At 44.9% G+C, this 41,249-nt stretch carries 35 protein-coding genes and 1 pseudogene; 18 read left to right on the top strand and 18 right to left on the bottom strand.

All coding sequences use genetic code 11. The annotated features are described in order from the left end of the window. On the top strand, positions 1–374 hold a 374-nt coding region (locus ACQY6Q_RS03010), incomplete at its 5' end, for a Dyp-type peroxidase (protein WP_427977704.1). Here ACQY6Q_RS03010 and ACQY6Q_RS03005 read toward each other — a convergent pair. After that, positions 371–859, bottom strand: a complete 489-nt coding sequence (locus ACQY6Q_RS03005; protein ID WP_427977702.1) for a GNAT family N-acetyltransferase — start codon at positions 857–859, stop codon at positions 371–373. The two genes, ACQY6Q_RS03010 and ACQY6Q_RS03005, sit on opposite strands and share 4 nt — an antisense overlap. Before the next feature lie 277 nt (positions 860–1,136). Here ACQY6Q_RS03005 and ACQY6Q_RS03000 point away from each other — a divergent pair, with 277 nt between their 5' ends. After that, complete coding sequence (locus ACQY6Q_RS03000; protein WP_427977699.1) at positions 1,137–2,054, top strand: hypothetical protein; 918 nt, start codon at positions 1,137–1,139, stop codon at positions 2,052–2,054. A gap of 78 nt (positions 2,055–2,132) precedes the next feature. On the opposite strand, the gene ACQY6Q_RS02995 is transcribed toward ACQY6Q_RS03000, so the two are convergent. Genes ACQY6Q_RS02995 through ACQY6Q_RS02985 form a run of 3 tightly spaced genes read right to left on the bottom strand, consistent with a single transcriptional unit; the run spans position 2,133 to position 3,583 of the window. Beyond that, positions 2,133–2,633 carry a hypothetical protein gene (locus ACQY6Q_RS02995; protein WP_427977696.1) on the bottom strand — a complete coding sequence of 167 codons (501 nt, stop codon included), beginning with the start codon at positions 2,631–2,633 and terminating at the stop codon, positions 2,133–2,135. Between the two features lie 52 nt (positions 2,634–2,685). Next, positions 2,686–2,904, bottom strand: coding sequence for a helix-turn-helix domain-containing protein (locus ACQY6Q_RS02990; protein ID WP_427977693.1), 219 nt, complete (start codon positions 2,902–2,904; stop codon positions 2,686–2,688). Positions 2,905–2,914: 10 nt separating this feature from the next. Then, positions 2,915–3,583, bottom strand: a complete 669-nt coding sequence (locus ACQY6Q_RS02985) for a DUF2975 domain-containing protein (RefSeq protein ID WP_427977691.1) — start codon at positions 3,581–3,583, stop codon at positions 2,915–2,917. Between the two features lie 188 nt (positions 3,584–3,771). On the opposite strand from ACQY6Q_RS02985, the gene ACQY6Q_RS02980 reads away from it, so the two are divergent. Then, positions 3,772–4,410 (top strand): HD domain-containing protein, encoded by a 639-nt coding sequence (locus ACQY6Q_RS02980; protein ID WP_427977689.1) that lies wholly within the window; start codon positions 3,772–3,774, stop codon positions 4,408–4,410. A gap of 24 nt (positions 4,411–4,434) precedes the next feature. On the opposite strand, the gene ppk1 is transcribed toward ACQY6Q_RS02980, so the two are convergent. After that, positions 4,435–6,519, bottom strand: coding sequence for a polyphosphate kinase 1 (gene ppk1, locus ACQY6Q_RS02975; protein ID WP_427977687.1), 2,085 nt, complete (start codon positions 6,517–6,519; stop codon positions 4,435–4,437). Between the two features lie 26 nt (positions 6,520–6,545). Beyond that, positions 6,546–7,049, bottom strand: coding sequence for a glycine cleavage system protein R (locus ACQY6Q_RS02970; protein WP_427977685.1), 504 nt, complete (start codon positions 7,047–7,049; stop codon positions 6,546–6,548). A gap of 317 nt (positions 7,050–7,366) precedes the next feature. Between ACQY6Q_RS02970 and ACQY6Q_RS02965 the strand changes: the two genes are divergently transcribed. The 5 genes from ACQY6Q_RS02965 to aceA all read left to right on the top strand — a co-directional run bounded on the left by ACQY6Q_RS02965 (position 7,367) and on the right by aceA (position 15,046). Next, positions 7,367–9,577, top strand: coding sequence for an ABC transporter permease subunit (locus ACQY6Q_RS02965; protein ID WP_427977682.1), 2,211 nt, complete (start codon positions 7,367–7,369; stop codon positions 9,575–9,577). Positions 9,578–9,598: 21 nt separating this feature from the next. Beyond that, the gene (gene pstA / locus ACQY6Q_RS02960; protein WP_427977680.1) at positions 9,599–11,254 is read left to right on the top strand and encodes a phosphate ABC transporter permease PstA; all 1,656 of its coding nucleotides are present in this window, start codon (positions 9,599–9,601) and stop codon (positions 11,252–11,254) included. A 27-nt stretch (positions 11,255–11,281) separates the two neighbouring features. Then, on the top strand, positions 11,282–12,100 hold the full coding sequence (gene pstB, locus ACQY6Q_RS02955) for a phosphate ABC transporter ATP-binding protein PstB (protein ID WP_055732231.1): 819 nt from the start codon (positions 11,282–11,284) through the stop codon (positions 12,098–12,100). 24 nt (positions 12,101–12,124) lie between these two features. Next, positions 12,125–12,829 (top strand): phosphate signaling complex protein PhoU, encoded by a 705-nt coding sequence (gene phoU / locus ACQY6Q_RS02950; RefSeq protein WP_427977676.1) that lies wholly within the window; start codon positions 12,125–12,127, stop codon positions 12,827–12,829. Positions 12,830–13,735: 906 nt separating this feature from the next. Continuing rightward, positions 13,736–15,046: an isocitrate lyase gene (aceA, locus tag ACQY6Q_RS02945; RefSeq protein WP_427977674.1), complete on the top strand. Its 1,311-nt coding sequence runs from the start codon at positions 13,736–13,738 to the stop codon at positions 15,044–15,046. Between the two features lie 83 nt (positions 15,047–15,129). On the opposite strand, the gene ACQY6Q_RS02940 is transcribed toward aceA, so the two are convergent. From ACQY6Q_RS02940 to ACQY6Q_RS02920, 5 genes are all read right to left on the bottom strand, one after another. Then, complete coding sequence (locus ACQY6Q_RS02940; RefSeq protein WP_427977672.1) at positions 15,130–15,717, bottom strand: ACP phosphodiesterase; 588 nt, start codon at positions 15,715–15,717, stop codon at positions 15,130–15,132. Positions 15,718–15,754: 37 nt separating this feature from the next. Continuing rightward, positions 15,755–16,594, bottom strand: a complete 840-nt coding sequence (locus ACQY6Q_RS02935; protein WP_427977669.1) for a dienelactone hydrolase family protein — start codon at positions 16,592–16,594, stop codon at positions 15,755–15,757. A gap of 536 nt (positions 16,595–17,130) precedes the next feature. Then, positions 17,131–17,580 (bottom strand): CBS domain-containing protein, encoded by a 450-nt coding sequence (locus ACQY6Q_RS02930; RefSeq protein ID WP_427977666.1) that lies wholly within the window; start codon positions 17,578–17,580, stop codon positions 17,131–17,133. A gap of 217 nt (positions 17,581–17,797) precedes the next feature. After that, positions 17,798–19,090, bottom strand: a complete 1,293-nt coding sequence (locus ACQY6Q_RS02925; RefSeq protein ID WP_427977709.1) for an anti-phage deoxyguanosine triphosphatase — start codon at positions 19,088–19,090, stop codon at positions 17,798–17,800. Positions 19,091–19,242: 152 nt separating this feature from the next. Next, positions 19,243–20,463, bottom strand: coding sequence for a pyridoxal phosphate-dependent aminotransferase (locus ACQY6Q_RS02920; RefSeq protein WP_427977664.1), 1,221 nt, complete (start codon positions 20,461–20,463; stop codon positions 19,243–19,245). 167 nt (positions 20,464–20,630) lie between these two features. On the opposite strand from ACQY6Q_RS02920, the gene ACQY6Q_RS02915 reads away from it, so the two are divergent. Beyond that, positions 20,631–21,551 (top strand): LysR substrate-binding domain-containing protein, encoded by a 921-nt coding sequence (locus ACQY6Q_RS02915; protein WP_427977661.1) that lies wholly within the window; start codon positions 20,631–20,633, stop codon positions 21,549–21,551. Between the two features lie 5 nt (positions 21,552–21,556). Here the strand turns inward: ACQY6Q_RS02915 and ACQY6Q_RS02910 are convergent, their stop codons facing one another. The 7 genes from ACQY6Q_RS02910 to ubiG all read right to left on the bottom strand — a co-directional run bounded on the left by ACQY6Q_RS02910 (position 21,557) and on the right by ubiG (position 28,441). Beyond that, a complete protein-coding gene (locus ACQY6Q_RS02910) occupies positions 21,557–21,907 on the bottom strand; it encodes a DUF3802 family protein (RefSeq protein ID WP_055732223.1) in 351 nt (116 codons plus the stop codon). Between the two features lie 89 nt (positions 21,908–21,996). Beyond that, on the bottom strand, positions 21,997–22,869 hold the full coding sequence (locus tag ACQY6Q_RS02905) for a hypothetical protein (RefSeq protein ID WP_427977659.1): 873 nt from the start codon (positions 22,867–22,869) through the stop codon (positions 21,997–21,999). Positions 22,870–22,996: 127 nt separating this feature from the next. Continuing rightward, on the bottom strand, positions 22,997–23,284 hold the full coding sequence (yfaE, locus tag ACQY6Q_RS02900) for a class I ribonucleotide reductase maintenance protein YfaE (RefSeq protein WP_427977657.1): 288 nt from the start codon (positions 23,282–23,284) through the stop codon (positions 22,997–22,999). After that, entirely contained in the window at positions 23,284–24,414 is a 1,131-nt protein-coding gene (gene nrdB / locus ACQY6Q_RS02895; protein ID WP_055732220.1) for a class Ia ribonucleoside-diphosphate reductase subunit beta, read from the bottom strand. Before nrdB ends, yfaE begins: the two co-directional genes overlap by 1 nt. Positions 24,415–24,463: 49 nt before the next feature. After that, complete coding sequence (gene nrdA / locus ACQY6Q_RS02890) at positions 24,464–26,755, bottom strand: class 1a ribonucleoside-diphosphate reductase subunit alpha (RefSeq protein ID WP_427977655.1); 2,292 nt, start codon at positions 26,753–26,755, stop codon at positions 24,464–24,466. Positions 26,756–27,044: 289 nt separating this feature from the next. Next, positions 27,045–27,719: a phosphoglycolate phosphatase gene (gene gph, locus ACQY6Q_RS02885; protein ID WP_427977653.1), complete on the bottom strand. Its 675-nt coding sequence runs from the start codon at positions 27,717–27,719 to the stop codon at positions 27,045–27,047. Continuing rightward, the gene (ubiG, locus tag ACQY6Q_RS02880; RefSeq protein ID WP_427977650.1) at positions 27,719–28,441 is read right to left on the bottom strand and encodes a bifunctional 2-polyprenyl-6-hydroxyphenol methylase/3-demethylubiquinol 3-O-methyltransferase UbiG; all 723 of its coding nucleotides are present in this window, start codon (positions 28,439–28,441) and stop codon (positions 27,719–27,721) included. Before ubiG ends, gph begins: the two co-directional genes overlap by 1 nt. A 205-nt stretch (positions 28,442–28,646) precedes the next feature. On the opposite strand from ubiG, the gene gyrA reads away from it, so the two are divergent. The 9 genes and pseudogenes from gyrA to ACQY6Q_RS02835 form a co-directional block, all read left to right on the top strand. Next, positions 28,647–31,337, top strand: coding sequence for a DNA topoisomerase (ATP-hydrolyzing) subunit A (gyrA, locus tag ACQY6Q_RS02875; RefSeq protein ID WP_427977648.1), 2,691 nt, complete (start codon positions 28,647–28,649; stop codon positions 31,335–31,337). A 108-nt stretch (positions 31,338–31,445) separates the two neighbouring features. Further along, complete coding sequence (gene serC / locus ACQY6Q_RS02870) at positions 31,446–32,534, top strand: 3-phosphoserine/phosphohydroxythreonine transaminase (RefSeq protein ID WP_427977706.1); 1,089 nt, start codon at positions 31,446–31,448, stop codon at positions 32,532–32,534. Between the two features lie 118 nt (positions 32,535–32,652). After that, positions 32,653–33,933, top strand: coding sequence for a 3-phosphoshikimate 1-carboxyvinyltransferase (gene aroA, locus ACQY6Q_RS02865; protein ID WP_427977646.1), 1,281 nt, complete (start codon positions 32,653–32,655; stop codon positions 33,931–33,933). 152 nt (positions 33,934–34,085) lie between these two features. After that, positions 34,086–35,306, top strand: a complete 1,221-nt coding sequence (locus tag ACQY6Q_RS02860) for an EAL and HDOD domain-containing protein (RefSeq protein ID WP_427977643.1) — start codon at positions 34,086–34,088, stop codon at positions 35,304–35,306. Between the two features lie 187 nt (positions 35,307–35,493). Next, positions 35,494–37,767 (top strand): putative bifunctional diguanylate cyclase/phosphodiesterase, encoded by a 2,274-nt coding sequence (locus ACQY6Q_RS02855; protein ID WP_427977641.1) that lies wholly within the window; start codon positions 35,494–35,496, stop codon positions 37,765–37,767. Between the two features lie 72 nt (positions 37,768–37,839). Further along, positions 37,840–38,184, top strand: coding sequence for a flagellar hook-basal body complex protein FliE (fliE, locus tag ACQY6Q_RS02850; protein ID WP_427977637.1), 345 nt, complete (start codon positions 37,840–37,842; stop codon positions 38,182–38,184). A gap of 42 nt (positions 38,185–38,226) precedes the next feature. Then, positions 38,227–39,921, top strand: a pseudogene (gene fliF, locus ACQY6Q_RS02845) (flagellar basal-body MS-ring/collar protein FliF). Then, on the top strand, positions 39,911–40,945 hold the full coding sequence (fliG, locus tag ACQY6Q_RS02840; RefSeq protein ID WP_427977634.1) for a flagellar motor switch protein FliG: 1,035 nt from the start codon (positions 39,911–39,913) through the stop codon (positions 40,943–40,945). The pseudogene fliF and the gene fliG overlap by 11 nt, the downstream one beginning before the upstream one ends. Positions 40,946–40,947: 2 nt before the next feature. Further along, positions 40,948–41,249, top strand: a 302-nt coding sequence (locus tag ACQY6Q_RS02835) for a hypothetical protein (protein ID WP_427977631.1), incomplete at its 3' end; no start/stop codon positions are given.

Genomic DNA, 41,249 nt, shown 5'->3' with positions numbered 1-41,249 from the left:
ATCAGCTGGATCACTTCAACAGTCTCTCTAACCAGCAGCAAGATGATATTATTGGCCGCAGAAAAAGCGATAACGTCGAATTTCCAGAGTCTCCGGCATTTGCCCACGTGCGTCGAACCGCTCAAGAAAGCTTTAGCCCCGAAGCCTTTATGCTACGCCGAAGCCTTCCTTGGATTAAAGGTCAGGACTGTGGGCTTAATTTCGTGTGTTTTGCCAGCAGTTTATACCCTTTTGAGATACAGCTAAAACGGATGCTGGGCCTTGAAGACGGTATTGAAGATGGCTTATTCCAGTTTAGCCGCCCTCTCACTACTGGCTATTACTGGTGCCCACCGATAGACGGCGAGCAACTTGATCTATCACGTTTGAGTTAACTGTCACATTCGGTTTTGTACAGTTTCATCCCACGCGCTTGGTAGTTAGCCAAGGCGCTGGGGTGGTCTAAATCACAAGTGTGTACCCAGACGCGACTAGCTTGCCACTGCCAGGCACTATGTAAACAGCGGCTAAGTAATCCTCCACCAATTCCTTGGCCTAGAAAGTGTTTAGCTAAGCCAAAGTAAGCTATCTCCACACTCTCATCAGAGTGTTTTTCTAGTTCAAAATAACCCACAAATTGCTCGTTTTGATAGGCGGAAAAGGTTCTTAACGTAGCGGCTTGAGTATAGTTGTTCCAATCTTGTTCAGACCACTCACGTTTATCATTCCACTGCCAGTGTTGACCAACTTCTAAATAGAATTCTCTACTTGCCGTAGCCTGCCTTTGCTTAACTTCTTTTATGATAATAGTGCTTGCTAGGGGTTTGGCTTGCAGTTGCTTGATGTGGAGTTGTTGTAAATAGTAGGTATTGTTAGGCATGTGGCTTACTGGTTGCAGTTATTTCCCCCAGTGTAACAATTGATGGCTAGCCGCTCTATACTTAGATATGTTGGCCATAGGCCTGAATAGCTTAATGTTTAACTGACTATAATTGTCGAAAATCTTTACACTAGGCCGCTAAATATATTTGATTTAATAGTTAATTTATTGAAGTACAAACATAAAAATAGTGTGGCATAATTTATGCTGGGTCACTTACATAATACAAATCAGTAATTGCTTTTTAATAGCCATGCTCATAACTAAGAAGGTTGTTATGTTTTCTAAACTTATTCGCATTATATCGGCAGTGTTTGCCATTGGTATATTTGGTCAAGTTTGGGCGGCACCAATTACACACTATGTGGGTACCAGCTGTAATCTTGGTAATGCCCAGTTAACGTCAATTAAAGAGGTAAGTGCTGCTGCTAACCCTGCAGACGGTGTCGTGTTATCGGATGAACTGCTGGTGAATGGCCCCTATGATGCGACCGGTTGTTTGGTGTTTGATGGTAATGATGACCCTAGCGATCCAGTTATTAATATTGGTCAAAACGGCGATGGCTTTTTGAATACCACCTACGGTCCCGATGATAGTCTATTTTTCATTGAGCCTGATGAGTTGCAAAACCTAGATGACATCCCTTTCGAAGTAGCTGATGACCCTGGCTGGATTCAATTGGCTGATGTCGATCAAAATTTGAACGTAACTTATGACCAATCTGGTCCTGTGACACCCGGTGGGTTATTCCTAGATATTGATGCCCTATTAGACATGTCATTTACTTGTGTCGGTGGCGATGTGGGGGAATGTACAGCAGTAGAGTGGGTAATTCAAACTGACCCTTATATTATCGAACAGGTGCAACAGTTATTAGGTGAAGCCACCTTTGACCACTTGGCTTTCTCTGTTAAAGTGGCTGGAAGCTTCATTATCTATGATTTTGATTTTGTAGATATTTTTGAAACTGAACCCGGCTTGAACTTTTTAACACCGTATCAGTTATCAGGTACCTTAAATACAGGCGATTTTCTAAATCGACAAGGCAATCCACAAGCTATTTCTCATATGAGTGTTTGGGCGCGTGACCCCGCTGATTCTAGCGTTGTTGTTAGTGAACCTAGTAGTATAGGGATCCTAATTTTAGCTTTGATGGGGACACTGATGTCTCGCTTGGCTCGCCGTAAACAGTAGCTTTAGGCTTTACAGATTAAATAAAAGCAAAAAATGGCCATTACTTTGGCCGTTTTTTGTTTCTAAATAGTTATGTGTTTAGTCTATTGACGCGAGAATGGCATCGAGTTTTGCGTATTTTTCGTCAATGGCTTTCTCGGCAGTGGCATCATATTGTTGACTTAATAGGTCAATTTCACTTCGTTGAATGTCTTTCCATAAGGTTAATGCTTTTAAGCGTTGTTCGTTACTTAAGCTTTCTAACACGTTAACTTTGACAGGTTCTATTTGGGCTTGAGCAAATAATTGGTCAAGTTGCTGGTATAAGGAACTAAAGCTGACTTCCGTTTTTAAACTAGTGTTTTTCGAATCAAGTGCAAACTTATCTTCTAACTGTTTCATATATGCTCGCCATTCTCGAGCTTGAGCTTGTAACTCTATTGGAAGCAGTGCAATGGATGCATCGTAATCGACCATCATAAATGGGTCTTTTAATGCGTTTAGTTCTGCTAAGTCTTCTGCTTGAGGGCCAGCCATATACACAGCAAAGGCTAGCACTGGAGCAAATAGGCGCAGATTTTGTTTAAGTCGTTTATTCATGCTAAATTCCTGTTTGACTTAGTATCTCATGCTGATGTCAAAACCAACTGGTTCAGGGGGCATCCTGATCCGGTTGGTACTCCAACAAATCACCAGGTTGACATTCTAATACCTGACAAATTGCGTTTAGGGTTGAAAAGCGTACGGCTTTGGCTCGTCCTGTTTTCAATATCGATAAGTTTTGAATGGATATGCCAACGGATTCAGACAAGTCGTTCAAACGCATTTTTCGCTTTGCTAACATAACATCCAAATTAATGATTATCGCCATCGCTCCCTCCTTAGATAGTGGCATCTACGTCTGCTTGAATTTGCACACCGAGTTGCATGACGTAAGCAACCATTACCATAAATAGACCTGCGAGTAGCAGAGGGAAGTCGACCGATATCAGCTCCATGCTCATCCATTGGTGCATTGGAGGAAAAGGGGGGAAGATGTCTATCGGAGGGGGAGGGAAGAATAGGCCTTCGCCCATTGGCGGCGGAGGGGGCATTATATAAGGGAGTATGACGTTTTCTATAAAGTAGTTAGCAATAGTGTTAATTACAAAAAGAGTGAGTAAGCTACAGCCAATTTTTCTAAAATAATTGCTGGCCTGGGTGGTAAAGACTTTGCCTTGACTATAGGACTTAAACAGGCGGTCAATTTGCCATACCAGCGATGCCATAATGAAGCTGGTGGCAATAAAAATGCCCCAAATAATGAGCCGTATAGCTATCGGCGCTTGCGGAGCTTGGAAGTCAGTGATTGATTGTTCATTAGATAATGTGATTAGCATGTTTGATACTGCGTGCAAGCTAAAAGCCCAAGGACCTTTGTTTATAGGGTCTATATCTAGGCCCAGCTCACTGGGAAAGCCAATTAAACATATTAGAGTCAAGCCTACCAAGCCCCAAAGAGCCAAACGCATTTGTTTGCCAACTTTGCTAATCGCTTCAATCGACTGCATGTTATTCATCCCTTTATAATCGCGAATAATAATAATTATTTAATGTTTATCATTAAATAATGAATGAATAAATAGGTGTTGTAAAGATAAAACTTGCCGAGTGGGAAGCATGAAATGGTGCGTTAAAATTAGAATAAGTACTTTAGGCACTTATTAAACGGCTATGAGCCCTAACAAGAGGAAATCAAATGAATATGTCATTAGCTTTGGCCTGTCGCAATCTACTGCTGGAAAGCTTCGCAGATACGGCTCATCAGTTAGACCATGTAGAGCGAGTGGTTAAATGGGCCATTTGTTTAGCCAAGCAAGAGCAGGCGAATATGGCGGTGGTCGAGCCTGCTGCGTGGCTGCACGATTGTGTGAGTTTGGATAAAAGCCACCCGCAAAGGCATTTGGCAGCGCAGTGGGCCGCAGATAAAGCGCTTGAATTGTTAAGTGGCTTTGGTTATGACTCACAATATTTTGCGGCGATTCACCATGCGATTGCGGCACACAGTTATAGCGGCAATGTTGCCGCGAATACACTTGAAGCTAAAATTGTACAGGATGCTGACCGCCTTGATGCCTTGGGGGCTATTGGTATTACACGCTGTATTCAAGTGGGGAATCGGCTCGGTAGGCCATTTTATAATAGCCAAGATCCGTTTTGTCAGCATCGCTCTGCAGATGACCAAAGTTTCTCACTCGATCACTTCTACACTAAGCTGTTATTGATAGGCGATAGCTTACATACCGACGGAGCGAAACGCGAAGCCAAACGGCGCACTGATTTTATGCAAAGTTATTTGGCTCAGTTAGCCACAGAATTTGAGCCCATAAACGAATAAGGCCGCAGAGTTGCGACCTTATTATTATTTATCCTCTTCCACCACTTTGCGGCGTGGTTTGGATTCTATGGCTTTTAAGTAGTCATGAGTCCAAATTTGTGAGCGGATCTTACGGCGGTTACCGCGGCTCACGTAAAGGTTTTGTTGCTTAGCATCGATGATGCGGGCTTTGGTGGTATCGGCAAATTGTAATTCGAGCAAGTCTATCACCCGCTGTTTTAGTTCTTGGTCATAAATAGGTACGCCAACTTCAACTCGCTCTTCTATGTTGCGAGTCATCCAATCGAAAGACGCGATATACACTTGTTCTTCACCGCCATGATGGAAGTGAAACACCCGTGGATGTTCGAGGAAGCGATCCACAATACTGATGATTTTTATATTGTCGCTAACTCCCTCTAAGCCTGGGACTAGTGAACACATGCCGCGAATAATCATGCGTATTTTCACCCCAGCTTTACTGGCGGCGTAAAGCCGAGTAATGACGCCTTTGTCTACCAAATTATTAACTTTAATCGTGATGGCACCGGGATTACCCGCATTGGCCTGATTAATTTCATAATCGATTAAGCTAAACAAACGGCGGCGAGTATCGTTGGGCGATACGATGAGGTGTTGGAATTTAAAGCGTCGATACGGCTGTTGAATAAAACGAAAGACGTTTTCTATTTCCTGACCAATTTCCTGATTCTTAGTGAATAGGGCGAAGTCGGTGTAGATTTTGGCGGTTTTTTCGTGGAAGTTGCCAGTACCAATGTGGCTATAGGTAACGCGCTGCTCATCTTCTCTACGGGTAATGAGTAGCAACTTAGAATGCACTTTTAACGAGGGCACACCAAACACGACTTTTACGCCCGCGTCGGTGAGCAATTGCGCCCAGCCAATATTGGCGCCTTCGTCGAAGCGGGCGCGCAGTTCAATCACCACCGTGACTCGCTTACCATTGTTTGCCGCGTCGATCAGCGAGTTCATCAAGTGTGACTTTTTCGCTACTCGATAAATGTTAATTTTAATGCTAATTACTTTAGGGTCGAAGGAGGCTTGACGAACAAACTCCGAGATATACCTAAATTTGTGATAAGGATAGTAGAGCAAGATATCGCGGGCTGTAATGGCGTCAAAAATAGTGTCGTAGTTGTCAAAGTCACGGCAATTTAACGCGGATATTTTGGGGTTTTCTAAGTACTTTCGACCAACGTTGGGGAAGTCGATAAAATCTTTGAAATTGTGGTAGCGACTACCACTTATGCTGTGATCTAGTTTGGAAATATGCAGCATTTTACTGAGCCGTTTAACCATACTTAGTGGCATTTCTCTGTCATAAACAAAACGCACTGGTTCGGCGGTGAGTCGCTGTTTAATGCCTTCAGACATTTTTTCTAGAAGGCTTTGGTCCACTTCGTCGGTGAGGTCGTATTCGGCATCCCGAGTCATTTTAATTGAGTAGGCCGCAACCGAGTCATATTCATAGAAACCTCGGAGTAAATCATCTAGACAAAAGCGAATGATATTGTCCAAGATGATCATGGTTTTACGCGCTTTAGAACCGTCGGGGGGCAATACCACAAAGCGCGGCAGGCTGTCTGTGGGGATCTCAATTAATAAGTGGTCTTCTTTGCTACCCTTTAACACTTCTACCGCAAGATAGGTGTATTCATCTTTCAAGAATTTAACTAGGTCGGTACGCTTGGTTAGTACGATGGGGGTAATGTGGCGCAATACCTTATCTTTAAAGAATTTTCTTACCCATATTTGGTGGTTATCGCTGAGTTGGTCCTCATTAATCAGGAAAATATTGCGGCGGGCAAGGGTGAGAATAATATCGCGATAAGTTGCGTCAAAATCATCCTGTAACTCGGCGAGTTTGGCCTGAACATCATTTAGCAGTTTTATCGAGCCGTCATCTTTATTCTTAACCTCGTTAAGAATTACGCGTCGTTTTAAGGCGGCAACTCGAACCTTATAAAATTCATCTTGGTTGTTGGAGAAAATGCCTAAAAATCGGACTCTTTCGATAATGGGAACCGAGGTATCTTGGGCTTCTTGCAGAACTCGTTGATTAAACGAAAGCCAACTTAACTCTTTTTCTATATACAGACTGTCGCTCATTGTTCACCTGTAACTACTAAAATTAACTAATCTTGTTCGATGTCGACCATTAGATCATCGGCTAAAGATTCTAAGGTTTCCTGAATGGTGTTGAGTTGCTGTTCACTGTCGCAGGGAACCAGCAAGTTAGCACTAAAAATAAGCCCACCCCAGTTGGGGGCGCTAGCTACGTGAGTTTGAATTTTACTTAGACTGACGCCTAACTTACTCAAGGCTTGGGTCACTTCTTGCACAATACCGTTTCTGTCGTTGGCCGTGACTGTTATGGCTACTTGTTTACACTGTTGCGCAGCTGCGTCTTCGCCTTCGGCAATATTCACTAATAGCCCAGGTTGATGAAGTAGCTCATGACTGAGCGCTGCCATGTGTTCTGGTGGGACTTCAATGTGCAGAATACCAGCAAATTGGCCCGCTAATTCAGTAAGGCTACTCGCTAACCAGTTGCCATGATGTTGCAGGATAATAGCGGATAGTTGGTCAACGATGCCGGAGCGATCTTTACCAATAACACTAATGACAAGTTGTTTCATTTTGTTACTCCTTAACTGACATCATAGCGAGCGAATTTGCTTGTTAAAGGCTTAAGCTAAGACTTTAAAGTATGCATAGCTTTAACCAAATAAGGAAGCGCTTTAAGGTTACTTTAGACGTTCTTGAAATGCCCAGATACAATATAATTTTAATGTAATATTAGATACATAAAAATGTTATGCGACTTTGTTAATGATAGACGAAACCCGTTTCTAGTCCCTTATTAGGTGACATTTTTTTAGTATTTCACTCTGTAACAATACTGTCATAAAACTGCCATATACTTGCGCCATACCTATTAAATTGTGAGGGATATATGACGCAGTCAGTGTCATTTAATAGTAGTGCTCGACGACTTATTAAGGACCGGTTAACCCGTTATGGCGTAAGCGCCGGTGGGATCGTGGTTCTTTTGGCGTTGATCTTAATCTTCTTCTATTTATTGTATGTAGTTGCACCGATTTTCTATGGCGCAACTTTAGACAAAACTAAGCTAATTCCACTTCACGACAGTAGCGCCACGGTGGCTATTGGTGTTGAGGAACAAAACGAAATTGCCTATCGCTTTAATGCCGATGGGCGGTTACGTTTTTTTAGCCTAACCAACGAAAATCGTAGTTTTGAAGAATATCAGCTTGACGCCGATATTACTGCGTTTGACCGCACAGTGCCTAACCGCGCTTCAGTGATTTATGGCACCAGTGAAGGTACAGCCTATGTGATTGCGCCTAAATTTAGTGTTAGTTACCCCAATGACCAACGCTTAATTACTCCTGGTGTGAAGTTTCCTATGGGGGAGCAAGCACTTGAGATTGACTCGCAAGGGCAAGCTATTCGTCAAATGGCTTTTGAGCGTCAAGATGACGCAGCCGTTGTGGCGGCGATTACCGAAGATGGTCGCGGTTTATTGGTCCGTTATGATGCTGAAGAAGATATGTTTAGTGAGTCTTTAGAATGGCTGCCTGAGACGGCTGATATTCCAAGTTTACCTAAGCGTATCGACCAAATATTAGTGACGCCTGATTTACGCCGTTTATATATTCGTAATGGTAACCAACTGGCCAACTACGATATCTCTGATATTGAGGACATTCAGTTGAGCTCGGTTGACTTTGTAAATAGCAAAGGCGCGAATGTCACTGATTTGGCCCTGCTGACCGGCGCGAGTTCGTTAATTGTGGCAAACGACAATGGCAAGATAAGCCAATGGTTTGATGTGGCAAAAGACGGCGTGCGTAAGCTGACTCAGATCCGCGAATTTGACGCTGGTGCTAAGGTGAATGAAATTGCCGTTGAGTACTATCGTAAAGGGTTTGCGGTTAGTGCTCAGGATGGCTCTATTTCGTTATTTCATACCACCGGTGGTGACCATTTGGTGCGTCAAGCTACCGATGGATTAAGCAGCACTTTGGCCTTTTCTCCTCGCGCCAGTGGTTTGTTAACCCAAACCGATAAGGGTCTTGAGTTCTTTCATGTAGAGAACGAGCACCCTGAAGTGACTTGGAGCGCCTTGTGGCACAAGGTATGGTACGAAGGTTACCCAGAGCCGCAATTCGTTTGGCAGTCCACCTCAGCTAGTGATGACTTCGAACCAAAACTAAGCTTGGTTCCGATCTCTTTCGGTACAATTAAGGCGGCTTTTTACGCAATGTTATTTGCGGCGCCTATTGCCCTAGCTGGGGCTATCTATACCGCTTACTTTATGTCTGCACCATTGCGTAAAGTGGTGAAGCCAACCGTAGAAATCATGGAAGCGCTGCCTACCGTGATTCTAGGTTTTCTTGCTGGTTTATGGTTAGCGCCATTGATCGAGGACAACCTACCCGGCGTGATTGCCATTATGTTGCTATTGCCTGTGGGCTTTTTGCTAAGTGCTTATTGCTGGTCGAAAATGCCTAAAGCCTTACGTCAATGGGTGCCTGAAGGTTGGGATGCCATCGTACTTATTCCGGTGGTCTTAGTTATCGCGTGGGGCTGTATTGAAATGAGTCCTTTATTAGAGTTGTGGCTGTTTGATGGCGATGCGCGTTTATTCCTAACCAATGAGATGGGCATTAACTTCGACCAACGTAACTCAATGGTGGTGGGTTTAGCGATGGGCTTTGCGGTTATTCCCACCATTTTCTCTATTGCAGAAGATGCGATTTTCTCGGTGCCTAAGCATTTGAGTAATGGTTCATTAGCCTTGGGTGCAACGCCATGGCAAACCTTGACCAAAGTGGTAATTCTTACCGCTAGCCCCGGTATTTTCTCGGCGGTAATGATGGGATTAGGGCGCGCTGTAGGCGAAACGATGATCGTACTAATGGCTACCGGTAATACCCCTGTAATGGATTGGAGTATTTTCCAAGGAATGCGGACCTTATCGGCCAATATCGCGGTTGAAATGCCCGAATCAGAAGTGGGAAGCTCACACTACCGAGTGCTGTTCTTGGCAGCTTTTGTATTGTTTGTGTTTACCTTTGCATTTAACACGATTGCTGAATTTGTGCGCCAACGTCTGCGCGATAAATACAGCTCGCTATAAAAGGGATATAGGAATTAAGCGATGAAAAAGTGGTTTAAATCAGGTAACCCGTGGATATGGATGACCGCTGGTGCAGTGAGCATCAGTTTGGTGGCTGTTGTTGGCTTGTTACTATTAATAGCGGCACGTGGTCTCGTATACTTCTGGCCTAGTCCAGTATTAGAAATGGAAGTGAATCAGTTTGGCGAGCAGCAAACCGTTATTGGTGAGTTGTATGAAACCGAGTTGGTGCCTATCGAGCGCTTAAAAGCCTCTGGCGCCAATCTTGAAGGTCTAAATGATGATTTTGTTGAGCGCTTCTTAATTAAAACCGGGAACCGTGAATACGTAAGTTTGGACTTTCGTTGGTTGACCGAAAATGAAATTTTATCGAAGCAACAACCCAAGGGCGTCGCGGTAGTAGAGCGTCGTACTAATGGTAATTTTTATGGGTATGTTGAAGGTATTGTGAGAGATGGTGAAACCATCGACGCCTCACAAGACGCTGAGCATGAATTGTTGTTTGAGTTGTTAGAGCGTTCTAACGACATCATCGACGAGGCTGATTCATTGCAGCGTCATGATATTGGTGGGATTAACTACAGTATCGAGCGGCTACGTTTAAAACAGCGTAAGTATGAGCTCAATAACGAATTAACTGAACAACGCTTGGCCGAAATCGAAGCCGAAACAGAGCAATTGCATCAGCAATATTTGGTATTAGAGAAGCAATTGTTTGGCTATCGAGATGAAGCGCGTCGTGATCAACTGATCATTCGTGATATGCGTGGCGAGTTGGTAACTATCCCCATGGATAACGTGTTGGATGTGTTTTTTCCCAACGACATGAACGTATTACAAAAGTTTAGTCATTGGTTGCATCAAGCCAGTAAATTTGTAATTTCAGAGCCGCGTGAAGCCAATACCGAGGGTGGGGTATTCCCAGCTATTTTCGGTACCGTGTTCATGGTGATGCTGATGGCTGTGATCGTCACTCCTCTAGGTGTGGTGGCGGCTATTTATCTGCATGAGTATGCAGGAAACAATAGCTTTACCCGTTTAATTCGTATTGCGGTAATTAACTTGGCCGGAGTTCCGTCGATTGTTTATGGGGTATTTGGTTTAGGCTTCTTCGTCTATATGCTGGGTGGCAGCATTGACTCCCTGTTCTATCAAGAGTCTTTGCCAACACCCACCTTTGGTTCTCCAGGGGTGATTTGGGCGGCTTTAACCTTGGCGATATTAACTCTGCCTGTGGTGATTGTTTCTACTGAAGAAGGCTTATCTCGGATCCCTAGCGCGGTGCGCCAAGGTTCATTAGCCCTAGGCGCTACCAAGGCAGAAACCTTATGGCGTATCGTTATTCCTATGGCCAGCCCAGCGATTATGACGGGTTTGATTTTAGCCGTTGCTCGCGCCGCCGGGGAAGTAGCTCCGTTGATGTTAGTAGGGGTAGTAAAATTGGCGCCTACCTTGCCTTTAGATGGAAACTTTCCTTTCGTTCACTTAGAACGTAAGTTTATGCACTTGGGTTTCCATATTTATGATGTTGGCTTTCAAAGCCCTAACGTAGAGGCGGCACGACCTTTGGTTTACGCCACGGCATTTTTATTGGTAACGGTAATTATTGGCTTGAACTTAGCGGCCATTCAAATCCGTAACCGTTTACGTGAAAAGTTTAAAACGTTAGACCAATAAGCTAACGGCAAATTTGTAGGAAAAAACATGATTTCTTTGAATACTGAAATGAGTCGCGATACGAAATTGGATTTGGCGAACTTAAGTGCAGAGCAAACCGCATTAGAAGTAAAAAACTTAGACCTTTATTATGGCAGCAAACAAGCTTTGTTTGATGTTTCAATGAAGATCCCTAAAGGCCAAGTGACCGCATTTATTGGCCCGTCGGGCTGTGGTAAGTCGACTTTGTTGCGTTGTATCAACCGCATGAATGATTTAGTTGATATTTGTAAAATTAGCGGCGAAATTTTGCTGCATGGGCAGAATATTTACGACAAGAGTGTGGATGTTGCCGCCTTGCGTCGTAACGTAGGTATGGTATTTCAACGGCCTAACCCCTTCCCAAAGTCGATCTATGAAAACGTAGTTTATGGCTTGCGTTTACAGGGGGTTAAAGACCGCCGTGTATTGGATGAGGCGGTAGAGCGTTCTTTACGCGGTGCGGCCTTGTGGGATGAAGTAAAAGACCGTTTGCAAGAAAATGCCTTTGGCTTATCTGGTGGTCAGCAGCAACGTTTGGTGATTGCTCGCGCGATTGCGATTGAGCCTGAAGTGCTATTATTAGATGAACCCACATCGGCACTTGACCCGATTTCCACGCTTACTATTGAAGAGCTAATTAACGACTTGAAGAGCCGTTATACCGTGGTTATCGTCACGCATAATATGCAACAGGCTGCGCGTGTGTCAGACCAAACGGCCTTTATGTACATGGGGGACATGGTGGAATATGCTGATACCAATACGCTGTTCACCACTCCAGCGAAAAAACAAACAGAAGATTACATTACTGGTCGCTACGGTTAATAAGTGCGTAGCTGAGGAAAAGATATGGATAATTTAAATGTAAATAAGCACATATCTGGTCAGTTTAACGCTGAACTAGATCATGTTCGTAACCAAATTATGGCAATGGGTGGCTTGGTTGAGCAACAGCTTGTCGATGCTTTAAGCCTATTGAACCGGCCCGATGCAGAGCTGGTTAACAAAGTGATTAAAACCGATAGTAAAGTCAATTCTTTCGAAGTTGATATCGACGAAGAGTGTACTCGTATTATTGCTAAGCGCCAGCCTGCAGCTAGTGACTTACGCATTGTGATGGCGGTGATTAAAACCATTGCTGACCTAGAGCGAATTGGTGACGCCGCCGAGAGCATCGCACGTATGGTTGAGCGCAACATGGACAAGCCGATTAAGGCTTCCTTAGTGAGTCTTGAACACCTTGGTAGACATACGGCAAAGATGTTACATGATGTATTAGATGCTTTTGCGCGTATGGACGTAGATATTGCTTGGAAAGTGCATCAGGAAGACCGTAAAGTTGATAAGGAATACGAACGTTTAATTCGTGAATTAATGACTTATATGATGGAAGATCCTCGTTCTATTCCACAGGTTTTAGACGCTTTAAACGCTGCTCGGGCAATTGAACGTGTCGGCGACCGTTGCCAGAATATTGCCGAATACATCATTTATTTTGTAAGAGGTAAAGATATCCGTCATTTGGCGGGTGATGAAGTAGAAAAGTTGCTGTAGTGAGTTAATCACACACTGTTACAAAGGCTGGCTCTGCGTCAGCCTTTTTATTTTTAACTTATAAATTTATTTTTTTTCTAATTTTTCTGGTCTGAGCAGTGAGTTTGATTAGTTTTGTTTAATAACCACTGTTGTGTCAGCTTGCTATTTTCCACTCCTCCTGTATCTGTTTTCTTAATTTAAACGTTTGTTTGAAAATGTGTTTAAAGTCTTATTAATTAAGGCATAAAAACCACATGTCTGTTCCTATTTGCGTTCTTCTTTTTATGTTTACGTTTACGTAAAGGTAATCGTGAATGCTTAACAAGTTTACCATCACGGCATTAAGTAATTTTATTACGTAATTAATATTCTTTTTTAGACTTATGTCGTAAATGCATTGTTGCGTAAATGTAGCGGATTTAGAGTTATTACTTTAAAAAAAGCTTTGCTTTTGGTTTTTCTAGTGTTATAAAAAACAGGCTGTTGAAGGGTTTTTAAAACGTTTGTTTAAAAATATTTCACTTTAACAGTATGAAAAATGTTTAACACTGTTGGTGTTGCTTTTTGAAAGTCTTATTACAGATACGAAATAATTACATAAATTATTGGTGTTCTGTAACCAAGGGAACTGCGATAAAGCCAGACTGAACAGTCATTAATTGTCGACCAGTAGAGTCAGTGATATATAAGCTGGCTCTGCTTAGCTAGAACGGGGCAATAGCCACAGCCAATAGCAATAATAATGCTGATATGGCGCCCCAACGTTTGCTCAGGAGACTTTGAAAATAATAAGACCCCAAAGCTGCTGAGCCATATTTTCCAAGTAGTTTGCTTGGTGAGCAGCCAAAGAGCTGGATAAATAACTACGTGAATACGCGATACAACTAGGGTGTATCTAGGAATAAGGTATAAGAGGGATTGAGCATGACATTAACTAGAGAACAACAAGTTCAAGAATTAGAGAAAGATTGGGCAGAGAATCCTCGTTGGAAAGGGGTTAAGCGCCCTTACTCTGCAGAAGATGTAGTCAAGTTACGTGGCTCATTTATTCCAGAAAATACCGTCGCTCGTCGTGGCGCCGAAAAGCTTTGGGCACTGGTTAATGGCCAAGCTAAAAAAGGTTACGTAAATTGTTTAGGCGCGCTTACTGGTGGTCAAGCTGTACAGCAAGCCAAAGCTGGCATCGAGGCTATTTACTTGTCAGGCTGGCAGGTGGCGGCAGATAATAACTCGGCGTCTAGTATGTATCCTGATCAATCTTTATATCCAGTGGACTCTGTGCCTAAAGTGGTTGAGCGGATCAATAACTCTTTCCAGCGTGCTGACCAAATTCAATGGGCAAATGGCCTTTCACCGGCGAACGGTGGAATTGATTATTTCTTACCGATTGTCGCCGATGCTGAAGCGGGTTTTGGTGGCGTACTTAATGCTTTTGAGTTGATGAAAAACATGATTAAAGCAGGTGCTGCTGGTGTTCACTTTGAAGATCAGCTGGCATCGGTTAAGAAATGTGGCCACATGGGCGGCAAAGTATTGGTTCCAACCCAAGAAGCGGTTCAAAAACTGGTTGCAGCACGCTTTGCGGCTGATGTTGCTGGTGTGCCTACTTTGGTAATTGCCCGTACCGACGCCAACGCGGCAGACTTATTAACCTCGGATGTCGACCCTTATGATGCAGAGTTTATTGAAGGTGAACGTTCGTCGGAAGGTTTCTATCGCGTTCGAGCTGGTATCGACCAAGCGATTAGTCGGGGCTTAGCTTATGCCGAGTACGCCGATTTGATTTGGTGTGAAACGGCAACACCATGTTTGGAAGAAGCGCGTAAGTTTGCTGAAGCCATTCATGCGAAATACCCTGACCAACTGCTGGCTTATAACTGTTCGCCTTCGTTTAACTGGCGTAAGAACCTAGACGACGAAACAATTGCTAAATTCCAGCAAGAGCTTAGCGACATGGGTTATAAGTACCAGTTCATCACCTTAGCCGGTATTCATAACATGTGGTACAACATGTTCGATCTGGCGCATAACTACGCCCAAGGTGAAGGTATGAAGCATTACGTGAATATGGTTCAGGAGAAGGAATTTGCCGCAGCCGACCGAGGCTATACCTTTGTAGCTCACCAACAAGAAGTGGGAACCGGTTATTTCGACCAAGTGACCAATGTTATCCAAGGCGGTCAGTCTTCGGTAACGGCGCTAACCGGTTCAACCGAAGAAGAGCAATTTAGCTAGGCCTTTCCGCCGTTAGTATAATAAAAATAAGCTAAATCGATACCTTTAGGCAGCCTGTGGGCTGCTTTTTTTATGGTAAAAACTTAAGTCTTAATGAGCTGCTCAACTTGCTGCTGTGCGTGGCGAAGCACTTGTGGATAGAGTCTTAGAAAGCACTCTTCAAGTGCTGCTTCATGTTGCTCTATATCGCTTAACATTAGTTCCAGTTTTACTGGTCGCCGCAACCGCCTACTAATGGCTTTTAAGGTATGACTTAGCTGGTTATACTCGCCGTATTGTGCCAGCCAATTATGCTGACACATGTGTTCGATGGTATAGGCCGGGCGTCCCTTTAGGGGCGCTTGCTGTAATTGCTGGTAACAATGTTCGATAAATGCGCCTTTATCTTGTTGGCTAAATTTCGCCCAGTGCCGACTAAGTAAATAATCAAAATAAACATCTAGAGCAATGCCCGAGTAGCGGCGTAATGGCGTGCTGAAATAAGCAGAGGCGTTCATTTTAGCTAGCTGTTGGTCGGTAAAACTGTCTACTTTTCTGTGCAGTAAGATCCCCACTTGCCAGTCTGCTGTTAATTTTTGCCAAGCATGACCTTTGACGAAGTCTCCTAATAGAGCTCCCGAGATGGAAGTGCCAGTAATTTGAGCAATATGAAAGTGGGCTAAATAGTTCATTACTTAAGCTTATCCTATATTGCAAAATTGGCTGTGGTTATTCGATTAAACCTAGTCGCTGTAGGTAGTGCTTAACATCTTCAATCCATAACTCTCCATATTCATGAAATAGCGCGTGCCCATTGGCTGAAGAATCAATAGAGTAAAATTGAAAATCCACTTGGCCGCCGGCCTGTTTAAAGCTTTCAACGTAGTTTTTTATTGCAGAGTCGGAGTAATAAGGATCGTTGTGGGCATAGATGAATAAGTGTGGCAGCGGATTGTTGTTGGCAGCTGTGCTGAATAGTCCTTGATTGCTAGCTACGGGGGAGGTGATTTGACACTGTTCTGCCATCCAGCCGCCAGAAAAGTTAACCACGCCTTTAAACCATTGCGGGTGTTTGGCTGCGTAGACTACCGATAACAAGCCCCCTCGAGAGTGACCAGCAATGACAATCTGGTCTTGGTCTATCCAAGTTTGTTGCTGAATATAGTGCATGGTGGCGTCTAAGCTTTGCGAGGCGTAGTTGATACCTGATTCAACGCTGTTGACACTGCAATTATAAGATTCTTTATAGCGTCCTTGTGAGGCACCTCTGCCACGTCGCATTGGGATGAGCAAGGCGACATTGTGTTGCTTTAAATAATGGCCGAACTCCCAAGGGTTAATGGTAAGGGTATTGGCGATGAGACCCGGCCCAGTAGAACCATGGTTAAAAATAACCAGTGGGAAAGGACCTTCCCCTTTGGGTTTATATAAGGTTGCTTCGAGCTGGATCTGCTTATCCCATAGTAAACCTGATTCAGTCATTGTTATGGCTATGCTCTGACCCTGCTCAACAGCGTGAGCCGTTGAGCCTAGTGCGGCGATGATTATTATAGTGGCATGATACTTCATTGCCTTAGGGTCCTTATTGAGCTTTAGTGCTGGCTTATAGGTGTGTTAAGGGTATTTAATTAGGCTTAGCTAAAACCACAATGGAATAGCACCAAGGAAAGTCCGTTGAACTAATACCAAGCGAGGCTCATAAGCCATCAGCATGTGAGTAATAAATATCAATTAATCATAATTTTAGCAAAGTTAACAGCGGGTTTCCGGCACTTGCCCGAGAAGACTATTAACAATTGCTACTAAGATGAAATTTTAGGTAAAAAAAATCCAGCGCTAGGCTGGACAAAAAAACATAAGGAATGACTAATACGTGCTACTGCTAAGAATAGCAAGGGCGATTAGTGGCCCCATAAATCGACAAATTCAGTATCGGCTGAACCCGGCACCATAGGATGAGAGCGCCTAACAATTTATGCTCTAATATTAACGTGACCCTGCTCACAAAACAATCCTTTTTTGTAATTTTTTTACTTGGGTTGCGTTATTTTTCACCTCTAACCAGCATTTATCGCTACTTATTTGACCTTGTGTTGTAAAGTTACTTACAAATCTGAGTCGTAAGGCTCCTGTTCAGCCAAAATATCTAATAAAGATATGGCGACACCAACGAAGTCGGTATCGGTAATTATTCCAATGAGTTTTCTATTTTTCACCACCGGTAAGCAGCCGATGCGATACTGTTCGATGTGTTTGGCGGCTTGGCCAACGCCAGCTTCGGCATCAACGGTATGAAGTTTGGTCAGCATAATATCTTTCAGTAATACTTGCTGTTCATGGGCGCGTCGTTGCCGTTGGTTCATCTCGCTGATGTTGGATTCTTGAGCGGCCAATAAGGTACGTTCACTCACTAAACCAATTAAATGCTGTTCTTGATCGATAACGGGGAGGTGGCGAATCTTGTGTTCTCTACACAGTAATAACGCTTGTTCCAAGGTGGTGTCTACAGACGCGGTATGGGGATTGCTAGTCATGATATCTGCAACTTTGATCATAACGGTTACTCCTATGTTTCCTCCTTTAAATTTAGTGTGTTTAGCCGAAAAAAGTTTGATAAATATCAAGCTAAGCAGCGGCTGTTTTCAGCGATGTTGATAGTTGCAGTCTGCTTATAAAAATGAGTAAAAAAACTGGAATTTCTTTGCAAAAAACTAGATCTTCTGCTGCATTTTAGCGGCATTACTAGCTGATTTTGCTATTGCTCTGCGTTATTTAAAACAATGTTTGAAATAAACGGTTGGCATAGTCGTCGGTCATACCAGCGATGTAGTCGGCAATGACGCGCGCTTGGTTATCGGCTTGCTCTCCGGCCTGTAGCCAACGAGCACGAGTATTGAGAGGTAGTAGCCGTTCGGGGTCGCTGGCAAAGGCTTGAAATAGCTCCATAACTACTTGTTGGCCTTTGAAACGGACCATTTCAATCTCTGGCGTTTGAATCACATAGTGCAATACAAAATGCTTGAGGATCTCTAAGGCTTTAGCCATCGGCGGGTCCATGCGAGCTTGTAAGTCTAACTGCGGGTCATCAAATCGGCCTTGAGTTTCGAGGCTGATTGCCGTGATAAAGGCATTCACCAAGCTACCTATGGCATCCTTTTGGTCATAATGATGACGGCTGAACAGTTTTACAGATAGCTCTCCAATTTCATCAGCCAACCAGCATTGTTTAATGTCGGCTATGGCAGAAGCTACTTGCTCTTGCCAGTCATGGCGATTAACAATGCCCATCACTATGGCGTCTTCCAAGTCGTGGACCCCGTAGGCGATGTCGTCGGCTAGCTCCATGATAGAACAGTCTAAGGACTTAAAATTGGATTTACGGTGTTTTGACTCACCCATATTGCGATGGCTAATAAAAAGCTCTCGGTCATGCTCACTCAAGCTTTGAAAGACCCAGTCGTACAAGCTTTGGTCATCGTCGTAAATGCCTTTGGCTGGTGTCCAGTCGGAGACTTTCAATTGGCGAAAGCTTTTTGCCACTGGCGGCATCGGTTGGCGTTGTAGCTGATTAAGTAAGCAGGGATATTTCATTACGCCAAGTAGAGTGCGACGGCTTAGATTCATGCCGTTATCACGAGTATATGGCTCTAGTTTGGTGAGAATGCGAAAGGTTTGCGCGTTCCCCTCAAAACCGCCATCATCGCGCATCATATAGTTGAGGGCAACTTCGCCACCGTGGCCAAAAGGTGGATGGCCAATATCATGAGCTAAACATAGGCTTTCGATTAATGGCAGCTCTGGCAAATAGACTTGCTGCTGGTTATTGTTGGCCTGAATATGACCAACGATACCAGTGCCAATTTGCGCCACTTCTAAGGAATGGGTGAGGCGGGTGCGATAAAAGTCATTATTGCCAATGCTAAGTACTTGAGTTTTGTTTTGTAAGCGACGAAATGCCGCTGAATGAAGGATCCTGGCTCGGTCACGTTGCCAACCATTGCGATGATCGTTACGACGTTGTGGTTGCTCTTCGGCGTATCTGGCTGCGCCTGCGTGGTAAGTCAATCCTTTCATTAATGCTCCCTAAGTGAGTATAAGTTATACATTACACTAAATTTTTAGTGCTTGTATAGCTTCTGGCTCGGGGCTGGGTGAATAAAAAAGGGCGCTAAGCACCCTTGTTTCATTGAAGAACCTATCTTAGGACGGGTCACGTATTAGTCGGCTTGTCGGTAACCATCTAAGAAATTACCAATTCGGCCAATCGCTTCGGTGAGGTCTTCTACACGAGGCAAAAACACAATACGGAAGTGGTCGGGACGAGTCCAGTTAAAGCCGGTTCCTTGTACCACTAAGATCTTTTCTTGTTGCAACAGATCCAAAGCAAACTGCTGGTCGTCTTTAATATTGAACTTTTTCACATCTAATTTAGGGAACAGGTACATCGCACCTTGCGGTTTTACGCAGCTCACCCCGGGAATATCATTAAGCAATTGCCAAGCAAGATTACGCTGCTCGTAAAGGCGGCCGCCGGGAACAATTAACTCATTGATACTTTGATAACCCCCTAACGCCGTTTGAATGGCATGTTGTACTGGCACGTTGGCGCATAAACGCATCGAGGCTAGCATGTCTAGGCCGTCGATATAGTCTTTGGCTCGATGTTTAGGGCCACTGACTAACATCCAGCCGGAGCGGAAGCCACACACTCGGTAGGCTTTTGATAAACCGTTAAAGGTCAGCGTGAGTACATCATCAGACAGGGTTGAGAGTGGAATGTGCTGAGCTTCATCGTAAATCACCTTCGAATAGATTTCGTCGGCAAATAAAATTAATTGATGTTGGCGAGCAAGCTCTACCAGTTCAACTAACAACTCTTTGCTGTAAACTGCTCCGGTAGGGTTATTTGGGTTAATCACCACTAAGCCCTTTGTGCGAGGGGTGATTTTGCTGCGAATATCTTCAATGTCGGGAAACCAACCAGCTTGTTCATCACACTCGTAGTGAACAGGGTTACCACCTGAAAGAGTCACGGCAGCAGTCCACAAGGGGTAGTCTGGAGCAGGCACTAGCATTTCATCGCCATTGTTCAACAGTGCTTGCATGGCCATTACAATCAGTTCGCTAACACCGTTGCCTAGATAGATATCTTCTAGCGTAGTGCTACGTAGACCCTGTAATTGATAGTGATGCATCACCGCTTTGCGGGCAGAGAATAAGCCTTTAGAATCGCAGTAACCTTGGGCCGTAGGTAGGTTATGAATAACGTCTACCAAGATTTCTTCTGGTGCTTCAAAGTTAAATTCGGCAGTATTACCGATATTAAGTTTAAGTACACGATGACCGTCTTCTTCAAGACGTTTAGCTTGTTTTAATACTGGACCGCGAATGTCGTAACATACGTTGTCTAGTTTATGTGACTTCTCTATTTGATACATGATGATATGGGGTCCCTTTACAATAATCGTATTAACTTACTTTTTGTGAATGCTTGCAAGTGTTTGCGATGAGTATTTACGATTTTTCTGGTTTTTTATTTGGTCATCTTTAGGATTTTTTACCCCAACTAAGGCGCATTGACCAAACAGGATAAGGTAAACAGACAATGTTAGAACTCAAACACTTAAAAACCCTAAAAGCCTTAAGAGAAAGTGGCTCTTTAGTGGTGGCGGCGCAACGCTTGTGTTTGACCCAGTCAGCTTTATCTCATCAGCTTAAAGAATTGGAACAACGCATCGGCGCCAAGCTGTTTGTACGCAAAACCAAACCGGCTCGTTTTACTATGGCGGGGTTGCGGGTATTGGAGCTGGCGGATCAAGTCTTAGATCAAGTTCAACATACTGAGCGAGAACTAGCTCGCTTGGTTGGCGGCGAGGCGGGGCGTTTGCATTTAGCTATAGAATGCCACAGCTGTTTTAACTGGTTGATGCCGGCCATCGATAATTATCGTGGCTTATGGCCTGATGTGGAATTGGACTTCAGTAGCGGCTTTAGTTTTGAGCCCTTGCCAGAGCTGGCTCAAGGACAGTTAGACTTGGTGATTACCTCTGACCCTCAACCCACCGAAGGGATTGTTTATTCGCCGCTGTTTTCTTATCAGCCTACTTTGGCGCTGAGTCCTAATCACCCCTTAGTGAATAAGACAGTGATTGAAGCCGAGGATTTTGCCAAACAAGTACTCATTTCTTACCCGGTAGATAACCACCGCTTAGACTTATTTAACTTGCTATTAGACCCCGCTGGAGTTGAGCCCTTAGCGATTCGCAAAGTGGATATGACAATAATGATGATGCAGTTGGTATCTAGTGGGCGAGGCGTGGCTGTGCTGCCTAACTGGGCTTTAACGGAATACGTGAACAAGGGCTACATTGTTACCCGTGAATTAGGCGATGGTAATTTGTGGCAGAATCTCTACGCGGCAAGGCACGAAAGTCAGCAAGACAGCCCCTACATTGAGGCCTTCTTAGATATCGCTCGCAAGCATTGCTTTAGCCATCTTGAAGGTATACGGGCGATTAACGAATAATCAGCTTACAGTGGGTCAACTGCCAATAGCTGGTTATCAAACATGTTTTTTATTAGCCCAACAAACTCATCAATGAATTGCTGTTGTTGCTGAGTTGGGCTAGACATCCACACGCCGGATAACACTTGCTCTAAGTCGTTTACAATGGCATCAATTTCTCGAATGACTGTGAAGCGATGCTCACTATCAAGGTGTTCGTGTTGGCGGCAAACTAGCATCACGCTTTCTGATAACTGTTCAGAAACATAATCACAAATGGTTAAAGGATTTTGTTGGGTCTGAGTATGCTCAAACAACGCCAGATTATCAGTTAGAAATCCGATCAGCTGAATGTAACCTTCACTGTCAGTTACCATCGTGCCATGTTCCTCTCTTTGTCTTCATACACTTAGTGTATATCGAATAAAGCCGATTACAACAATCCTCCATCAGATTTGTTAAGCCTTTAGAGGGTTTGTGTGAGTTCGGCTGAATGTAAATAAGCTTGATTGCAGTTTGATGGCAAATATAAGCGCGGATTTGCCCGTTTAAGGTCACGTAAGTGGTATTCAAGTAGCCGCTTATCTAAGGGGCGAGTGCTCTCAGTTTGTTGCAACCATCTAACCAAGTTAGTCGTATTTCTTTGAAATGCTTGCTCTAATTCGGCAATTTGCTGTTTGGTTCTTAGCATCTCCTCAACATCGAGCGGCGAGCGCTGAACCAAATTTATTAAATAGGGCGTGAGTATATGGGCCTGCTTTAGATAGCTGTCTTCCATCGGCACCGGCGATAAATTCAAATGCTGCTGGCGTTCTAGCTGGCCACAAATGTGGTTGGCCTTAACTAATGCAACGGTTTGTTGAATCACCTGATTGGTATCAAAGCCTTCGCCGTACATTTCATGAATGCCGGTAATCAGATCATGCTTGGCTAGGCGCACTTTAGGGAAACTAAGCTGCTTATTGGTGAATAGCCTTACTCGATTGGGTGCAGCGGAGCGAGGTTCAATAATCGCTAGTTGCTGGCCCTTTTGCTGATAATACAGGTTGGCAATGGCTTGCTGTTGTTGGCTAATACTGACTAGCTGGCCGCTAATTTGGCAGCCGAAGGATTTTGGGCGACCACCAATGTGGCTAGCACTCACATATTGATCAGGGTGTTCAGGTAAGGCTTGTATCTCACCTAATTGTCGCTGCATCAAGTGAGTGGCGATCGCGGCTCTGCAAATCGCCGTTTCGGCAATTTCAGGGGGATGAAATACTTTCCAGCCAATCAGAGTGGCAGTAACTAGCAGCAGGCTACAGCTAATCGCTATCAATGGTTGACGTCTAATAATCATTGCTATCCCATAAGGGTAACCAAATACTCAGGTAACTTAGTTATCTGTAGTTAGTGAAAAAACTAAAGGATTTATTGAAAAGTATAGTTGAAACATCCCTGACTAAGGCAGGGATGCAGCTGTTTATTTAGGCAATTTGCCGTTTGAAGGGGGGCAGCTCAGCAAGTTCAATTGTGCCTTTGGGTTTGCTACAACAACTAAGAATTTGTCCCTTAGGGATATTAGCTAAAGGCGCATGACGGTATTCGACTTCGCCTTTTAACAAGGTGGTGCGGCAGGCGCCGCAGACGCCTTCGCGGCAGTGGTATTCAGGCGTAAAACCCGCTTGCTCATAGGCTTCTAGAATGCTTTTGTGGTGGCTGTCCACCACCACTTCAATCCCGCCAGCAATTACCCGGCCTTCGTTATTGGACATTACAGCTCGAAATCCTCGAAATCATCAATGTCGATGTTAGCATCAATTTGTCCCACTAAGTAAGAGCTGATCTCTGCTTCTTGTGGGGCCACCTGCACGTTATCTGAGACTAACCAAGAGTTAATCCATGGGATCGGGTTGCTGTGGTCTTCAAAACAAGGGTGTAGACCTACAGCTTGCATGCGGGTATTGGTGATATATTCAACGTATTGGCAAAGAATGTCTTCGTTTAGACCTATCATGGAGCCATCTTTAAATAGATACTTAGCCCATTCTTTTTCTTGCTCAGCGGCATCGGTAAACATACGCCATGCTTCCACTTCACACTCGGCGGCGACTTCGGCCATTTCTGGGTCATCTTTGCCTTCACGCATGAGGTTAATCATGTGCTGGGTGCCGGTAAGGTGCAGGGCTTCGTCACGCGCAATCAGCTTGATGATTTTAGCATTACCTTCCATCAGTTCACGTTCAGCAAAGGCGAATGAACAGGCAAAGCTCACATAGAAGCGAATAGCCTCTAATACGTTGACTGACATTAAACACAGGTAGAGCTTTTTCTTTAGTTCGCGCACGGTGATGTTATGCAGCTTGCCGTTGATTTCGTGTTGGCCTTCACCATGAATATGGTAAATAGAGGTGGCCTCGATTAAGTCGTCGTAATAAACCGCAATGTCTTTGGCGCGTTTGATGATCTCTTGGTTTTCCATGATATCGTCAAACACCGCCGCAGGATTACCCATTACATTACGAATAATATGAGTGTAAGAGCGCGAGTGAATGGTTTCGCTGAACGACCAGGTTTCGATCCAGGTTTCTAGCTCGGGTAGGCTCACTAGCGGCAACAAGGCCACATTAGGAGAGCGCCCTTGAATACTGTCTAGCAGGGTTTGATATTTTAGATTACTTATAAAAATGTGCTGTTCATGCGGCGGCAATTTATTGTAATCAATGCGGTCTCGGCTCACATCCACTTCTTCGGGACGCCAGAAGAAGCTCAATTGTTTTTCAATTAGTTTTTCAAAAATCTCATGCCGTTGCTGGTCATAACGGGCCACGTTTACCGGCTGACCAAAGAACATCGGTTCTTTGGTGGCGTCGTTGGCATTTTGAGTAAAAATTGAGTAGCTCATCTACATTTTTCCTAAAAATTCATTGTGCGCAGCTGCGCGTAAACATGACTTAAATCTTACAAGCACCGCCGGCGCAATCATCATCTTCTACCACCACAACCGTTTTGTTGTCGTTGTATTGGTCGCTGGCTCCATCACGGGTATTGTGATAGTACAGTGTTTTTACCCCATATTTGTAGGCCGTAAGCAAATCGGCCAACAGCGTTTTCATTGGCACTCGGTTATTCGGGAAGCGGCTAGGGTCATAGTTGGTATTGGCCGAGATACTTTGGTCGACGAACTTCTGCATTAGGCCAACCACCTGTAAATAACCGTTGTTGCTAGGAATATCCCATAACAATTCGTAGTTATCTTTTAAGCGGTCAAATTCGGGTACAACTTGTTTTAAAATGCCGTCTTTACTGGCTTTAACGCTGATGTAACCCCGAGGCGGCTCAATACCATTGGTGGCGTTAGAGATTTGACTCGAGGTTTCTGAAGGCATTAAGGCTGAAAGGGTAGAGTTACGTAAACCGTAAGTCACAATTTCTTGGCGTAGCTCTTCCCAGTCGTAATGCAATGGTTCATCACAAAGCTGATCCAAGGCCTTCTTATAGGTATCAATTGGCAAAATGCCTTGTGAGTAAGTGGTCTCGTTGAACATCGGGCAAGCGCCTTGCTCTTTGGCTAAACGCATCGATGCTTTTAATAACCAGTATTGAATCGCTTCAAAGGTGCGGTGAGTGAGGTTGTTAGCGCTGCCATCACTGTATTTCACTCCGTTTTTAGCTAAATAGTAGGCGTAGTTAATCACACCGATACCTAGAGTACGGCGGCCATCAGAGCCCTTCTTAGCTGCTTTGATGGGATAATCTTGGTAATCCAGTAGGCTATCTAAGGCACGTACCGCTAAGTCTGACAACTCTTCGAGTTCATTTAGATCTTTGATTGCGCCTAGGTTAAAGGCCGACAAAGTACATAGTGCAATTTCACCGTTTTCATCATGAACGTGTTGCAGAGGTTTAGTAGGCAGGGCAATTTCTAAACATAAATTAGATTGACGCACTGGTGCCTGAGCCGGATCAAACGGGCTGTGGGTATTACAATGGTCCACGTTTTGAATGTAAATACGACCGGTTGAGGCTCGCTCTTGCATCAGTGTCGAGAACAAGTCGGCGGCTTTAATCGATTGCTTACGAATACTTGGGTCTTGCTCATATTGTTCGTATAAGCGTTCAAATGTTTCTTGGTCTTCGAAGAAGGCGTCGTATAAGCCTGGAACATCACTGGGTGAGAACAGGGTAATGTTGCCGCCTTTCACTAGGCGTTGGTACATCAACTTGTTGAGCTGAACCCCGTAATCCATGTGACGAACTCGGTTGTCATCAACCCCGCGGTTATTTTTCAATACTAATAGCGATTCCACCTCTAAATGCCAGAAAGGATAGAAAATGGTGGCAGCACCGCCGCGCACGCCGCCTTGAGAACAACACTTAACCGCCGTTTGAAAATACTTATAGAAAGGAATACAGCCGGTGTGGAAGGCTTCACCACCACGGATTTCACTTCCTAGGGCGCGAATTCGGCCAGCGTTAATACCAATACCGGCACGTTGCGATACATAAGTTACAATCGATGAAGCGGTAGCGTTAATCGACTCTAAGCTGTCCCCACATTCAATCAGTACACATGAGCTGAACTGACGTGTTGGGGTACGCACGCCTGACATAATTGGCGTAGGTAAAGAAATTTTGAACTTAGAGGTGGCATCGTAAAAACGACGAATGTATTCCAAACGTACTGATTTGTCGTAGTGAGCAAACAGGCAGGCCGCCACCAAAATGTATAAAAACTGGGCGCTTTCAAAAATTTCACCGGTTACTCGGTTTTGTACTAAGTATTTACCTTCTAATTGCTTCACCGCGGCATAGGAGAAGTCCATATCACGCCAATGGTCGATGAACTCATCCATTTGGGCAAATTCTTCAGGGCTGTAGTCGCGCAACAAGTGCATGTCGTAACGCCCCGCTTCACATTGCTTAACAACGTGGTCGTAAAGCTTGGGTGGCTCAAACTGTCCGTAGGCTTTCTTACGCAGGTGAAAAACCGCTAGTCGTGCAGCTAGGTATTGATAATCAGGGGTTTCTTGAGAGATTAAATCGGCAGCCGATTTAATAATGGTTTCATGAATGTCTTTGGTCGCCATCCCGTTGTAAAACTGAATATGAGATTTTAACTCTACCTGTGATACCGATACGTTCTTCAGGCCTTTTGCTGCCCAGGTTATAACGCGGTGAATTTTGTCCAAATTGATGGCTTCTTGTTTACCGCTGCGTTTGGTTATCAGAAGATCTTTATTCATGAAGGGAGGGCCCTATTATCCTAATTTTGCGACGAAGTATCTAGTGTTGGTGTTTTCACTTACCCACTAGATATAGTGTTTCAAAAAACTATTGATACAAGATAATGAGGTTTTGGCTTTTTCGCAAGGTCTAGCAAAAAGGAAAAATTGTGTATAACTTGAAGATAAGTTAGTTGTGTTAGTGTTCACTAACTTCCTTTGGTTTTACCTGAGAGTACTGAGATGAATGCAAGCGTTTTTTTAAAGAAAAATGAATAAAAATAATTTATTTTTTAAAACTTGAGCTTGCTTACAATTCACTCAACCAAGCTTGAATACTTTGCTGCAACTGCTCGCTTTTAGAGCAATGTAAATCGGCCTGCCACTGCTCGATTTTATCTTGCTCGGACAAATACCCCCACAGTGCCAGCAAGGTTGTCATATTACTATTTCTACCCGCTTCTATATCGCGCTCCGCGTCTCCCACATATAAGCAGTGCTGTGGCGCAATACCAAGTTTTTCACAGGCTAACAACATCGGGGCCGGATCGGGCTTACGCTGCGCTAGGGTATCGCCGCCAATCAATACTGCTGATTGTTCGAATTCGACAAAGTGAGCCAATAAGAGCTTGCTTAAGTGCTCTGGTTTATTGGTCACCACTCCCCAAGGGATTTGTTGCTGATTTAACCACTGTAGCGCTTGGCGTATGCCAGGGAAAAAATCGGTACCTTGGCAGATGTACTGTTGATAATAGTCAAGTAGTTGTTGGCGCAATTGGTTCTGAGCTTGCTCTGCCCAAGCTTCGCCAAATCCTGCTTTTAATAAGCCGATGGCGCCGTGGGAGCTTAGCTGGCGAGCTTGCTCTAGGCTCAGTGGTGCTTGTTGGTGTTGGCTTAATACAAAGTTGGCGGCAGCGCCTAAGTCTGGCGCCGTATCTAGTAGGGTGCCATCTAAATCAAATAAAACGGCGACTTGCTTAGTCATTAAGCCTCCGGTTTCGCCAGTTGCACCATGTAGTTCACATCAACATTGCGGCTGAGGCGGAAGTGTTCAATCACTGGGGTGTATTGTACTCCGCTAATGGATTCGCTGTGCAGCCCCTGCTGGTCGGCCCAAGCGAGCAGTTCTGAGGGACGAATAAACTTATCGTGCTGGTGGGTTCCATTGGGCACTATTTTGAGTAGTTTTTCGGCCGCCAAAATCATATACAAATAGGCTTTTGGGGTGCGGTTGATGGTGGATACAAATAACTTTCCACCGGGTTTAAGCATGCTGGCGCAGGCCGCTATGACCGAGCTAGGGTCGGGCACATGTTCAAGCATTTCCATGCAAGTAATCACATCATAAGCTCGCTGGTGCTCTTCGGCGTGGGCTTCAGCGGTGGTTTGCTGGTAGCTCAATTGAACGCCGCTTTCCAAGGCGTGTAGTTTGGCCACTTGGATTTGCTCTTCGCCCATATCGATAGCGCTGACCGTGGCGCCGCGCTGAGCCATGCTTTCTGCGAGGATCCCGCCACCACAACCTACATCGAGTATGTTTTTGCCAAACAGACCATTAGCGCCGCGCTCAATATAATCTAAACGTAAAGGGTTTATTTGATGCAGGGTTTTGAACTCACCTTGCTTATCCCACCATCGAGAGGCTAAACCGGCAAAATGGGCGATTTCTTGGTGGTCAACATTTTGCGTCGTTGTTGTCGCTTGCATTGGCTTGCTAATCCGCTTCAGTATTTTTAAGCATTATAAGAACTTGAGACGAGCAGTCACTAGCTTTTATCCAATTCTCAGCTTTTTTCATTTTTCTCACTTAAAAGAGCGACATCAAGCCTGTTAAGGGCGTGATTTTATGGTAAAGTTTGCGATTACGCTGAGTAATTGTAAAAAGCAATAAAAACGAAGGATTTTGTCGTCTATGAACGATCTTGCAAAAGAGATTACGCCGGTCAATATCGAGGATGAGCTAAAGAGCTCATATCTTGATTATGCCATGAGCGTTATTGTTGGGCGTGCCTTGCCAGATGTACGTGATGGTTTGAAACCAGTGCATCGCCGGGTGCTTTACGCAATGAACGTATTAGGTAATGACTGGAATAAACCCTATAAAAAATCTGCCCGTGTGGTAGGTGACGTAATTGGTAAATATCACCCTCATGGTGATAGTGCTGTTTACGATACGATTGTTCGTATGGCGCAGCCGTTTTCGCTGCGTTACATGTTGGTAGATGGTCAGGGTAACTTTGGTTCGGTCGATGGCGATTCTGCCGCGGCGATGCGTTATACCGAAATCCGTATGGATAAATTGGCTCACTCTTTGTTGGCTGATTTAGATAAAGAAACAGTTGATTTCGTTCCCAACTACGATGATACCGAACAAATCCCCGAGGTTTTACCGACCCGCATTCCTAACTTGTTGGTGAACGGTTCTTCAGGTATTGCCGTAGGTATGGCAACCAACATTCCACCACATAACTTAAACGAAGTGATCAATGGCTGTTTGGCCATGGTGGAAAATCCAGATATTACGATTGACGAGTTGATGGAATACATTCCCGCACCTGACTTCCCTACTGCGGGTATCATTAATGGTCGGGCAGGCGTAATCCAAGCCTATCGCACTGGTCGCGGTAAAGTTTCCATTCGCGCTAAAGCCGAAGTGGTCACCGAAAACAATGGTAGAGAAACTATCATTGTTCACGAAATTCCTTACCAAGTGAACAAGGCTCGACTAATCGAAAAAATGGCCGAGCTGGTAAAAGATAAGAAATTGGAAGGTATTTCTGCGCTGCGCGATGAGTCTGATAAAGAGGGCATGCGCATAGTTATTGAACTGAAGCGCGATGCAGTGGGTGAGGTGGTGTTAAATAACCTTTACTCACAAACTCAAATGCAGGTGTCTTTCGGTATGAACATGGTGGCTTTAGATAATGGCCAACCTAAAGTGTTCAACCTGCAAGAAATGCTCGAATGCTTTATTCGTCACCGCCGTGAGGTGGTCACTCGTCGTACCGTTTACGAACTACGTAAAGCTCGCGACCGTGCTCACATCCTTGAAGGTTTGGCGATCGCCCTAGCTAACATTGATGAAATCATAGAATTAATTAAGACCTCGCCGACTCCTAGCGAAGCTAAGGCTGCCTTAGTGGCTAAAGGTTGGGACCTAGGTGCAGTGTCAGCGATGTTAGAGCGCGCCGGTGATGATGCGGCTCGTCCAGATTGGTTAGAGCCGGAATTCGGTGTGCGTGAAGGTCAGTATTTCCTAACTGAAATTCAAGCGCAGGCGATTCTGGATTTACGCTTGCACAAGTTAACTGGTCTAGAACACGAAAAAATTATTGGCGAATATAAGGATCTGTTGGAACTTATTGCCGAGTTACTGTACATCTTAAATAATTCTGAACGTTTGATGGAAGTGATTCGTGACGAACTTATAGAAGTGCGTGAGCAGTTTGGTGACGAGCGTCGTACCGAAATTTCAGCCAATAGCGCAGATATTTCTTTAGAAGATCTGATCAACGAAGAAGATGTGGTAGTGACGCTATCCCACGAAGGTTACGCTAAGTATCAGCCGCTGACTGAGTACGAATCTCAACGCCGCGGTGGTAAAGGTAAAGCGGCGACCAAGATGAAGGATGAAGACTTCATCGAGAAATTATTGGTGGCCAATACCCATGATACCGTGTTGTGTTTCTCAACAGTGGGTAAAGTTTACTGGTTGAAAGTGTATCAATTGCCGTTAGCCAGCCGTCAGGCACGTGGTAAGCCAATTGTTAACTTGCTGCCGCTTAGCGATGACGAGCGTATCACCGCTATCTTGCCGGTACGTGAGTACCAAGAAGATAAATTTGTGCTATTTGCTACTGCCAACGGTACAGTGAAGAAAACACCACTCACTGCCTTTAAACGTCCATTGTCTAGCGGTATTCGTGCGATTAACTTGCACGATGACGATAGCCTGATTGGTGTTGATATTACCGACGGAAACAGCGAAATTATGTTGTTCTCTGACGCTGGTAAGGTAGTACGTTTCAACGAGAAACAACGCGACAGCGAAACGGGTGCGGTGAAGCTTGATCCAGAAACGGGTGAAGAGCTACTGGCACTGCGTCCAATGGGACGTACCGCTGCCGGGGTGCGTGGTATCTCTCTTGAAGAAGGCCAAAAAGTTGTATCGCTGATTGTTCCTGTGGGGGATGGCGACATTCTTACTGCTACCGAAAATGGTTACGGTAAACGTACTAGTTTGGCAGAATACCCAGCTAAGAGTCGTGCAACCAAAGGCGTGGTGTCCATAAAAGTGAGCGAGCGTAACGGCCTTGTGGTGGGAGCCATTCAGGTAACTGAAGCGCAGGAGATGATGCTCATCACTAATGGCGGCACCTTGGTGCGGACTCGAGTTAACGAAGTGTCACTGGTGGGACGTAATACCCAAGGTGTGAGATTAATTCGTACCGCTGAAGATGAAAAAGTGGTTGGGCTTCAGCGGATTGAAGAAATTGAAGACGATGAACTCGACGATATTGATGAAACTAACAACCCTGAGGGTGCTGTTCAGCCTGAGGCACCAGAGACTGGTGGTGACGTTGATAGCGACCAAGACGCGTAGTTTTCTCTAAGGTAAACAACGGGCGGCTTTTAGCCGCTCGTTTTAGTTTTAAAACAAGACGTGAACCACTAAAGTGGTCGAACACAACATAGTAGTAAGAGATTTATGATGGATAAAATCTATAATTTTTGTGCGGGTCCAGCGATGTTGCCTGAAGCAGTGATGCAACAAGCGCAAGCTGAGTTTTGTAATTGGCAAGATTTGGGTGTGTCGGTGATGGAAGTGAGCCATCGCGGCAAGGAATACATCGCCATGGCGGCGCAAGCCGAGCAAGATTTACGTGATTTATTGGCGATTCCAGATAATTATAAAGTGTTGTTTTGTCAGGGCGGAGGTCGTGGGCAATTTGCCGCTGCGCCACTTAATTTATTAGGAGACAAACAATCCATCAGCTACATCACTACTGGCCAATGGTCTAAGAGTGCAGTAGCAGAAGGTGAGAAGCACGCTAAAGCGCATGTCTTTGATGCCATCACTCAAAACGAACAGGGCCAATTTTTGGTGAAGCCCAGCCAACAATGGCAAATCGACCAAGATTCGGCCTACCTACATTACTGCCCCAATGAAACCATTGAAGGTATCGCCATTGATGAGATCCCAGAAGTGGGCGACATGGTATTAGTGGCCGATTTCTCATCCACCATTTTGTCGCAGCCTATCGATGTGAGTAAGTTTGGGGTGATTTATGCCGGGGCACAAAAGAACATTGGTCCATCGGGTTTGGCCATTGCCATTGTCCGTGAGGACTTGTTAGGTAAGGCTCATCCTTTAACGCCAAATATCTTTAACTATGAGATATTAGCGGGTAGCGACTCAATGTTTAATACGCCGCCTACCTATTCTTGGTACTTGGCTGGCCTGGTATTCAAGTGGCTGAAGGCCCAAGGAGGCCTAAGCGCGATGGCGCAGAAAAACACTGCTAAAGCTGAGCTTTTGTACTCATTTATTGATAACAGCGACTTCTACCAAAACAACGTTGCACCGCAAAACCGTTCTAAAATGAACGTGCCATTCCAACTCGCTAACGAGCAATTAGATGCGGCCTTCCTTGCCGAGTCTGCCGCTGCGGGTTTACTTACTTTGAAAGGCCATCGTTTGGTTGGCGGGATGCGCGCTAGTATTTATAACGCAATGCCGATTGAAGGGGTGCAAGCTCTGGTTGATTTTATGGCTGATTTTGCCAAGCGTAACAGCTAGTTGAGGCAAAGTTGTCCGCGTTTTTTGCGGCTTAGCTGTATTGGCTAAGCGCAAAAAACAACAGTTATTTCAGCCGTTAGCCTTTGAGTTAGCGAGCATTAATTAAAGATTTGGATCCATGGAACAATTAACTTTACAGCCGATTTCGCGCATCAATGGTGAAATTAATTTGCCAGGCTCAAAAAGCGTGTCTAACCGGGCCTTGTTGCTAGCGGCTCTAGCAGAAGGCGAAACGGTATTAAGCAACCTGTTAGACAGTGACGATATTCGTCATATGTTAAATGCACTTAAAAAACTGGGTGTGGATTATCAGCTATCTGATGATCGAAGCCGCTGCCGCGTTAATGGTTTAGGTCGTGCCTTTGTTCTCGAACAGGCCGAAGAGTTATTTTTAGGTAACGCAGGAACCGCTATGCGCCCCTTGTGCGCTGCCTTATGCTTGAGTCAGGGTGAGTTTACTTTAACCGGCGAGCCGCGCATGGAAGAGCGCCCGATCGGTGCTTTAGTTGATGCGCTTCGCCAAGTTGGCGCCGATGTCAGTTACCTAAAGAATGAAGGTTATCCGCCGCTGGCGATTAAAGGCACTGGCCTACAGGGCGGAAAAGTTGCTATAGATGGTTCGGTATCTAGCCAGTTTTTAACTGCCTTTTTGATGGCCGCGCCTTACGCACAACAAGATGTTGAAATCAGCATCATTGGTGATTTGGTGTCTAAACCTTATATCGACATTACCTTGAAGATGATGGCCGCCTTTGGTGTTGAAGTTGAGAATCATAACTACCAACGCTTTGTGGTGAAAGGCCAACAAGTTTATCGTGCTGCTGGCGAATTTTTGGTGGAAGGTGACGCCTCGTCTGCCTCCTACTTCCTTGCTGCCGGCGCCATCAAGGGTGGCGAAGTCAAAGTCACCGGCGTAGGCAAAAAATCGATGCAAGGTGATGTGTTATTTGCCGATGTATTAGCGGCGATGGGCGCAGACATAGAGTGGGGGGATGATTACATTATTGCCCGCAGCGGAGAGTTAAGCGCAGTGGATATGGACATGAATCATATTCCAGATGCGGCGATGACTATTGCTACCACGGCTTTATTCGCCAAAGGCACAACCGCTATTCGCAATGTTTATAACTGGCGGGTAAAAGAGACCGACCGTTTAGCTGCGATGGCCACTGAACTAAGAAAAGTGGGCGCGACGGTGAATGAAGGACATGACTTTATTGAAGTCACTCCACCAGCCCAGCTTAAACATGCGGCGATTGATACTTACGACGATCACCGTATGGCTATGTGCTTTTCATTAGTGGCGCTGAGTGATACGCCGGTCACCATTAATGACCCCAAGTGTACCTCAAAAACGTTTCCTGATTATTTTGAGCGCTTGCAACAACTTAGTGAATAAAACTGTCGAAAATCATCGACAACTTCGCTAGTCTGTAAAGAGTCGTTTCTACGACTCTTTTTTTACACCCGTACTTTAAGCCTAGAAAGCTAGGTTATAAATAAATAGGCAAAAAGCCATACAATAAAGTGCGGACAAACGGTAATAGAACTATGAATGTTTACACTGCACGGCAGGCGATTCTCGATCGTCGTCAGCGGGTAGTCGCCTACGAGCTGCTATTTAGAGACGGGCCCGAAAACGTCTACCCCGATGTGGATCCGCATGAAGCCACATCTAAACTTATTATTCGTACCCAATTAAATGAAGGTATTTTAGCGGTTACTCAGGGCAAACCTGCGCTCATTAATTTCCCAGAACAAAGTCTGTATTCTGATATGGTTCACTTGCTGCCGAATAAGCAGGTGGTCATAGAAATATTAGAAAACATAGAGCCTAGTGAAAAGCTTTATCAACGTTGCAAATCCTTATTTCATCGTGGCTATCGTTTGGCCTTTGATGATTTTGTTTATAAGCCGGAGTGGCAGACCTATTTAAAGTTTGTTCGCTTGATTAAGGTGGATATTCAACGTACGCCCTTTGAGCAGTTAGCGCCATTGTTTGAGGCAGTTAAACAGCGCAAAAATATTAAGTTACTAGCGGAAAAAATAGAAACTCAGCAAGAGTATCAACAGGCCAAAGAGCTAGGGTTCAATTTTTTTCAGGGCTTTTACTTTTGTAAGCCTGAAATGCAAAAAACAAAAGATATAGATGCCAGTTATTTGATGATTTCGCGGCTTTTTTATGCAGCCACCCGCGAGGATGTTAATGTTAATGAAGTTGTCAGGTATTTTGAGCGAGATACTGCTTTAACCTACAAGTTATTGCGCTTTGTTAATTCTGGCAATTTGCCGATTGTTGAAGACATAGCTTCGATTAAACAGGCCGTAGTCTATATTGGCAATCAGCAATTGCGTAAGCTGGTGGCGTTACTAGCAACCGCCATGACCGTGAGTCATAAGCCACGAGAACTCGTGAGAATATCAGTTCATCGAGCCCGCTTTTGCGAGTTAGTGGCAATGAGGAAGTCTCCTGCAATGAGAGAAATGGCCTTTCTTTGCGGACTATTCTCACTGCTAGATGCGATTCTAGATAAGCCACTTGAACAACTGCTTTATAGCCTGCCATTGGAGCAAGAAATTCGCGATGCTTTATGCAGTGAGCAACCTTCAATGTTACGCCTAATGCTAATGACAATTAAGTCTTATGAAGAAGGGCATTGGTATAATACGGAACGCCTTGCCGAGCAGTTACGCATGGATTATACCCAAGTTGAACAACTGAATTTGCAGGCCTTACTTTGGAGTGAACAGTACCAGTCTTTAGTGGTCTAACGACCTTCGCAGACCCTGATGAATCATGTTTTATGAGCTTTATAGTAATTTGTGACTTAGGCGGCTATTTGCTCCGTTTTAATCCTTGTTAAGTGGTGTTGGTATCAATTATTTTAAGACTGATTTTGGTATGCTGTTGCCACAATATGAGCTTGGCGCATTGAACGCCGAGTCGTAAAACAAGTCTATGCAAGTTGTCGGGAGCAAAAAGAGTTTGTGGTTAAGCGTCGTTAAATATTTAACGTTGCTAATGGTGGCGTATTGCTGGTCGTTAGGCGTTAATGCTTATGTGGTCAACGCAAGCGAATATCAATGGCTAGAAGAACACCCTCGTATTCGTGTGGCGGTGGTTGCCGACCGTATGCCTTTGGAAGCAGTTGACGCAAATGGTATTCCCATTGGTTACGCCATCGAAACGCTTGAGCAACTGGCTTTTCAAACCCGTTTAAAACTCGACTACCATATTTACGCCTCTATCTCTGAAGCGATTGTTGCTCTGCAAACAAAACAAGTTGATATGTTGAGCAGTGCTACTACCCACCATCGTTTAAGCCCTTTTGTTAATTACAGTCTGTTGAGTAAAGAGCAGCCATTAGCTTTGTATTACTCCTTAGATCATGTGCGTTACGCTGATATGCAGCAATTACAAGGTAAACCGGTTGCTGTTGTGGCGGGAAGTAGTGCCCATGAGCGCTTACTCAGTCACTATTCAGAAGTAACTGCTTTAGCCTTTCCTCATTTAGCCGCAGCCATGGCCGCTGTTAATCAGCAACAAGCGGTAGGGTTTTTGGCGGGGACGGATGAGGCTGCCGCATTACTCAGAGCCCAGCCGTTGTTACATTTTCAACCCGCTTTTCAATTAACTGAAGGTATTGGGCATCAGTTTGCCATTCGAGAAGACTGGCAACCTTTAGTGGATTTATTAAATCGCGGTTTAGTCTCTATCGATACCGAACGTAGTGAGCAACGCTATAGCTACTGGCAAAGTTATGCGGCGAGTGGGTCTTCTATTTCTGTTTCTTTGTGGTGGTTAATGATGTTGCTATTGTTAGCCGCGATTGCTGGATCTGCCGCCGTGTTAATTAGAAATAGATTTGCTAAAGCCAAGCTGCATTTACATCAGCTGCGTGAGCAATTGGACTACTGGAAAAATCATGACCCAGTAACCGGCTTACCAAATCGACGCCATATTACTCGTATGCTCAGCAGTTGGTTAGACGATGCGGTGCCGTTATCGGTACTCATGTTTGACTTCCCAAGACAAAACGAGGTTTTTGAGAACTTTGGCCAGCGCTTGGGTGAAGTCACTAAAGAAGCCTACGCGAAACGTGTGCAAAAAGGCTTATGTAGTCGTTATCCGGAAGCCCAATTAGCTTATTGGTATCATCACTATTTCGTGGTGGTGGTGCCAAATATTAACAACGAAAAAGACGTAGTTGATATTGCTAAACAAATTGTTCAGTACTGTCGTGGTTGGCTGCGTTTAGAGCAATTGCAGTTATTAACTCGCTGTCATGTGGGTTATTGTACTTATCACCCGCAACGTGAAGCTCTGCACAGTGATACCTTGTTGGCAAATACCTTTACGGCGCTCAATCATGCGGTGAAAATGGGAGTTAATATTTGCCGTTATAGCCCCGATTTGAGTCAGGCTGGTTTAGTCAAGTTAACGTTGGAATCGAAGCTACGTAAGGCTATTGGCAATAATGAATTAGAGCTGTTTTTCCAACCGCAGTTTTGCTTACAAACCAACAAGATTGTTGGCGCAGAAGTCCTGTTACGCTGGTTTACTAAAGAGGGCGCGATTTCACCAGAAGAATTTGTGCCAGTAGCTGAAGAAACCGGCCTAGTATTGCAATTGGATAAATGGGTGTTTCAAAGCGCCATGCGCTTTTTGGCCCGCCATGCCAGCCAGTTGCCCAAAGACTTCAAATTGGCGGTAAACTTCTCCGCCACTACCGTTTCCTTGGGGCACGCCGAAAAAATTGCCATTGCTTATGCGCGCCAGTGGCAGGTTAACCCGCAACGAGTCTGCATCGAGATTACCGAGTCGGCGATGATGGAACAACCAGCAGAGGCAAAAGCCAGCATACAACGTTTACGTGATGCCGGTTTTGGTATTGCCATTGATGACTTTGGCACTGGTTATTCGTCAATGGCTTACTTGAAACACCTTCCAGTAACTGTGCTGAAAATTGACCGCGCCTTCGTCAGTGGTATGGAAGATAATTTGTCCGATCAACACATTGTTAAAGCCATGGTGATGATCGCCCGCAGTATGAAGTACCAAGTCCTTATCGAGGGCATCGAAACCCAGACTCAGGCGAATTTAGCCTCGGTGATGGGCTGTGAGCAAGCACAGGGCTTTTTCTTCTCACGTCCTTTACCTCAAGCTGATTTTGTTAACAGTCATTTGCTCAAACCTCCAGCAAAAGAGAAGTTGCGTTTAGTGGTTAGTTAATCTTGGCGCGGCTTTTGCTTTTCCTCGTATATCTTAAACACAATGCCATTTATCTGGCGCCAGAGGAAAATCATGAGAGTAGATTCGAGCCCACTATTTAGCGAACTGCAATCAATGGCCGGTGAAATGAAAACAGGCGGGATTGCTAATGATATTGCACCAGCCAATAACCCACTCGGTAGTTCCTCTGTTAACAGCGATTTCGGTGATTTGCTGAAAGATGCCATCAACAATGTAAATGGTCTGCAATCCAATGCCAATGATTTACGCACCCGTTTTGATTTGGGTGACCGTAGTGTAGGCATTGGTGATGTGATGATAGCTGCGCAAAAATCTAGCGTAGCCTTTGATGCAACGGTTCAAGTAAGAAATAAGCTAGTAGAAGCTTATAAAGAAATTATGTCCATGCCGGTTTAATTTGGCTAGGAGAAGATTGTGGCGAGCGAAGGAAGTAACGCAATGAGTCAGGAACAAGCACTGCTAAGTTCAAACAATGACGGTGATAGCTTGGAAGCAACAGAGCAGCAAAGCTCAGCGCTTTCGTTCTTGAGCAATGGTGACGTGCTTCGTCAAATCATTATGATTTTGGCACTGGCCATTTGCTTGGCTATGGCGGTATTTTTGCTGATGTGGGCCAAAGAACCAGAAATGCGCCCATTAGGTACCATGACCACGCCAGAATTAGTGGAAACTCTGGACTTTCTCGACGCGCAAAAAATTCCCTACACCATCGAAGGCAATACTATATTGGTTAATGCCGAACGCTATCAGGATATTAAATTACAGCTGCGTCGCTCTGGCTTAACTGATGCTCCACCAGCAGGTGAGCAAATTCTGCTCAACGATATGGGCTTTGGTGTTAGTCAGCGCTTAGAGGGCGAACGTCTTAAACTCAGTCGCGAGCGCCAATTGGCGACGGCGATTGAGCAAATGAAATCAATCAGTAAAGCTCAAGTATTGCTCGCTATTCCGAAGAGCAATGTGTTTGCTCGTCGTGAACAACAACCCTCGGCCACAGTGGTGGTGCAGTTAAGGTCTAGCAACGGTTTACAGCAAGAAGAGATCGATTCGATAGTTGACATTGTTGCCTCGGCGGTTCAGGGCTTGGTGCCAACTCGAGTGACGGTCACTGATCAACATGGGCGTTTATTAAACTCTGGCAGCCAAGATCCGCTATCTTCTCGCACCCGTAAAGAATTTGAAATGGAGCGTAAGCGCGAAGAAGAGTACAAAGACAAGATCGACGCCATCATGATCCCCATCGTGGGCGTGGGCAACTATACTGCCGAAGTCGATGTGACGCTTGATTTCACTGCGGTTGAGCAAACCCAAAAACGCTTTAATCCTGATCTTCCAGCTGTACGCAGTGAATATACCATTGAAGACAATAATGTGGGGGCGGGCGCCATAGGTATACCAGGCGCGTTAACTAATCAGCCGCCACTACCCGCTGAAATACCAGAGCAAGCCGGAGGCGCAACAACCCAAGCTCAATCGGGTAGTAGCCGCTAGGAAGCCACGCGAAATTACGAATTAGACACCACTATTAGTCATACCCGCTCGCAGGTTGGGGTAGTTAGACGTTTAAGCGTATCGGTAGCGCTAGATTACAACAGTCAAGTTTCTGACGCGGGTGAAACTAGCCGCGAACCTCGTTCAGCCGAAGAGCTAGCCAACATTCGTCGTTTATTGCAGGGCGGTGTGGGCTTTAACTTAAGCCGTGGCGATACTTTAGAAGTAGTCAGTGTGCCATTTTCTCGCCCTGAGTTGATGACTGAAGCGGATTTACCTATCTGGGAGCAAGCTTGGTTCTGGCGTGCTATGCGTATCGCCGGTAGCGTCTTGGTTCTCATTGTGCTGATTGTGGCGGTAGTGCGGCCTATGCTCAATCGTATCCTATCTTCGGGTGAAGAGAATGAACACACCGAGACCGATTTGGATGCAGCCTTGGCCGCTTATGAAAATGACGATGATCTGCAGCTCATTTCAGCCGATAATTCAGAAATTGATTTTGGCATTCGCGATGGTCAGCTTAAACTGCCAGACTTACATAAAGATGAAGATATGCTTAAAGCTGTGCGTGCCTTGGTGGCTAACGAACCAGACCTTGCAGCCATGGTAATCAAAGATTGGGTAATTAACGATGCCAAATGAAGATAATGTAAATCCAGAGGAAGTCCTCGCGGAAATGAGCGGCATTGAGCGCGCAGCCATCTTGATGCTAAGCCTCAACGAAGAAGATGCCGCTACCATCTTTCGTCATTTAGAACCTAAGCAGGTTCAGCGCTTAGGGATGGCGATGGCTTCTTTGGAAGACTTTTCTCATGAACGGGTGGTGGCGGTACACCGTCTGTTTATCGATGATATTCAAAAATACACCAATATTGGTATTGGTAGTGAAGACTTCGTGCGTAAGGCCTTAACCGCAGCCTTGGGTGAAGACCGGGCTTCTAGCTTGGTTGACCAAATTATTATGGGTAGCGGCGCTAAAGGTTTGGATTCATTAAAATGGATGGATGCACGCCAAGTTGCCAATATTATTCAAAACGAGCACCCACAAATTCAAACCATTGTTTTGTCTTATCTGGAAGCCGAGCAATCCGCCGAAATCTTGTCGCAATTTGCCGAGAAAGTTCGTCTCGATTTAATGATGCGGATTGCCAATTTGGAAGAAGTTCAGCCTGCGGCATTGACCGAATTGAACGAAATCATGGAGAAACAGTTTGCGGGTCAAGCCGGCGCACAAGCAGCCAAGATGGGCGGCCTGAAAGCGGCAGCCAATATCATGAACTTCCTCGATACCAATATGGAAGGCATGTTGATGGACTCTATCCGCGAAAGCGACGAGGAAATGGCGCAGCAAATCCAAGACTTGATGTTTGTATTCGAAAATCTTATCGACATCGACGACCGTGGTATTCAAACCTTGCTGCGTGATGTCCCTGGTGAGTTACTACAAAAAGCACTCAAAGGTGCCGACGATACCTTGAAAGATAAGATCTTCAACAATATGTCGAAACGCGCTGCTGAGATGCTCAAAGATGACCTTGAAGCCATGGGCCCAATTAAAGTTAGTGAAGTTGAAACCGCACAGAAAGAAATTCTATCAATTGCTCGTCGCTTGTCCGAAGCGGGCGAAATTATGATTGGCGGCGGCGGCGGCGATGAGTTCTTATAAGCATGAGTGAGCAAGATAAACCCGACGAGCAACAAAAAGCCGCGAAAGCGGCTGACAACGCCGATAATGACTTGATGGACGAAGACGATATTGCGGCACTATTAGAGCAAAATCAGTCTACGCCTAGTGATTCTGCTCAAGCTGCGGCATCGCAAGCTCAAGAGCAAAGCGATATCGACGATATTTTGGCCGACGCGCAGCCGCCGTCATCTTCAACAGAGGCTGCAATGGGTGAGCAAGCCAAGCAAGAGCCGCAAGATATTAGTTGGCCCTTGCCTGATTTTACTGAGCCTCAGGATAAACA

It is taken from the genome of Agarivorans sp. (assembly GCF_050295395.1).
Taxonomy (GTDB): Bacteria; Pseudomonadota; Gammaproteobacteria; order Enterobacterales; family Celerinatantimonadaceae; genus Agarivorans.
This window is presented reverse-complemented; position numbering and strand designations above follow the sequence as displayed.

Coding starts and splice junctions, on each gene's coding strand:
- ACQY6Q_RS03005 (WP_427977702.1), bottom strand. CDS start 859: ATGCCTAACAATACCTACTATTTACAACAACTCCACATCAAGCAACTG.
- ACQY6Q_RS03000 (WP_427977699.1), top strand. CDS start 1,137: ATGTTTTCTAAACTTATTCGCATTATATCGGCAGTGTTTGCCATTGGT.
- ACQY6Q_RS02995 (WP_427977696.1), bottom strand. CDS start 2,633: ATGAATAAACGACTTAAACAAAATCTGCGCCTATTTGCTCCAGTGCTA.
- ACQY6Q_RS02990 (WP_427977693.1), bottom strand. CDS start 2,904: ATGGCGATAATCATTAATTTGGATGTTATGTTAGCAAAGCGAAAAATG.
- ACQY6Q_RS02985 (WP_427977691.1), bottom strand. CDS start 3,583: ATGCAGTCGATTGAAGCGATTAGCAAAGTTGGCAAACAAATGCGTTTG.
- ACQY6Q_RS02980 (WP_427977689.1), top strand. CDS start 3,772: ATGAATATGTCATTAGCTTTGGCCTGTCGCAATCTACTGCTGGAAAGC.
- ppk1 (WP_427977687.1), bottom strand. CDS start 6,519: ATGAGCGACAGTCTGTATATAGAAAAAGAGTTAAGTTGGCTTTCGTTT.
- ACQY6Q_RS02970 (WP_427977685.1), bottom strand. CDS start 7,049: ATGAAACAACTTGTCATTAGTGTTATTGGTAAAGATCGCTCCGGCATC.
- ACQY6Q_RS02965 (WP_427977682.1), top strand. CDS start 7,367: ATGACGCAGTCAGTGTCATTTAATAGTAGTGCTCGACGACTTATTAAG.
- pstA (WP_427977680.1), top strand. CDS start 9,599: ATGAAAAAGTGGTTTAAATCAGGTAACCCGTGGATATGGATGACCGCT.
- pstB (WP_055732231.1), top strand. CDS start 11,282: ATGATTTCTTTGAATACTGAAATGAGTCGCGATACGAAATTGGATTTG.
- phoU (WP_427977676.1), top strand. CDS start 12,125: ATGGATAATTTAAATGTAAATAAGCACATATCTGGTCAGTTTAACGCT.
- aceA (WP_427977674.1), top strand. CDS start 13,736: ATGACATTAACTAGAGAACAACAAGTTCAAGAATTAGAGAAAGATTGG.
- ACQY6Q_RS02940 (WP_427977672.1), bottom strand. CDS start 15,717: ATGAACTATTTAGCCCACTTTCATATTGCTCAAATTACTGGCACTTCC.
- ACQY6Q_RS02935 (WP_427977669.1), bottom strand. CDS start 16,594: ATGAAGTATCATGCCACTATAATAATCATCGCCGCACTAGGCTCAACG.
- ACQY6Q_RS02930 (WP_427977666.1), bottom strand. CDS start 17,580: ATGATCAAAGTTGCAGATATCATGACTAGCAATCCCCATACCGCGTCT.
- ACQY6Q_RS02920 (WP_427977664.1), bottom strand. CDS start 20,463: ATGTATCAAATAGAGAAGTCACATAAACTAGACAACGTATGTTACGAC.
- ACQY6Q_RS02915 (WP_427977661.1), top strand. CDS start 20,631: ATGTTAGAACTCAAACACTTAAAAACCCTAAAAGCCTTAAGAGAAAGT.
- ACQY6Q_RS02910 (WP_055732223.1), bottom strand. CDS start 21,907: ATGGTAACTGACAGTGAAGGTTACATTCAGCTGATCGGATTTCTAACT.
- ACQY6Q_RS02905 (WP_427977659.1), bottom strand. CDS start 22,869: ATGATTATTAGACGTCAACCATTGATAGCGATTAGCTGTAGCCTGCTG.
- yfaE (WP_427977657.1), bottom strand. CDS start 23,284: ATGTCCAATAACGAAGGCCGGGTAATTGCTGGCGGGATTGAAGTGGTG.
- nrdB (WP_055732220.1), bottom strand. CDS start 24,414: ATGAGCTACTCAATTTTTACTCAAAATGCCAACGACGCCACCAAAGAA.
- nrdA (WP_427977655.1), bottom strand. CDS start 26,755: ATGAATAAAGATCTTCTGATAACCAAACGCAGCGGTAAACAAGAAGCC.
- gph (WP_427977653.1), bottom strand. CDS start 27,719: ATGACTAAGCAAGTCGCCGTTTTATTTGATTTAGATGGCACCCTACTA.
- ubiG (WP_427977650.1), bottom strand. CDS start 28,441: ATGCAAGCGACAACAACGACGCAAAATGTTGACCACCAAGAAATCGCC.
- gyrA (WP_427977648.1), top strand. CDS start 28,647: ATGAACGATCTTGCAAAAGAGATTACGCCGGTCAATATCGAGGATGAG.
- serC (WP_427977706.1), top strand. CDS start 31,446: ATGGATAAAATCTATAATTTTTGTGCGGGTCCAGCGATGTTGCCTGAA.
- aroA (WP_427977646.1), top strand. CDS start 32,653: ATGGAACAATTAACTTTACAGCCGATTTCGCGCATCAATGGTGAAATT.
- ACQY6Q_RS02860 (WP_427977643.1), top strand. CDS start 34,086: ATGAATGTTTACACTGCACGGCAGGCGATTCTCGATCGTCGTCAGCGG.
- ACQY6Q_RS02855 (WP_427977641.1), top strand. CDS start 35,494: ATGCAAGTTGTCGGGAGCAAAAAGAGTTTGTGGTTAAGCGTCGTTAAA.
- fliE (WP_427977637.1), top strand. CDS start 37,840: ATGAGAGTAGATTCGAGCCCACTATTTAGCGAACTGCAATCAATGGCC.
- fliG (WP_427977634.1), top strand. CDS start 39,911: ATGCCAAATGAAGATAATGTAAATCCAGAGGAAGTCCTCGCGGAAATG.